This is a genomic window from Mangrovimonas sp. sgz306409, assembly GCF_059735265.1.
This window is the reverse complement of sequence record NZ_JCAPEU010000004.1, coordinates 1-57,671: the sequence shown is the minus strand read 5'-3', so window position 1 is coordinate 57,671 and position 57,671 is coordinate 1. Positions and strand designations below refer to the sequence as shown.

Below are 57,671 nucleotides of genomic sequence, written 5' to 3'. Positions count from 1 at the left end.
AATATCCCCAATGGCATTCAAATTAAGGTATCCCTTTCTCCCCAGCACTCTAATGTTATAATTCAACGTATTGATATCTGTTCCTTCAAAATGTAATTCCTTGGCCCAGTGCAGCTTTTTAGTCACATTATCATAGTACGGTGCAGAGGCCCATCCTACCAATTCCATTTCGCCATACCCCTGTGCCACACGCTCGGGATTACCTGCTTTGATATCGTCCTGCATTTCCTCTAAAAGATCGTCATAATCCAAATCTTCAGCATCTTCATCTTCGATATAACCTTCTTCGGAATACCCTATTTCTACACAATAGGTAAAATTATCACTAAGTGGAAACATATTCTCCGGAAATAACAACCCTAAGGTTTCACTTGGTGGATTTTCCCAAAGTTCTGTAAGCACGTAATTACTTTGTTCTGGATCTAGATATTTAAAGCCTTGAGGGACTTCCAAAGTGGCAATGCCATCCTGCAAAGTGATAGTTCCCTTTTGAAATTCAAAGGAATTGTTGATGCTATCTGTGTAAAACTTTACAACATCCAAGTCAAAGGAAATGGTGTCAGTTTCAGTTTGGGAATAGCCCAACTGTAATAGCATTAAAAAGCATAGGTTAAGTACAATCTTTTTCATGATTTAAGATTAGGTTTGGTTATTGTTAAAAAGTTGAAATATAAAAAATAATGCCCCCTTTTGACCAATAAATCTTAACAAATAAAGAAAATACTTAACCTATGAATCTAACTTAATATTTGTCAAACCTATAGCACGTTATCCATAATCTCCTGAACTACCTCAGGATTCAAGAGTGTACTGGTATCTCCAAGATTAGAAGTGTCGTTACTCGCAATTTTACGAAGAATACGACGCATGATCTTACCACTTCGTGTTTTTGGCAATCCTTGGGTAAACTGAATTTTGTCCAATTTCGCAATAGGTCCAATACGATCGGTTATCAATTGGTTGATCTCCTTACGAAGGTTCTCATGGTTTCTGCTTTCACCTGTATCTTTCAAAGTTACATAACCATACAAGGCATTTCCTTTCACGTCATGAGGGAAACCAACAATTGCGGATTCTGACACTGCAGGGTGCTCGTTGATGGCGTCCTCAATTGGTGCTGTTCCAAGGTTATGTCCAGAAACAATAATTACATCATCTACACGACCTGTGATACGATAGTAGCCAACTTCATCTCGCAAGGCTCCATCCCCTGTAAAATATTTATTTTCAAAAGCCGAAAAATACGTGTCCTTATACCTTTGGTGATCTCCCCAAATGGTTCGGGCCATAGAAGGCCAAGGGAATTTAATGCACAATTTCCCATCTACTTGGTTGCCTTTTATTTCCTGTCCATTGTCATCCATTAACGCAGGTTGTACCCCAATAAACGGCAAGGTGGCATAGGTAGGTTTTGTAGGTGTTACAAAAGGAATAGGTGTGATCATGATGCCTCCTGTTTCAGTTTGCCACCAGGTATCAACAATAGGGCTTTTCCCTTTCCCTATGGTATCGTTGTACCAGTGCCAGGCTTCTTCATTGATAGGCTCACCAACCGACCCCAACACTTTCAAGGAAGACAAATCATATTTATCAACCAATTCCACACCTTGTTTTGCTAGCGCTCTAATAGCTGTAGGTGCTGTGTAAAACTGGGTGACTTTGTGCTTCTGAACAATTTCCCAGAAGCGTCCAAAATCAGGGTAACTTGGTACACCTTCAAACATTACGGTGGTGGCACCATTTGCCAACGGTCCGTATACAATGTAGCTATGCCCCGTAATCCAACCTATATCGGCAGTACACCAAAAAATGTCATGTTCTCTATACTGAAACGTGTTTTTAAATGTGTAGGCTGTATAAACCATATAACCTGCCGAAGTATGCACCATTCCTTTGGGTCTTCCAGTAGAACCGGAAGTATATAGAATGAATAAAGGATCTTCGGCATTCATGATTTCCGCTTTTCCTTCTTTGGAAGCCTGATCCAATAAAGGTTGCAACCAATAGTCACGACCTGCTTCCATATGAATCTCTTCATTAGTGCGTTTGGCTACCAAAACACTTTTTACGGAAGGACAATTCTGTAAAGCTTCATCTACAATTCCTTTTAAATCGATAGTTTTTGCTCCTCGATACGAACCATCTGCAGTAACCACCAGTTTACATTCACTATCATTGATTCTTGTAGCTAATGCTTTGGAAGAAAAGCCTGCAAATACCACCGAGTGAATAGCCCCAATTCTAGCACAGGCCAAAATGGAAATTGCCAATTCAGGAATCATCGGCACATAAATACAAACACGATCACCTCTTTGAATGCCCTGTTCTTTAAGCACATTGGCAAACTGATTCACACGTTCATAAAGTTGTCTGTAGGTAATGTGTTCTGCTGGTTCATTTGGGTCATTCGGTTCGAACAGAATCGCGGTTTTGTCCCCTCTCGTAGATAGATGTCTGTCGATACAGTTTTCTGTTATGTTCAATTGAGCCCCTTCAAACCATTTTACTTCCGGTTTGGTAAAATCCCAACTCAGGACTTTGTCCCATTTTTTTCGCCACAAAAAGTGTTCTTCTGCAATTTCTTCCCAAAAATTTTCAGGTTCCCTTACCGACTTTCGGTACACTTGGTAATATTCTTCTAAATGTTTTATATGATAATGACTCATGTATTAAATTTTGTATCCCAATTTTGACAAATTGAGAGAATTGATTTGGTTCTAAGTTATAAAAATTATGTTTAGAGACAGTTCTTTTTCTACCGACAACATTTTTCTGTCGACGGAAGTATCCTACTCAAAAGATTAACGATAAATCCTATTCTTTCTTATTGAAAAAGGCCTCTTCCTCTTCGGACAACAACCTTGAATGAATCAAAAACCTTACACCCAAAGGTATTTCCAGAGAGAAACTAGCCCCTCTTCCCTCAGTGACATCTACTGTTAAATGGGTGTGTTTCCAATATTCAAACTGATCGCGATTCATATAAAAAGGAAGGTCCTGCAGATAGCCCAATAGCACATCGCTCTCATCAATATACATGTCTTCCTTTTCTAAAATCATTGGCGAGGATCCATCGCAACAGCCACCACTTTGATGAAAAATAAGCGCTCCATACTTCTGCTTTAGTGTCTCTACTATTTCAGCGGCCTTTTCTGTAATTGCTAATCGTTCCATAGTTATAAGATAAAAAAAAGGCTGACTTTGGGGACATCAGCCTTCTTCAATTGCTATCAATTACTTCTAAAAAAAGCCTAGTTTATTCTTGTCATAAGAAATGAGCATATTCTTGGTTTGTCGGTAATAGTTAAGCATCATAACATGGTTTTCTCTACCAAATCCTGATTTTTTATAGCCTCCAAACGGTGCATGCGCAGGATAGGCGTGGTAACAGTTTACCCAAACCCTACCCGCTTTTATTGCTCGAGGAATTTGATACAATTGGTGGGCATCACGTGTCCATACACCTGCTCCCAATCCATAAAGTGTATCGTTTGCAATTTCTATAGCTTCAGCTTCATCCTTAAATTTGGTCACACATACCACCGGTCCAAAGATTTCCTCCTGAAATACGCGCATTTTATTGTGTCCTTCCAAAATGGTTGGCTTAATGTAAAATCCATTAGCAAAATCACCATCCAACTTATTGGCCTCTCCTCCCGTGAGTACTTTAGCTCCTTCTTCTTTCCCTATTTTTAAATAAGATTGAATCTTTTCATACTGATCGTTCGAAGCCTGAGCTCCAACCATTGTACTAGTATCATAAGGATTCCCTTGGACGATGGCATTGGTTCTTGCAATAACGCGCTCCATAAACTTATCGTAGATATCCTCTTGAACCAACAATCTGGAAGGACACGTACAAACCTCTCCTTGGTTAAAAGCGAACAATACCGCACCTTCAATGGCCTTGTCTAAATAGGCATCATCTGCATCCATCACACTATTGAAGAAAATGTTAGGTGATTTCCCTCCCAATTCCATAGTCACAGGATTGAGATTTTTAGACGCATATTGCATGATTAATTGTCCTGTGGTGGTTTCACCAGTGAACGCTACTTTATCCACCCTTGAACTCGATGCCAATGGTTTTCCTGCTTCCGGACCAAAACCATGCACTACATTAACAACACCGGGAGGAAACACATCCGCAATTTTTTCCATCAACAAAGTAGCTGAGGAAGGGGTTTGTTCGGCTGGTTTCAACACCACGCAGTTCCCTGTAGCCAAAGCTGGTGGTAATTTCCATGACAACATTAAAAGAGGGAAATTCCAAGGAATGATTTGCCCCACCACTCCAAGTGGTTCTTTTATATTCATGGAAAGTGTATTAGCGTCCAATTCGGAAGCCGTCCCTTCTTCTGAACGAATACAAGCTGCAAAATAGCGCCAATGATCTACCGACAATGGCACATCGGCATTTAAGGTTTCACGGATTGGCTTCCCGTTATCGCAGGTTTCCACCAAAGCAAACTCTTCCAAATTGGCTTCAATAATATCGGCTACTTTGTTCAATAATAAAGAGCGCTCAGTGGCCGAAGTATTGCCCCACGCTTCTTTGGCTGCATTGGCCGCATCCAAGGCCAATTCTATATCCTCCTTTTGCGATCTAGGATACTTAGCGATTAAGCTATTATCAACTGGTGACGTGTTTTCAAAATAATCGCCCCCAACAGGTGGCACAAACTTGCCGTTGATAAAATTGTGGTAGGTGTCCTTAAATTTTGGTTTAGAATAACTCATTTTTTTAACTTTTTAGGTTTAACTTTTAAACAACTCCAAATCAAAACGTTACAAAACAAACTAAAATTGTCATGTTTACAATTTGAAGCGTAAATATTTGACTATTGTGTAACTTTTATAAATATATTTTATCATATTAGCAATTTATTGAACATAATTATCATATTTTTGAACAAACCTATCATTTCAACCTTTTTTTGAATAATTTGAAAATCACGCTATGAATTCCTTGTTGAATAAACATAAAAAACACAGGAAACTAACCACACTTGTAGAGAACAGAACAACCTATAATGCGGACTATGCCGAATTGAACATTTACGAAACCCACGCCTATGCAGAACAGGTTTCCTTAACATTCGATTTCCCAATTATTGCCAGTATGCTTACAGGTAAAAAAGTGATGCATTTGGACGGCATGCCTGCTTTTGATTTTTATCCGGGTGAATCGGTGGTGATGCCTACCCACAAGGAAATGGTTATTGATTTTCCTTTGGCAACTGCTGAAAGCCCAACGCAGTGTTTGGCTTTGGGAATTGATGAAGGCAAAATAGATGAAGTGGTAGAAAAGTTTAATCAGAAGGTGACTATTGAGAATGAGAATAATTCATGGAAACTGAATGAAACGGCCTCTCACCTAATCAACAATACCGATGTAAACCATTTGGTGGAGCGCTTGGTGTATACTTTTACCAATAGCAACAAATCCAAAGATGTGCTTTTGGATTTGATGATTCAAGAGTTAATTGTAAGGTTATTACAAACAAAAGCCAAGGCCTTTTTACTAAATGACCCTGACCATATGTTTAATGATACCCGTATTGGAATGGTCCTTAAGTATATTAAGGACAATCTTACCAATAAGGATATTACCGTGGATGTATTGGCTGAAAAAGCCTGTATGAGCACCTCACATTTTCATAAGAAATTCAAAAACACCCTCGGTATTTCCCCTATAGATTACATTAACTCCGAAAAAATCAAGTTCTCGAAAAAGTTAATGAAGGAAATCAAGGATTTTAGAATGTCTGAAATTGCATTTAAATCAGGGTTTAATAATACCAGCTATTTCAACCGACAGTTCAAAAAGCTGGAATTGATGACACCGCAACAATTTAAGGCCTCAATCACTAAGTAATTATTGCTTTAAAAAGTCTGCAAACCATTTTGCCGAAGCTTTAGGTGTGCGCTCCAAAGTATCAAAATCTACATAGTGCATTCCAAAACGCTTGCTGTAACCTGACGCCCATTCAAAGTTATCCATAAAAGACCAAGCAAAGTAGCCTGTTAGGTTCACGCCTTCTTCAATAGCTTTGGAACATTCTTCCAAATAACCTTTAAAGAATTCCACTCGTTTTTCATCATTGACTTCTCCATTTACAAGTTGGTCATCATAAGCACAGCCATTTTCGGTAATGACAATATTTGGATGATCATAACGATCGGAAATCCAATGCAACAATTTTCTACAGCCCCAAGGCACCACAGCCCATTGCATTTCGGTTAATTCCCAATTGGGATCCAGTGCTAAATTCACATCTTGATCCTCACTCAAACCTCCGTTACCATAAACCGAACCTGCATTGATTTGCTTAGCTTCCGAAGCCAACATGGTTGTATAATGGTTCAATCCAAAAAAGTCCGTAGATCCTAAAAGCATTTGGCGTTCTTCCTCAGTAAACTTAAGCAAACGGTCTCCCAAACGGTCTTCCATACATTTTGGATATTTTCCAAAATAAATGGGATCTGCAAACCAAGCCAAGAAGAATTCCAAAGCACGTTGAGCAGCCTTTTGGTCTTCAACCGCATCGGTTAAAGGCTCTCTCCAATCACAATTATTGGTAATGCCAATTTTTCCTTCTTGTTCCTTTTGAAATTTAGTTCTGTAAAGCTGCACGGCCTTGGCATGGGCAATCAAAATATGGTGTCCAGCCAAATAAGGCTCTGTATTGGAAATACGTCCCGGTGCAAACACGCCTTGGCCGTAACCCAAAATAGCCACTACCCAAGCCTCATTGAACGTAATCCAATGTTTTACACGATCTCCAAAACGCTCAAAACACAATTGCGCATAGTCAACAAACACATCGGTGATGTCCTTGTTAAGCCAACCGTCCATTTCCAACTGAAGTGCCAAAGGCAAATCCCAGTGGTACAAAGTCACCCAAGGCTCTATGTCATTTGCTAAAAGCTCGTCAATTAACTCTGAATAAAATTGAATACCCTTTTCATTGATTTCGCCTCGTCCCTGAGGAAAAATACGCGACCACGAAATAGAAAATCGGTATGCCGTAAGCCCCATTTGCTTCATTAGGGACACATCTTCCTTCATTTTATGGTAATGATCACAAGCGACATCGCCCGTATCTCCTTCAAACACTTTACCCGGTATTTGGCAAAAAGCGTCCCAAATAGACGGCCCTCGACCATCTGTATTCCATGCACCTTCAATTTGATAGGAAGAGGTTGCCGAACCCCATACAAAATCCTTCGGAAATTTCATTTTTCAGTAGTTTTTATTGAGTCGGCAAGTTATTTATTAATGTGCAGACATGGTAGTAATATTTTGTCAAAATTGAATAAAATATAATAGCAACAGTAAGAAACTTTCTCTAATGTCCCTGCGCTTCTTTGGCACCACTCGGAATCCTGATCAATTCCACAATTTCTTGAACATCCTCTGGCGGTGCTTTTGTAAACTTCATGATGACAATAGACACTACAAAATTGCAGAGCATTGCAATACTTCCAAAGCCTTCAGGAGAAATACCAAACCACCATTCACTTTTATCCGGAAGCTCTTCATCCAACCAGCCCAATTTGTATTTGATCATGTAGAACAGCATTAACGAAATCCCCACAATCATTCCGGCAATAGCCCCTTCTTTGTTCATTCTTTTATAGAAAATCCCCAAGATAATGGCTGGAAAAAAGGAAGCGGCGGCCAATCCAAATGCCAAGGCCACAACAGCCGCAACGAAATCTGGAGGATTGATACCAAAATACCCAGCCACACAAACCGCACCAACAGCCGATAATCTTGCCGCGATGAGCTCTCCGTTTTCGGAAATGTTTGGTTTGATGATTTTTTTGATTAAGTCATGAGATACTGAAGCAGAAATCACCAACAGTAAACCCGCAGCTGTAGACAAAGCTGCCGCCAATCCACCGGCTGCTACAAGGGCAATCACCCAATTTGGCAATTTGGCGATTTCCGGATTTGCCAATACCATAATATCATTATCAACCTTAAGTTCATTTTGAGTTTCATCTGCCACATAATTGATGATTCCATCATTATTTTTATCCGTAAAGGAAATCAAACCTGTAGTTTCCCATTTTTTGAACCAATCCGGAACGGAAGCATAGGCTTTATTGGAGACCGTTTCAATCATATTGGTTCTTGCAAATACAGCCACAGCTGGTGCCGTGGTGTACAAAATAGCAATAAGCAACAATGCCAAACCTGCCGATTTACGGGCATCCTTTACCCGTTTCACCGTAAAAAACCGAACAATAACGTGTGGTAATCCAGCCGTTCCAACCATCAAAGCTAAAGTAATGGCGAAAACATCCGTCAACGATTTTGAGCCGTTGGTATATTCCGAAAAGCCTAATTCGGCACTGAGGCCATCCAATTTATCCAATAAATAAGTTTCGGAACCATCCGCCAACTGACTTCCAAATCCTAATTGCGGAATCGGGTTTCCCGTCATTTGAATGGAAATAAAAATGGCCGGGACCATAAAGGCGAAAATCAACACACAATACTGAGCAACCTGTGTATAGGTAATCCCTTTCATCCCTCCCAATACAGCGTAAAACAAGACAATAAGCATCCCGATAATCACACCGGTATCTATATCCACCTCCAAAAATCTCGAAAATACTACGCCAACGCCACGCATTTGTCCTGCCACATAGGTAAAGGACACCAACAATGCACAAAACACAGCTACAATTCTAGCGGTTTTAGAATAATAGCGATCGCCAATAAAATCTGGCACGGTAAACTTCCCAAACTTCCTCAGATAAGGTGCCAACAACAAGGCTAATAGCACATAGCCCCCAGTCCAGCCCATAAGATAAACGGAACCGTCATACCCACTAAAAGAGATGATTCCGGCCATGGAAATAAAGGACGCCGCACTCATCCAATCGGCAGCGGTGGCCATTCCATTGGCCAAAGGAGAGACACCTCCACCCGCAACATAAAATTCGTTGGTAGATCCTGCCCTGGACCAAATGGCAATGCCTATATACAATGAAAAAGTTACTCCTACCAAGATATAGGTCCACATTTGCACATCTACTGTCAAAAAAATATTATTCATCATAGCCATATTTTTTATCCAATTTGTTCATCAATCTCACATACACGAATATCAAAACCACAAACACATACATAGAGCCTTGTTGGGCAAACCAAAACCCTACTTTAAACCCTCCAATTTTTATGGCATCCAATTCCTCTTTTAATAAAATTCCCGCACCATAGGACACCGCGAACCATATGACCAACAAAATGAGTACATACCTAATGTTTTCTTTCCAATAGGCTTTAGAACGTTCCTTATTATTCATTTGATTTTAATTTTTTGAAGATATTTTTGCAATTCTTTCACGACCCTAGGTGCCATGATCAAAGTGGCAATCATCGTGGGGAATGCCATCAAGGCAAACACACCATCTATTAAATTGATTACTAGACTCAACTTAGTGGCAGCACCAAGGATGATACTTCCTATATAGACATAATTGTAATAGTGTTTTTTATCGGCTCCAAACAAAAAGGACATGCACTTTCCTCCGTAATAGGAATAGGTAAACAAGGATGAGAAGCTGAATACGGCAATACATAATAAAAGGAGATAAGTTCCTATATGTGGAATTGCCTCAGAAAATGCCATGGCAGTTAAGGATACCCCATTTTTCTCTGAAGATTGCCATACTCCTGTTGCCAATATGGCCAAAGCCGTCAAGGTACACACCACCAAGGTATCAATGGCAGGACCTAACATAGCCACTAAACCTTCTCGCACCGGTTCCGATGTTTTGGCGGCACCATGTGCCATGGGGGCTGTCCCTATTCCAGCTTCGTTGGAAAAAGCGCCCCGACGAATTCCCAAAAGGATCAATCCACCTACCATGCCTCCCAGAAAAGCATCACCCTTAAAATTATTGGCTGAGAAGGCATCTGTAAAAATCAACATTAAATATTTGGGGACTTCCTTAAAATTCACCGCAAGAATGACCATGACCAAGCCAAAATACAACACCACCATGCTCGGCACTAATTTGGAGGCTGTTTGACTAATGCGTTTCAAACCTCCCAATACCACCAAAGCCGTTATGGATGCCAAAACAATTCCCAAGACAATTTTGGATTTCCAATCTACAGCAATCCCATTTGGAATCAACAAAATATCATTGATGGCTTGCGCCAATTGGTTAGCATTAAATACTGGCAATGCTCCAACCAACCCAGCCATGCTAAAAAAAATGGCCATTGGTTTCCAAGATTTTCCCAACCCTTCGATAATAAAGTACATAGGGCCTCCTTGCAATTCACCTGCACTATCTGTTCCCCTATACATAATGGCTAAAGTGGACGTAAAAAACTTGGTAGACATCCCAACTACAGCACTAATCCACATCCAAAATACAGCTCCTGGCCCGCCAATGGAAATGGCCACTGCAACCCCTGCGATATTCCCCATACCAATGGTTGAAGATAATGCGGTGGTCAAGGCTTGAAAATGACTGATTTCTCCAGGATCGTTAGGATTGTCATATTTTCCCCTTAAAACCTGAACGGCGTGACCAAAAAGCCTAAAGGACATAAATCTGGATAGCACCAATAAATACAAGCCTCCCCCTATTAACAATATCAATAATGGCAATCCCCAAGCAAGCGAAGAAAAGTCGGAGACGAGTTGGTTAAGTTGGTTCATATTGGCTTTCGTGAGTGATAAATGTAAGAAAAGCCAATGAATATTTTGAGTTTTATATTTTTTGTAACATGATTTTTTAAGAATTTCCTATTTATACTCTTAATTTTCTAAAGAGAAAACATAAACCCAAAACTGATACGCATGGCATCCCGTTTAAACGTATCGTCAAAATAGATCCCATCAATATTTCCATCGAAATTTACGGACTTCACCCCATAGTCAACTTCCAAACCTAAGGTCATTCTATCGTAAGCATCGTACATCAGGTTAAGGATACCATAATAATGTCTATGACGGAAATCTCCTGCGATATAGTCCAATTCAGCTTCCGTTTCATCAATAACAACATAGCGTTCGGAATCATCCGTACTATAACGAGTGTACCCAAAAACCGCATTGCCGTGCAGCTTTTCATTGAAAAAGTATTCATAGGTTACCCAGCCACCAAAGGCCAAGGTTGCCTTAAAATCATTTCCTACCGCTGGATATCCGTCATAGCCAAATCCGGAGATGGTGGTAAGATAATAGGAGATGCCTTTCCCCCCTACCAACTGAAATTGGAAACAGTTACGGTCAACCGTATGCTTACCACTAAACGTCGCACCATAGCCAAAAAAGTTATCTACTTCGTCGTTAAGTTTATACTTGATGTTTCTTAGAATAGAAGACAAACGTAAATGTCCCCAAGGTTTCTGATAGGTCATTGCAAAGGTGACATCTGGTGTGGATTGATGCGTATCATCCAAAAAAGGCTGAATCTCTTGAAGGGTAAAATAATCATCTTGAGGCGCTTCCATGCTTATTTCATACTTCCACTTTTCATCATTAAAAGTATTCATATACTTTACATGAGGATTCCGAACCCAGATTCCTGAAGGAGGTCCTTCCAACTCCATAATATTGGGCCAAAGATCTTCATCCCCAAAATTATTCCAATTTTGTCCAATCTGCCAATGTCTGCTTTCCACATAGGCCTTTCTTAAGCGTACATGTCCATTGCCTCCCCAAAAATCGGATTCTACTATGGCCTTAATTTGCTGTCCATTTGGCATCACTATAAACGTTGACCACCTAATCTGTGTTTGGTACATATCAACATTAAGACTTGTTTCGTCATCGTCTCCAAATACGTCAATGTAGCCAATGTTAAAGGTGTCATTGCCCTGAAGCCCTCCAAACAAATCCAAATAACCATTCAGCTTCATATTTACCCCCAAACTACTTTTAAATTTGGGAGCACCTTTAATAGAATCTTTAGAGGTTATGGTGAGATAGGGATCTTGTGCGAAACAATCTGTGGTAAAAAACAGGCACAACAAAAAGCTAAGGGTAAAGAGTGGTTTCATGGTTAATTAATTTACGATTAAAGTTAAAAAAATTAACACACAACCACACTAACTTACTCAAAAAGAAAAAGGTAGCTTTCAGAAAGCTACCTTTTATAAAATCCAAAATGGAGTATTGTTTTTATTTTAAATATTCCAAAACATTGGTTTCTATTCTGTTTTGGATATCACTTACATCTCCCTTCACGAAAGTTTCTCCTGTGATGTTTTCGAAAAGCTCAATATATCGTTCACTTACCGTTGTAATGTACTCATCTGTCATTTCTGGAACCGTTTGCCCTTCCAAGCCTTGGAATCCATTAGAGATTAACCATTGACGCACAAACTCTTTAGATAATTGCTTTTGTGCTTCTCCTTTTTCTTGGCGCTCTTCATAGCCTTCGGCATAAAAATAACGAGAAGAATCAGGTGTATGGATTTCATCGATCAACACAATTTTACCGTCCTTGGTTTTACCGAATTCATACTTGGTATCTACTAAAATCAAACCTCGAGAAGCTGCAATTTCAGTTCCTCTTTGGAATAATTTACGCGTGTAATCTTCCAATACCAAATAATCTTCTTCAGAAACAATCCCTCTAGCCAAAATGTCTTCACGGGAAATATCCTCATCGTGGTCACCTTGCTCCGCTTTGGTTGCAGGAGTGATGATTGGCTGTGGAAATTTATCATTTTCCTTCATACCTTCCGGCATCTCCACACCACATAACAGACGTTTTCCTGCCTTATACTCTCTAGCAGCGTGACCAGACAAATACCCACGGATTACCATCTCAACCTTGAAAGGCTCACATAAAGCACCTACCGCTACATTAGGATCTGGAGTAGCTGTTAACCAGTTAGGTACCAAATCTTCCGTTGCTTTCATCATGTTGGTAGCAATTTGGTTTAAGATTTGCCCTTTGTATGGAATCCCCTTAGGCATCACCACGTCAAAAGCACTTAAACGATCTGTTGCAATCATGACCAATTGCTCGTCATTGATATTGTATACTTCCCTAACTTTTCCTTTGTAAACGCTCTTTTGTCCAGGAAAATTAAAATTGGTGTCTATGATAGTATTACTCATAAGGTCTTAAAAATTGTCTGTATAGTTTGATCAATAAAAATTAACCCGTTTGGATTAATCGGTGCAAATTTACAAAATAGTTAAGCAACCTGTATCATTAAAAAAGGTTACTTACATCAAAATTTACAGGCTCAAACTATTCCCTGTTTTCAATGCTTTTATAAGCCTCAATGACCTTCTTCACCAATTTGTGACGAATCACATCCTTGTCATCCAAGAATACCATCCCTACCCCTTCTACATTCTTTAAAATGAGTAAAGCTTCCTTAAGACCTGAAATGGTACGCCTAGGCAAATCGATTTGTCCTGGATCTCCCGTCAATAAAAACTTGGCGTTTTTCCCCATTCGGGTCAAAAACATTTTCATTTGGGCGTGAGTGGTATTTTGACCTTCATCCAAAATCACAAAGGCATTATCCAAGGTTCGTCCTCTCATAAACGCCAAAGGCGCAATCTGGATCGTCCCATTTTCAATAAGCGTCGTCAATTTTTCAGCAGGAATCATATCCCTTAACGCATCGTACAAAGGTTGCATGTAAGGATCTAATTTTTCCTTTAAATCCCCTGGTAAAAACCCAAGATTTTCCCCAGCTTCCACAGCTGGCCTTGTAAGGATGATTCGTTTGACCTCTTTGTTTTTAAGAGCTTGGACGGCTAGCGCAACTCCCGTGTAGGTTTTTCCAGTCCCCGCAGGGCCAATGGCAAAAACCATGTCGTTTTTACGCATACTTTCCACCAATTTACGTTGGTTTAGGGTTTGGGCCTTTATCAGTCTTCCACCCACACCGTGTACAATGGTTTCTCCACTTTGCTCCGAAGTTGTGTAATCATCAGTGCTTTGGCTAGTCAACACACGTTCTATAGCGTTTTCATCCAGTTTGTTGTATTTGCCAAAATGGCCCATCAACATAGTAAGGCGGCGGTCAAATTCTTCGAGTAAATCTTCGTCGCCATAAGCTTTAATTTTATTGCCTCTTGCGACAATCTTCAGTTTGGGAAAGTACTTTTTAAGAAGTTCGATATTTACATTGTGCGCTCCAAAAAACTCTTTTGGAGCAATTTCTTCCAATTCAATTATAAGTTCATTCAAAAGCTAAGTGATTTAGTACATTATTCTGTTTTTGTTTTATTAGTTTTGTGGTAAATAAAACGGGCGCCATTTTTTTAATTCTCAGAATAAAAATAGCAGAAATAAATTGTAATTAAATTGACTTCGGTTATTTTTATTTGAATTTTTTACACAATGGAAAGCTACATAATTTTAATGAAATTTAGGTTAAAAAACTATCAACAATTTTAAATGGCAATTATCACATTAACGACCGATTTTGGAGAAAAAGACCACTTCGCCGGAGCCGTTAAAGGCGCTATTTACAGTCAACTTCCTGACGTTCGCATTGTTGATATCTCGCATTCGGTGTCCCCTTTCAATGTTCCTGAAGCTGCCTATATCATCCAAAGTGCCTACAGCAGTTTTCCAAAAGGAACCATCCACGTTATCGGGATTGATTCTGAATTAAACCCTGAAAACAAGCACATTGCCATTAAATTGAACGGCCATTATTTTATCTGTGCGAACAACGGCATTATGAGCATGATTTGCTCCGAAATTGCGCCGGAGAAAATTGTGGAAATCAACATACACGATAAAATTGAAACCAATTTCCCTGTGCTGGATGTGTTTGTAAAAGTGGCTTGCCATATTGCCAGAGGTGGAACCCTTGAAGTGATAGGTAAAGTAATCAGTGATATCAAACCTATTAAAAACCTAACTCCTTTTGTTAATGATGAAAAAAACCAGATTATTGGTAACGTCATTTACATTGATAACTACGGAAATGTGGTAACCAACATCAAGCGTAAATTTTTTGAATCCATCCAAAAAACACGTGCATTCGAAATTTCGGCACGCAGCTACAAGTTCAAGGAAATTTACAATAAATACAGTGATGTTATCAACTTCGACATTCCTGAAGAAAAACGTTACGACCAAGGAAAAGGGCTCGTGGTGTTCAATTCTTCCAACTATATAGAAATTGCCATTTACAAAAGTAACAGCAGCACAGTAGGAAGCGCCTCTACCCTTATGGGACTGCAAATGCGGGATACGGTTACCATCAACTTTTTTTAGCGCAATGCCCCTTTAATATTTAATTAACTAAATTACACATATGTTTGTACGGATCGTGAAAATGAGTTTTCAACCCGAAAAAATAGACACATTTCTTTCCAATTTTGAAGCCAATAAAACTAAAATACGAGCTTTTGAAGGCTGTCAGTTTTTGGAATTGTACCGAGATAAAACCAACCCCAACATCTTTTTTACATACAGCTATTGGGACACCGAAAACGATTTGGAAAACTACAGACATTCAGAATTGTTCAAAGGTGTTTGGGCCAATACCAAACCTCTCTTTAATGCCAAACCAGAAGCTTGGAGCGTCGATAAGTTGGAATCATTGGCTTAATACGTTCCTTCTCTCAAAATCTTCAAAGGCAATCCCATTTATTTTTTTACTTTTAACACCTAAAGTCAAGAAATGCTAGCTATACTTAAAAAAGAAATCAATTCGTTTTTTGCCTCCCCCATAGGCTACCTTGTTATTGCGTTGTTTTTATTGCTCAACGGCTTATTTTTATGGGTCTTTAAAGGCGATTTTAATATTTTGGACAATGGTTTTGCAGACCTGACCACCTTCTTTACCCTAGCCCCTTGGATTTTGATTTTCTTGGTTCCCGCCATTACCATGCGAAGTTTTTGTGATGAGAAAAAACAAGGTACTCTGGAGCTTCTCCTCACAAAACCGGTGAGCCAAATTCAAATTGTGTTGGGCAAATATTTAGGTTCCCTGCTGTTAATTGTCATGGCTTTATTACCCACGCTGCTTTATGCTTATAGCATTTACAAACTGGGAAACCCAGAAGGTAATTTAGATGTGGGCAGTACCCTTGGTTCGTATTTTGGATTGTTGTTTTTAGCCGCCGCTTATACTGCCATTGGTATTTTTTCTTCGACACTTACCGACAACCAAATAGTGGCGTTTATCAGTGCTGTATTTTTATGCTTCTTCTTCTATTTTGGATTTGAAGGGCTTTCCAGTCTCAACCTGTTTGGTGATACCGTTTACCTAGAAAAACTAGGGATGGACAACCATTTTAAAAGTATGAGCCGAGGTGTTTTGGACACTCGGGATTTGCTCTACTTCTTGAGTATCATTGTGATTTTTGTGTTGCTGACTGCTAAACGCATCCAAACAAAAAACATCAATAAAAAAGATATCATAGGGCTTTCCACTTTTGTAATAGGTTTATTGGTTTTTAATGTTATTGCCCAAAGCATCTACAAAAGATTCGACCTTACTCAAGATAACCGGTATACACTTTCGCAAGCTGCTTTAAATACAGTTGCAGAGGTAGATTCGCCTTTAATTGTAGATGTGTTTTTGGAGGGAGATTTCCCTTCGGAATTTAGACGCTTAAAAGAAGAGACCCGTCAAATTTTGGAAGAGTTTGCTCTATACAATTCCGATGTAACCTTTAATTTCATCAATCCTGTAGCCGATGAAGCAACACGTGACCAAAATATCCAACAATTGGCACAACGTGGTCTACAGCCCTTTCAATTATCGATAAAGGAAAGCGGCAAATCGTCACAAGAACTTATTTTCCCTTGGGCTTTGGCCAGCTATAATGAGCAAACGGTTAAAATTCCGTTGCTGAAAAACAATATTGGAGCCACAGACCAAGAACGTGTGAACAATTCCATTCAGCATTTGGAATATGCCTTTGCTGAGGCTTTCAAAAAACTTACCACCACAAAAGATAAAAAAATAGCCATCCTCAAAGGAAATGGCGAACTGGAAGACATTTATATCGCCGATTTCTTAAAGACCTTGAAAGAGCATTATAATATTGCGCCTTTCACCATGGACAGTGTTGCCAATGCTCCTGAAAAAACGTTGAAACAGTTAGAAGGTTATGATCTGGTTATTGCAGCAAAACCAACCGTTCCATTTTCCGAAGAAGAAAAATATGTATTGGACCAATACACCATGAACGGTGGTAAAAGTTTGTGGTTAACGGAAGCTGTGATTATGGATAAGGACAGCTTGCTGAATGAAACTGGACGCGCCATTGCCATTATGAGGGATAATAACCTAAATGATTTCTTCTTTAAATATGGAGTTCGTATCAATCCTGTTTTGGTTAAGGATATGTATTCGGCGCCAATTACTTTGGCGATTGGAGAAGGTAACAATACGCAGTTTCAGCCACTACAATGGCCATATTCGCCTTTAGCTGCCAACAACCCCAACCACCCTATCACCAACAATATCAACTTGGTAAAATTTGATTTCGCAAGCCAAATAGACACCTTAAAAAATGGTGTTGACAAAACCATTTTGTTGAGAAGCTCAAGCCTTACACAGTTAGAAGGTGTGCCAAGGGAAATAAGTTTAGAGATCGTTACCCAAGAGCCTAATCCGGAAACCTTCAACAAATCTCACCAAACCTTAGCTGTTCTTTTGGAAGGCGAATTCACTTCGGTATACAACAACCGCGTAAAACCTTTCAAACTTTCTGAAGATAAAACTACCAGTGCCCCCACCAAAATGATAGTAGTGGCCGATGGTGACGTGATCAAAAATGACGTGGTTAGAAACCAACCTCAGGAATTAGGATTTGATTTCTTTACCAAGCGTAATTTTGGCAACAAGGAGTTCTTGGAAAATGCCGTAAATTACCTTTTGGAGGATGATGGACTTATAAACATTAGAACCAAGGAAATTGATTTGGCCTTTTTGGATCCTCAAAAAATAGCCGAGCAAAAAACCAAGTGGCAGCTTATAAATCTTGTACTTCCACTCCTTTTGTTGGCGATTTTTGGACTAGGTTTCAACTATGCCAGAAAGCGAAAATACACTTAACAGTTGTTAATAAGTTTGTTTTAATTTAAAAGTGGTTTAGGATATATTTGTAGGACAATCTAGTATATAAAAACAAATACATGAAGTTTATAGTATCGAGTACGTATTTACTTAAACAATTACAGGTTCTGGGAGGCGTCATCAACAACTCCAATACGCTACCTATTTTAGATAATTTCCTTTTTGAATTAAATGATTCCAAGCTTGTAGTTTCTGCAAGTGATTTAGAGACTACTATGTCTTCTGTGATAGATGTAGAGAGTGATAGTACCGGAAGTATCGCCTTACCTGCGCGTTTGTTACTTGATACTTTAAAAACATTCCCTGAGCAACCCTTAACTTTTGTGGTTGAAGACAACAATACGGTTGAAATTAGCTCTAACCACGGTAAATATGCTTTGGCATATGCCGATGGTAATGAATTCCCAAAAGCTATTGCTCTTGAAGACCCAAGTACTACAACTATTGCTGGTGATATTTTGGCGACTGCCATTAGTAAGACCATTTTTGCTGCTGGTAACGACGATCTACGTCCCGTAATGAGTGGTGTGTTCTTCCAGTTTTCAACAGAAGGTTTGACCTTTGTGGCGACCGATGCTCACAAATTGGTAAAATATACCCGTGAAGATGTAAAAGCATCTCAAGTGGCGGAATTCATTATGCCTAAAAAACCTTTAAATCTTTTAAAAGGAATTTTGGCCACCAATGAAGATGCCGTAACTATTGAATACAACGATTCCAATGCCAAATTCATTTTTGACAATTCGGAGTTGGTGTGTCGTTTGATTGATGGAAAATACCCTAACTACGAAGCGGTAATTCCTAAAGAAAACCCAAATAAACTATCTATAGACCGTACCCAGTTCTTAAACTCTGTACGTCGTGTGAGCATCTTCTCTAACAAGACGACTCACCAAATTAGATTAAAAATTGCTGGTGCAGAATTGAATATTTCTGCGGAAGATATCGATTACTCAAACAAAGCCGAAGAGCGTCTAACTTGTGATTACCAAGGAGACGATATGCAAATTGGGTTCAACTCCCGTTTCTTAACCGAAATGTTGAACAACCTAAACTCTGACGAGGTACAATTGGAAATGAGCTTGCCAAACAGAGCTGGTATTTTGACTCCTATTGATGGACTAGATGAAGGAGAATTGATTACTATGTTGGTAATGCCAGTAATGCTAAATTCGTAATTAACTGACCCAAAATAAGTGTTAAATAAAAAAAGAGCTCACAATTTCAGTGAGCTCTTTTTGGTTTATCTCTTTATAAAAATAACTAACTAATAAAATTAAGAGATAAGGGATATTTAGGAACTTCTCCGTTACTTGCTTTTATGGCATTAATGATTGGAAATGCCAATGAAATCAATCCTACTACAATCAAGGTTACAATTCCAAGACCCAATAAAAAAATCAAAGGAATACTTAAAAGTGAGTACACAATGATGCTTAATTGAAAGTTTACAATTTCCTTTCCCTGTTGGTCCATAGAATACACACAGTCCTTTTGGGTCAACCAAAGCACCAAAGGCACTATGAGCCCTCCAACACCAGTAAGACATGTCAACAACTGGCTTAAATGTGTTATTACCAATAGTTGTTTATCTTCTCTCATCGCTATTATTTAAATTGATTACACCTATTGGTAGGATAAATTTCAAAAACGTTACAAAGCAGATAAAATATTTTTATAAACTCTCATTGAAAACGAAAAAGGCCAATTCGCGATTTACGAATTGACCTTTTTCCATCTATATTAGTTTTTGTCTTACTTTAATGTAGAAGGACAAACATAATTGGTTACAGGAATACCTGCATTTTTAATGGCTGCAAATCCTCCTGCAACATCCACCAAATTGTGGATCCCACGGCTCTTTAAAATGGACGCTGCAATCACTGAACGGTATCCTCCGGCGCAGTGCACATAAAATGTTTGATCCTCCGGGAACTCTGCCAAGTGATCATTTAAGAAATCTAACGGCGTAAAATGAGCAGTCTCAATATGTGAGGCTGTAAACTCTCCTTCTTTTCTAACGTCAAAAATTGGCAAGTCTTCTTTTTCCATACGGGATTTCAATTCTTCTGCAGAAATTGAAACCAAACTGTCGGTTTCCTTTCCAGCTTCACTCCAAGCGTCAAAACCACCTTTTAAATATCCAAGAGTGTTATCAAATCCAACTCTTGACAATCTAGTCACGGTCTCTTCTTCTCTTCCTTCTGGGCACACCAATAATATTGGTTGTTTGGTGTCTTTTATCAAAGCACCTACCCATGGCGCAAAACCACCATTGATTCCAATAAAAATAGAACGTGGAATATGACCTTTTACAAAATCTTCCGGATTACGAACGTCCAACACGATAGCACCAGTTTCATTGGCGGCCACCTCAAATTCTTCAGGACTTAAAGCTCTTGTACCACGTTCCAACACCTCATCGATATCTTCGTAACCTTCCTTGTTCATTTTCACATTCAATGGGAAATATTGTGGAGGCGGCAACAATCCATCGGTTACTTCCTTGATGAACTCCTCTTTGGTCATGTCTGCTCTCAAAGCATAATTCATCTTTTTCTGGTTACCAAGGGTATCTACCGTTTCCTTCATCATGTTCTTTCCACAGGCAGAACCAGCACCGTGTGCAGGGTATACAATCACCTCATCTGCCAACGGCATGATCTTGGTACGCAAGCTATCATAAAGATATCCTGCCAAATCTTCCTGAGTCAATTCTTTTCCTTTTTGAGCTAAATCTGGACGCCCTACATCTCCCAAAAACAAAGTATCTCCACTAAAAATAGCGTAGTCCTTTCCGTTTTCGTCTCTCAATAAATAGGTGGTGCTTTCCATAGTATGCCCTGGTGTATGCAGAGCTATAATGGTAACATTCCCCAATTTAAACTCCTGACCATCCTTAGCGATAATTGCCTCAAAAGAAGGATTGGCATTTGGTCCGTACACAATTGGTGCTCCTGTTTGCTTAGACAAGGTAACGTGACCACTCACAAAATCGGCATGGAAATGGGTTTCAAAAATGTATTTGATGGTTGCATTATTTGCTTCTGCTCTATCTATATAAGGCTGTACTTCCCTTAACGGATCAATTATGGCCACTTCACCATTACTTTCTATGTAATAGGCTCCCTGCGCCAAACATCCTGTGTATATCTGTTCTATCTTCATAATAAATGATTTTCTTAATTATTCGCCTACAGCACTTTACAAAGTTACTATATGCTTTATTACCATTGAATAAATTCTTTAATTATAATATAAACTGCCATGATCAATATAAACCAACCAAAACTCTTTTTAAGCTTGGAATTTGTCACATATTTTGAAAGGGAGCCCCCAATCAAAATACCGATAATGGTCAATGCTGAAAACAACAGTAAAAATGTCCAATTGATGGTTTGCGTATGGACGTCTCCCAAAAATCCAATAAGGGAATTGATGGCAATAATCACCAAAGAAGTTCCCACGGCCTTCTTCATAGACAAGCCGGCCCAAAGCACCAATGCAGGCACATATAAAAATCCGCCGCCAGCACCAATAAGTCCTGTAATGACACCAATAACCATTCCTTGAACAAAGGTTTTGTAATATGGTTGCGGTTTATGGACTTCTTCTGTTTTTCCCTTCTTTTTAATCATGGAAGTAGCAGCCATAAACATGACCACCGCAAAAAATACCATGATTAACATATCCTTGGAAAGAACATAACCACCAACATTGAATATTTCATCGGGAATATGCGGCACCAAAAAGCGTCTTGACATATAAACCGCCAAAAAAGACGGAAATGAAAAGGCTAATCCGGTTTTAAAATCAACTTGTTTCTTCCTGTGCTTTTGAACCACTCCCACCAAGGAAGATGAGCCAACCACAAATAAGGAATAGGCTGTAGCCACAACAGGACTATAACCAAGAAGGTACACCAATAAAGGCACTGTAAGTATGGAACCTCCTCCACCTATCAAACCTAAAACCACTCCAATTACCAGAGCTGCAACATAACCAACTATATCAATCAATGTCTTTAATTTTGGTGCAAAAGTAATTTACTTACCGCAATTCATGGTAACATTGGTTACAGTTTATTATAGATCTAAGACTTTGATGCTGTTACGGTGAAGTTTGATATGCCCTTCCTTTTCCAATGATTTTAGAAGTCTAGAGATTACTACTCTGGAAGTATGCATATCATTGGCAATTTCTCTATGGGTTACATTTATAAGGTCATCATGATTGGCCATAGCCTTGTCCTTTAGGTATTTCAATACCCTTTTGTCCATTTTCAAAAAGGCAATGGCATCAATGGCTTCCAACAACTCCGTCATGCGTTCATTATAGCTCTGAAGAATAAAATTCTGCCAACTTTTGTACTTGGTCATCCATTCGCCCATTTTTTGAACGGGAATCATGATTAACTGCGCATCTGTTTCGGCAACCGCTCTAATTTCGCTTTTCTTCTGCTCCATACAGCAGGATAAGGTCATGGTACAGGTATCGCCTCTTTCAATAAAATATAGAATCAGTTCGTCACCCTCTTGATCTTCGCGTAAAATTTTAATGGCTCCAGAAATCAACAAAGGCATAAACTTGATGTACTCTCCTATTTCTATCAAAATATCCCCTTCCTTGACCTCTTTAAAGGTTCCAAATTCTTGAATTTCCTCAAGCAATTCATCTTCAAACAAATAACCGTAATATTGTTGTAACGCGTCCTTCATAAATGTATCTTCTAAGAGTTGTTAAAGATAAGATTATAAAACTAATGTACCACACCCCTATTTTCACAAATCCCTAGAAGAAATATATCGTATTGAATACCAAAACAAAACAACTTTAACCAGCATAAAAATACATGTAGAAGAAGAAAAATTTGAGGAATATTCGTTATATTCACCAAGAAATAACGATAGTGAAATCATGATATCCGTATCCGAAGCTTTAAACATATTAAACGGCATCAATATTCCCCATAAATCAGAAATATGCCCTTTGGATGAAGCCTTGGGAAAAGTCCTATATGAAGACATTTTTTCTCCTATTGATATGCCTCCGTTTCGTCAATCGGCCATGGATGGCTATGCCATAAAATGGAGTAATGCCAAAAGCTATACGCTAATCAATGAATCGAAAGCCGGCGACACGCTTAACCATTCTTTGAATGACGGGGAGGCAGTACGCATTTTTACGGGCGCTTTGGTCCCTGATGCTGCAGACACCATTATAATCCAGGAGCACGTTACAAGGAACAGTGATGCTATTACTATTGATAAACTACCAGAAAAGTCAGCCAACATTAGACCAACTGGCGAACAGATAAAAAAAGGGGATCTTGCCCTTGAAAAAGGAACTTGTCTTAACGAAGCCGCTATTGGCTATTTGGCCGGCTTGGGCATTCGTGAAGTAAAAATTCACACCTCTCCAAAGGTTGCCATTGTGGTTACAGGAAATGAACTACGTGCACCCGGAACGATTCTTAGGCCAGGAGAGATTTACGAAAGTAACGCTGCCATGCTATCGGCTGCTTTGAAAAAAATTGGTATCACCAATATAACAAAGTATAAAGTAGAAGATACTTTTGATGCTACTGTAACAACGATTTCCAAAGCCATTACTGCTTCAGATGTGGTATTTATCTCAGGGGGGATTTCTGTGGGCGATTATGATTTCGTAAGGGAGGCATTATTAAAAAACAATGTCGAAGAGGTGTTTTATAAAATCCATCAAAAACCGGGGAAACCTTTGTGGTTTGGACAGAGCGAAAGCGTCTTTGTGTTTGCGCTTCCAGGTAATCCGGCATCGGCTTTAACCTGTTTTTATATCTATGCGCTTCCTCTACTAAAAAAGTATATGGGATTTATTAATGGAGCATTACAACGCATACAGGCCAAAACCAAACGCGATATTAAAAATCCTTCGGGGAAAACATTGTTTTTGAAAGCCCATTTGGAACATGATGCCGTAGAAGTTTTACAAGGACAAAGTTCTTCTATGTTGCATACGTTTGCGCTTAGCAATGCTTTGGTCTGTATCCCAGAACATATTACAGAAGTATCAAAAGGTGACATTGTTGAATGTATCAAATTGAATGAACAATGAACATTAAAAGTAGGGTTTGGATTGAGAATGAGGGCAAAACCTTTTTAGGTTTCGGACGTATTTTACTGCTCAAAAAAGTGGAAGAAACCTCCTCTATCAATGCTGCGGCCAAGGCCATGAACATGTCCTATAAAAAAGCATGGAAATTGATGAATGACATGAACGATATTTCCAAGGAGCCCATTCTTATCAAAAATATTGGAGGTAAAAATGGTGGAGGCACTACCCTTACCCCTTACGGAAAAGCCTTGATTGAACAATTCGAAACCATCAACAACAACTGTATGGCCTATTTGGAATTGGAATTTAAAAAATTGGAACTATGAGCATGCTAAGCACAGAAGCCTTCATCCTATTTGCGTTCATCTTAATTGTGATTGCCTTTTTGTACGCTAGTGTTGGTCATGGCGGTGCCAGTGGCTATTTAGCCTTAATGGCCCTGTTTTCTTTTCCTATTACCTTTATGAAACCAACAGCCCTTTTACTGAACATTTTTGTATCAGGAATTTCCTTTTGGTTTTTCAAAAAGAACAAACACTTTAGGTGGCAACTGTTCTATCCCTTCGCTATTACGTCTATTCCTGCGGCATTTTTGGGCGGCTATTTGAGTATCAACCCATCTTTATACAAACAAGTTTTAGGGGTGTTTCTAGCCATCGCCATCATGAGAATTCTAGGGCTATTTGGTAAGGAACAAAACATTCAAAAGCCCATCAAACTACCTTTGGCATTGGCCATTGGTTTTGGAATCGGACTATTTTCCGGAATGATTGGTATTGGCGGCGGTATCATCCTAAGTCCTGTCATCATTCTATTGGCATGGGGAAACATGAAAGAAGCTGCGGCTGTTTCGGCACTGTTTATTTTTGTGAATTCCATTTCAGGGATTTTAGGTTTTACGTACAATCAGAATACCATTCCTATGGAATCTTTTGTATTTATTCCCATCGCTTTAATTGGTGGGGCCTTAGGCGCGCTCTACGGAAGTAGAATTTCTACCAATGTACAATTGAAATATATTTTATCGATAGTCTTACTGATTGCCTCCATTAAATTAATGACCTTATGAGTTTTGCGCCCAACATAACGGCTTATATTTTGTGCGGTGGCGCCAGCAAGCGTATGCAGGAGGAAAAGGGCTTGGTACTTTATAAGGGGCAACCATTCGTTAAACATGTCATCGACGCCGTGCATCCTATTACATCCAATATCTATTTGGTGACTTCCAATGAAGCCTATCGCCAATTTGGACTAGAATTGCTACCCGATATTTATAGTAACAAAGGCCCTGTTGGAGGTATTTACACCGCGTTGAAGCATTCTTCAACAGCAAATAATCTTATCTTGAGCTGTGACATTCCAGAAGTCTCTACCGAGGTCATTTCAAAATATATCATAACAAATCTTTCTGAAGCCGATGTAACCTATGTTAGCAACGGAACGGATAATTTTCCCCTTATTGCAGCTTATTCCAAGACATGTTTACCAATTTTTGAAAAAGCCTTAGCGCAAGACAATTTGAAATTGCGAAGCGCAATCGAACAATTGAATTGTAATCGGGTTATTGTTGAAGAGGAAGACCAATTGGCACTAAGAAACATCAATACAAAAGAAGAATTACAAACTTTAATCAATGAAACCCAAGATACCTTCGGGAACTAAATTGCAAATTATGGAAACAAACGAACTATATCCCATTTTTGTAAAAGTACACCAACTCAATGTGCTTATTGTTGGCGGTGGCAATGTTGGTCTGGAAAAGTTATCATTTCTATTGAAATCCAGCCCCCGTGCCAATGTAGAAGTGGTTTCTATAACTTTCCATGAAGAGTTGGTTGCATTGGCAAGTAAACACCCTAGTGTAAAGCTTACTCAAAAAGCCTATGACATTTCAGATTTGGAAAATAGGCATTTGGTAATTGGCTGTACCGATAATCTTGAAGTCAACTTACAGATAAATAAGGATGCTAAAAGTAAGCACCTTTTAGTGAACATCGCCGATACGCCAGACCAATGCGATTTTTACCTAGGCGGAATCGTGACCAAGGGCAATGTAAAAATTGCCATTTCCACCAACGGAAAATCTCCCACTACCGCCAAGCGTATCAGGCAATTTTTGGAAGATGTCATTCCTGAGGACATCAACCAATTGGTCAACAATCTTAACACCTACAGAAAAACCATTAAAGGCGACTTTGAAGAAAAAGTAAAACAAATGAACCAAATCACCAGTGGTTTGGTCAATAAAAAAGAATAATATGGCTGTTATAAAATATTTTGGTGCCGTCGCTGAAATTACACAGTGTACAGAAGAACATATAGAAGTGAATAATGAAACATTAAGTGACCTCCTTGAACACTTATTTAAGAAATATGAACTTCAGCAATTACCAATCCATATTGCTTTAAATGCCAATATAGTTAGCATTGAAGCCGAAACGGTAATAGCAAATACCGATGAAATAGCTTTATTACCACCATTTGCGGGAGGATAATTATGAACAGATACAGCAGACAAATTAATTTGCCTCAAGTAGGCATTTCTGGGCAGCAAAAACTTACCGATGCCAAAATATTGGTTGTGGGAGCTGGTGGTTTGGGCTGTGCTGTATTGCCTTATCTAACCTCGGCTGGAATTGGTACCATCGGCATTATTGATGGCGACACTGTTGATGAAACCAACTTACATCGCCAAACACTTTACAGCGAAAAAGACGTCAATCACAGCAAAGCAAAAACTGCTGCGGAGCATTTAAAGAAAAATAATTCAACAGTATCTATTGAAACCTATGATGCATTTTTAAATGGCAAAAATGCTTTGGACATCATTTCTAAATATGATTTGGTAATTGACGCTTCGGACAATCTTGCTACTCGCTATCTCATCAACGATGCCTGTGTGTTGTTGGACAAGCCGTTTATCCACGGCTCGGTTCATCAATTTGAAGGACAGGTCACGGTATGTAATTATCACAATGGCCCTACGTATCGTTGTTTGTTCCCCGAAGCCAATGGCAATGTTCAAAATTGTGAAGAAGCAGGCGTTTTAGGAACTACCGTTGGCCTCATAGGTATGCTGCAAGCCAATGAAGCCATGAAACTCATTTTAGGTATTGGCGAACTGTTATCTGGAAAACTATTGGTGTATAATGCCTTGACCTCGTCACAACACATCTTTTCTTTTTCTAAAAAGCAGGAGCCAGTTATTGACAAGGCATTTTATACTGTTCAATATTTAAACACGATTGTAAGCAATCAATCCATCACTGAAGCACTTCGAAATGATATTACCCTTATTGACGTTAGAGAAACAGGAGAATTGCCTTCTATAGAACACCCCAATGTGCTCAAGCTTCCGCTTTCTACCTTGGAATTAAATCTAGACAGTTTAAATCCTGAAAATATCTATGCTATTTTCTGCCAAAGTGGGATAAGAAGCAAGCAAGCAGCTAACATATTAAAGCAACAACAATTCAAATCCATTATATGTATCACCGATGGTGCCGAAGCCATTTCAAAACTATTGAAAAATGAAAAAAGTATTCATTGACGGTCCTATTTCACCGGAATTCATTTCAGAATCCATTCGTAAGCACCAATCAAAAACCGATATTGGTGCCCACAATATCTTTTTGGGACAGGTTCGCGCCGATGTGGTGAACAACAAAACGGTCGCTGCTATCGACTTTACCTGTTACGAAGCCATGGCCAATGAAATACTAACTGATATCAGGGAAAAGGCCTTCAAAACCTTTAACCTTACCTGCATGCATATTTACCATAGTTTGGGAACCGTGAAAGCTGGAGAAATTTGCTTTTTTGTGTTCGTTTCGGCTAAACACAGTTCGGAAGTCTATGAAGCTACTCGATATTTAGTGGACATTGTAAAGAAGAAAGTGCCTCTGTTTGGAAAGGAGATTTTTGAAGACGAAACCCATCAATGGAAAACCAATAAATAAACCATGGTAGACATTACCCATAAAATAAAAACCTTAAGAGTTGCCACAGCCCAAGCTGTAGTTAAAGTAAGTAAACAAGACACCATAGACGCTATCAAAAACAATATGGTGCCAAAAGGAAACGTGTTTGAAATGTCCAAAACTGCGGGACTATTTGCCGTAAAGAACACGCATAACATTATCCCAGATTGCCACCCCTTGCCTATTGAGTTTACTTCTGTTGAATTTGAAATTGAGGATCTTGACATCAAAATTGATGTTACCATAAAAACCATATACAAAACAGGGGTTGAAGTCGAAGCTATGCACGGCGCTTCCGTGGTGGCCTTGACACTTTATGACATGTTAAAGCCTATCGACAAACAGATTGAAATTGGCACGATTAAACTGTTGGAGAAAAAGGGAGGCAAAAGCAGTTTCAACAATAAACACAGATCGCAACTTAAAGCTTGCGTGTTTGTATGTTCCGATACTATTTCGGCTGGTTTAAAAGAAGACAGGGCAGGTAAAGCCATCATTGAGAAACTCGAACAAAATGATGTGGCCATTTCCACATACGAAGTGATCCCAGACGAGATCGATATTATTAGAGAGAAAACAATCACTAATTCCGAAAACCATAATCTTATCATTTTCACTGGAGGCACCGGTTTATCATTTCGGGATGTTACTCCAGAGGCACTGGAACCTATTTTGGAGCGACGTATTCCTGGCATTGAAGAGGCCATCCGCAGTTATGGGCAAGAGCGCACGCCTTATTCCATGTTATCACGGAGTGTTGCAGGAACACTAGGGGATTGTTTGGTTTTGGCCTTACCGGGATCTACCAATGGCGCTAAAGAATCTATGGATGCCGTGTTCCCTCACCTTCTCCATATTTTCAAAATTTTAAAAGGACAGCAACACGAATAGATGCAAAAAAACGATTCCATATTGACCGATAGTTTTGGGCGAAAGCACAACTATCTCCGCATTTCATTGACTGAAAAGTGCAATCTACGCTGTACTTATTGTATGCCAGCCAATGGCGTTCCATTGACTCCCAAAAGCCATTTAATGACGGCCGATGAAGTTTTTGATATCGCCAAGATATTTGTAGAAAATGGCGTGACCAAAATACGACTTACTGGAGGCGAACCATTGGTGAGAAAGGACTTTACAGATATCTTAAAACATCTTTCAACATTACCCGCAAAGCTGTCTATTACTACCAATGCCGTACTTTTGGACCGGTTTGTTAATCATTTCAAAACTTATGGTCTTCAAGATATCAACATTAGTTTGGATACACTCAATCCTGAGAAATTTCAACTGATTACCCGAAGAAATGAATTTCAAAAGACTTATCAGAATATCTTGCTTGCCTTGGAAGAAGGTTTCAACGTTAAAATAAATGTAGTTTTGATTAAGGGGTTCAATGATGACGAAATATTGAATTTAATTACTTTAACCAAAGACTTGCCAATTTCTTTAAGGTTTATCGAATTCATGCCTTTTGATGGGAACAACTGGAATAAGGACAAGTTGGTTTCCCAAGAAGAAATTCTCAATCAAGTACAAGAGCATTTTGGAGTTTCTGAAATTTCAACATTAGAAAACGAGCAAAATTTCACCTCAAGAAATTATAAAATCAAAGGATTTAAGGGTCAGTTTGGAATCATTAGTACGGTTACCAATCCTTTTTGCGATAGTTGTAACCGTGTTAGGTTAACGGCCGATGGCAAACTTAAAAATTGCTTATTTTCAAACAATGAAACCAATTTGCTCACATCCCTTAGAAATAACGAATCTATTGAACCTTTAATTCAATTTGCTCTTTTTAAAAAGAAAGCCACTAGAGCAGGTCTAACCACTATTGAAGCATTCAACAATACCGAACTCCACAACAACCGAAGCATGATTACCATTGGGGGTTAATTTCCCAACAATCTTCTATTTTCTATTGAAAAACAATCTAGAGATTGGAATCAACATTAGTCCTGAAAATACGAAGACAAAAAAGGCATATCGCAATCCGAAAGCGTGTGCTAAATACCCGACCATTGGAGGGCCTATCAACATTCCGATAGTTCCATAAGTAGAAATAATCGAAATAGCCATTCCTGCGGAGTACTTTTGGGAAGTTCCAGCCAAACTGAAGGCCATTGGGAACACGGAAGCAGTACCAAAACCAACTAAACAGAATCCAAACAAAGCTGGCCAAAATTGAGGCCATGCGATAGAAATCAAAATTCCAATCGCCACACTAACGGCACTAATTGCAAAGGTTTTTGGCATTCCTAACAACTCAACCAAACGATCTGAAAAGAAACGTGACAACGCCATAAAGGTCATAAAAATTAAATACCCATAGGTAAAGACTTCAGCCTTGACCACTTCCTTAAAATACACCCCACTCCAATCGAACATCCCTCCTTCACACAAGGCTGCAAAAAACACCAAAAGTCCCAAATACAAGATAAAAGCATCAGGCTTGCCCAAAATCAATTTATTACCAGAAGGCGCTTTGTCATTAGTCAACGTAAAAAAGTAAGCTACAATGGAACAAACCAGAGTTACAATTGAAACAACCATTAAGTGAACAGGCATTCCAATATTAAGTTTCACCATTAAAGTTGAAAACCCAACACCTACCAAACCTCCCGTACTCCACAATCCGTGAAAGGACCCTACAATTCGCTTTTCATATTTCTTTTGCAACGTGATAGATTGGGTATTCATGGAAATGTTAAGAATCCTCATAAAAAAGGAAAACACACAAATGCTTGCCACCAGTAAAAACGGTGTTGTGACAAAACCTATGGCCATAAGTGCCAAAGCAAAACAAACAAACGCCACCACTAGCGGTCCACGGCTATTATATTTGGAGATCAACCAACCAGACACTGGCAACCCAATAATAGAACTGATGGGCATGGCTAAAAGAATAGTTCCCAATTCCGCCTCATTAAAATTGAAATAGGTTTTAATACTTGGAATCCTCGATGCCCAAGTAGCAAAGGTCAAACCAGATAAAAAGAAATAGGTATTTAAGGCAATACGTTGTTTTACTCTCTCTTGCATAACGAGACTTTGATAAAAATTCAAAATGAATTAAGCCTACAAAATTAAATGAAATTGAGTTGGAAATAAATTCTTAACCACTCAACTTAAAAAAATTATAGCATCCCTATTATCATTAAGTGCTATTGATAATGAATCAGATAAAACATAAATTTAATGCAAAGTTTGCATTCTAACCTTTAATTCAAAAACTAGCTTCAAACTTAAAAAGTACTATAACAGAGACAAAACACAGACCTTACAAAGGTTTTAAAATCAAAAAGTTACAATATTTAGTATCTTTAATAACTAACTGATACAACAATCAATTTGTTCCACAACTTCCTCTTCATTGGCTGATTTAAAAAGAATCCAAAACTTAGATCCTCTACGCGGATTTCTTGCACTAGTTGTCGTATTTAACCATATTGCAATGTTGTCTAGGTCTGCTGACTTGCCCAATCTTTCTCAATTTGCAATATGCAACCGAGGTCCAGAAGCCGTATTTGTTTTTTTTTCATTAAGTGGTTTCCTTATTATTGGGGGATTGTTTGATGAAAAGAAAAAACTTGGAACAATAAATATCAGAAACTTCTATGCAAGACGGATTTTAAGACTTTATCCTGTATATTATTTGGTATTATTTTTAGGCCTTTTTCTTTATCATGTATTACTTCCTGCTTTAAACATTCCATTTACTATTAACTACAACATTTTAAAAGCACTTGTTCTTAATATTGGTTTTCTCCCTAATGTATTTAAAGCCCTCTACCAACCTGGTTCTATTTTAAGCATATTATGGTCTATTGGTATAGAAGAACAATTTTATTTGGTGGTGGCCCCTCTTCTTTACATAACCCCAATAAACAAATATGCTAAGTATCTTTTATGTTTTACTGTGGCATATTTTATTTTGTTCCATTTAGAGCTATTTACGATCCTCAAACAATTTTACCTACTTTATTTTTATATGTCTGCAGGGGGATTCATAGCTGCTATTACTAAAATGGGATATAAAATTCATTTTACATCATGGATTTTAAGGTCGTTTGTATATATAGTTTTTACGGTTCACTTTTTCTTCAATCTTTTTCAATTTTCAACTATTTTTTGGCAGAACCTTTTCGAACTCATTCTATTTAACTTGGTAATCCTTAATCTAGCTAACGAATCCAACTTCAATATTACAAATCCATTTATTAATTACCTTGGAAAAATTTCCTATGGGATTTATATGTATCATATGTTTGCCGTTCACTTAATTGTATTTATTTTCATGAAATCCCATTTTAGAACCTTACCCACCTGGACAATAATAATTTCTATTAACCTAATATCCTTTTTTGGCACTTTCATAATTTCTCATATATCTTATAAATACTATGAGTTAAAATTCTTAAGACTAAAACGATTTTTTCGTCCAAAATCACAATACAATACTCAATAACAACCATTTACATAAAACGGTCGCAATTTTCAAAAAAAATGATTGAAAATTATTTCAAATTCATCTAAGTTTGGTTACAATTTTCAACCTATACAACCAACTAGTTTATGCTCTATATCCTAAAATCTGTTATCAAAACAGTTAAACTTAACCTACTTTTTTTAATAATATCTCTTCTATGTTTTAATTCCTACTCACAAATATCATTTGAAAAAGGTTACATTATTGACAATTCCGATACAAAGACTGAATGTCTGATAAAAAACATGGACTGGAATAATAATCCTTCCGAAATTAAATATAAGTTAGATGAGAATGCAGAAATTAAAACAGGAACTTTAAACTCTATTCAAGAATTTGGCATATATAACACTGCCAAATTTATTAAGAGTGACGTAGATATTGATATTTCATCTGAAAACAAAGATCATTTAAGTCGTATCAAAGACCCTGTTTTTGAACAAAAAGAAATATTCTTAAGAGTAATAATTGAAGGCAAAGCAAATCTTTACACCTATAAAGACTATGATATAACAAGATATTTCTACAATCTAGATAATTCTACAATCGAACAATTAATCTTTAAAAAATATAAAATTTCAGACTATAAGATTAAAGAGAATGTCCAATTTAAACAACAACTTTGGAATAATTTAAAATGTGAATCTATATCTATTAATCAAATTAGAAAACTGAAATATCAAAAAGAAGATTTACTCAATTTTTTTATTTCATTTAATTCCTGTCAAAAATCAGAATATACGGTTCATGATAAAAAGAAAAAACGAGACCTTTTCAATTTAGCTATTAGACCGCGAATAAATAGCTCTAAATTGGGCATACAAAATTCCCTTATCGAGTACAAAAATTCCCAATTCTCCCAAGAAAACAACTTTGGAATTGGACTTGAAGCCGAAATCATTTTACCTTTCAATAAAAATAAGTGGTCTTTTTTCATCGAGCCAACCTATCAATATTTTAAATCAAAAAGCTCAAAAGAAACTGATAGTTATTCCTTAGGAGACATCACGACTACAGTCAATTATCAATCAATTGAGTTACCAATAGGCTTAAGACATTATTTTTTCTTAAATGATTCATCTAAACTGTTTATTAACGCTGCTTTCGTTTTTGATTTTAGCTTAAATAATTCCATAACATCATTTAAATATAACGGATCGACTAACATAGATGATTTTACCATGCGTTCTATGGAGAATTTTGCTATTGGAGCTGGTTATAAATTTAAAGACAAATACAGTATTGAATTTAGGTATTTCACAAATAGACATGTACTGAGGGATTATGTTCATTGGAAATCTGAGTATAAAACTGCTTCTTTTATAATTGGATATTCGTTCCTTTAACTATTTTAGTTTACATCCAAAACTTTTAGTTTATTCCCAAATAAAATTTAAAATCTTCCATTTCATGTTGCTTATATTTTCCTCAGCTAATAGCAAATTCCATTTCCTTTTCTTAGCCTTCTTTTTAAGTTTTAACTCTTTCGCCCAAATAACTTTTGAAAAAGGGTACTTTATTGATTATTCTGGTAAAAAGATAGAATGCCTCATAAAAAACACGGATTGGAGATACAACCCAACTGAGTTTAAGTACAAATTAGCTGAAGAATCTAAAGTTGAAACGGGTAATATCAACACGGTAAAAGAATTCGGAATTTACGACAGATCAAAATATTTAAATGCTTCTGTAAAAATTGATATTTCCTCAACGGACCTATCAAAACTCGGCTATCAAAAAGAACCTATTTTTAAAGAAAAACAACTGTTCTTAAATGTTTTATTAGAGGGAAAGGCTAATTTATTCCTCTTTGTAGACGGTGCTATTAGGCGATACTTTTATAGTACAGATATCAGCCCAATAGAACAATTAATTTATAAGGAATATAAAGTTGAGGAAAATAAGATAAAAGCAAACAATGAGTTCAAACAGCAATTATGGAATTCATTGAAATGCGAGACCATTACTATGGGGCAAATTAAAGCCCTAGACTATCACAAAGATGATTTGCTCAATATTTTTATTGATTATAACGAATGTAACAACTCAGCTTACACAACTTTTAAAGAGAAAAAGAAGATTTCTTTTAATTTAGCCCTTCGCCCAAGACTTAATATTTCATCATTAAGTGTAGACAACCTTAGTTCAGATTTTAAAGATACAGAATTCGACCAAAGTTTAAATTTTGGATTTGGAGTGGAAGCGGAATTTGTTTTACCCTTCAATAAAAGAAAATGGGCCATTATTCTTGAACCTACGTATCAATATTACAAATCTGAAACTGAAAATGTCGAAAGTAATGTGGCGGCTGGAGAATTAAAAGCTACCGTAGACTACTCGTCAATAGAAATTCCTCTTGGATTGCGATACTACTTCTTTCTTAACGACAATTCCAAACTCTTTATTAATGGACTTGCTGTTTTTGATGTTGGTATAAAACAATCTGATATTAAATTTGAACTTAGTTATGCTTCCTTAAACCCGCTACAAATAAACACTTACCTAAATGCCGCTTTTGGTGCTGGTTATAAGTTTAGGGACAAATATAGTCTGGAGTTCAGATATTTTACAACAAGAGATCTAGTAACCCATCACTTGAATTATGATTCAAGCTACCAATCTATGTCTCTTATTCTAGGAATATCCATACTTTAGATTGCTAATTACTCATTTTTAGATATTTAATAAATTAAAAATTAGGGCTACGCTTTAATTTTAGTATCTTGTAGTGTCATTCAACACTAAGAATTATGCGCTCAATTTATAGTATTTTATTCATACTCTCAATATTTATCACTGGCTGTAACGACTCTAAAAAAGAGAACACTATGTCATCCGAATCACATGAATCTGAAATGAAAAACACCAATGCCCTGGAAGGCACATGGGAAGCCAATTACATTATGGGAGGTCCAAAAGATTTCAGTGAAATCTATCCTCATGGAGCTCCAAAAATTACTTTTGATTTAGAAAAAGAAACGACCGCAGGGCAAACTGGATGTAATAATTTTAGTGGTCCTATAAAAATTGACGGCAATAGCATTCAGTTCAATGAAGCAATGGCTGTTACCCGAAAAATGTGTCCAGATATGACAGGGGAAAAGTTATTTCTAGACACCTTAAAAAAAATAAACAAATTCTCAATCAGCGAAGAGGGCCATACACTCAACTTAATCATCGGAGATATTGCTGCTATGAGGCTTCATAAACTTTAAGGAAGCACTTTTAAAATTCATTTCATTGGAGGAATTTCTATATTGAATCCTCCCTACATAGATCGATTTTTAGTATTTCAACCAACCCTTAGTTATTTACTTACAGATAGTTACATTTTATTTCTTCAAAAATAACTATATTAGTCTTGTAAAGAAACACTTGCGTTTTTTATAACAGTCTTACAATAAGAACTACTATAAAACTTAGTTCTCAACAAACATTTACTGACTATAATTTTATTAGTTACTATTTTGGGATGCCTTTAAGAACCTTTTCCATAACACTACTTGCTTTACTACTCTTTTGTAACCTAAGGGCTCAAGAAAAGACTAAGAAGAGTGATACCCTACAGCTTATTGTAAAACCCTATGGCAGTTTTAGAGGTCATATGGCGGTATTTGAAAGAGAGTTGGAATTTCAGGAAAATGCCTCCAGAATTGGCTTAAATATTGATATTAAGGCCAAAGGTGTCACTTTTTTTATGGGAAGTGAACTTCAACTTAAAATGTTTAAGGGAAATTTAGGTTTTAATGCAGATGCTAATTTATCAGGAGGCTTTTTGGTTGCCGATTCCCCCCAATCCGAACAAGTATTTGGTAGTCGCTTGGGATATTTAGGTTTTGACCTTAAACAATATGGTAAATTCACCTTTGGAAAACAATGGAGTGTCTTTTATGATGTCACCGGACTTACGGACTGTTTAAATGTTTTTGGAGGCCGTGGTTCACCTACCTATTACGGAGGGACCGATGGAGGTACTCTTGGCACCGGAAGGGCCGACCAAGCCTTTGTGTACCGAAATTCCCTTGGGCCAGTTTCACTGGGACTTCAAATTCAGGCTAGGTCTGCTACTAACAATAAGTTTTTTGACAGTTATGGTGCCTCCTTAAGAATAAAGTTTTTAAAACACTTTTTGGTTTCAGGGGCTTACAATAAAGCTTATTTAAATGAAACCCTAATTGAAGACCATTTGGTCCTAGGCCTTGAAGGACAACCCCAGTACTATGCTTTTGGACTTCAATACAATGACAAAAAACTACAGTTGGCGGCGGTGCTGTCACACCAAAATAATGGCGATTTAACTCATGGTGTTTTAATAGTAGATTCTGAAATTACCTCCCCTTCGGTAGTTTTTGATGCCACCGGATTTGAGTTCTACGGAAGATACCAATACCACAGTGCGATTTTTATTGTAGGGTATAATCTATACAATCCAGAAACCCAAGAAATCTCCGCTCCCGATGGTCAAAAACCTGTTGTTGACGGGTTCAAAATTGAAGATTTTATCCTTGGCGCCGAATACCGCCCACTAAAACGAGCGTATTTTTACTCGGAATACAGAATTTCCAATGGAAGATCCTCCCTTGGCGTTAAAGATTATGATGTATTCACAATCGGAATTAGAATCAATATTGAAAAAACTTACAAAACGAAAATCAAAAAATTAATTTAGGCTTTTATGTCAAAGTACACTATTGATCTATTCGCCAACGGCCACTGTACTTGCTTCTATTTTCCCATCATAAGTAATACGGTTTCTATTACTACTGCTCACAGACAGATTAGAATTTCCGTTTCCATAAATTGTTAGAATCATATTAAAGTTTTCGGAATTGTTTTTAACTGAAAAACTAATGGTAATTCTTCTTTTCTTTTCATCTATCTTTTGGCTGTAATTATAAATATCTCCCTTAGCTACAACACCTCCACTGGAACTCGATCCATATCCAGAAGCTACCTGAGCTACTCCAAAATAAGGCAAATCTGCATCTACCTTTTGATGGTCCAATCTTAAAAAATTAGGATTGCCTATTAAATTAATCCTGCGTCCCTTTTGTGTAGTTGCCCAATCGGCTGTAAAGGCAAACACCTCCCCTTCCACAAGAGTTTTAGTTTTCGCAAACTCTTCTTGTTCCTGGGCTTCTTTTATCGCTTTTTTCTCTGCTTTTGTTTGGGCATTTACTGTTGTAACCGCAACAAGCAAAAAGAATAGGCTAACTACTATTTTTTTCATAACAATTGATTATTTTTTACTCTATATAAACCTTTTAAAACTTTTAATCCTCATCCCTTTTTCGTGACAATCCTCAAAAACAGGTATCCCAACAATCCTGAAATAAGAGATCCAGACAGAATACCCAATTTGGAAAGTTCAATGAAATTTGGTTCGTCTTCAAAGGCCAGATTTGCAATAAAAATAGCCATGGTAAATCCCACACCTGCCAAAAGGCTCACCCCTACAATATGTTTAAAGTTGAGTCCCTTGGGTAAAGCAGCCATCCCCAATTTCACCCCTAAAAACGAAAAGGAAATCACTCCTAAACTCTTTCCCAACAATAAAGCCAACGCTAAATTTATGGCTAGGCTCATATCCCCAGAACTACTACCTCCCAAAGGAATTCCTGAATTAGCAAAAGCAAATATTGGAATGATAAAATAGGCTACCCATCCATGTAAGTTGTTCTCCAATTGCTGTAAAGGAGACTGTACGTTGGCCACCCAATCCTGAATACCATCAATCAAGTAAATTTGCCGTTTTGAAAGCATTTCTCCTCCATCATTGCTGGTTCTGTGAAGCTTAGTCGTTATGTCATCAAGGTAATCAATACTATCCTTTAAAGGATGTTTTCTTCGAATGGGGATAATCAATGCTACCAAAACCCCAGCAATCGTGGGATGTATTCCGGACTTTAAAAACAATAGCCACACCAAGGTTCCGCAAGCAGCATAAATATACATGTTGAAGTACCTTCTAGCGCTTAAAGCTACCAAAATCAGCAACACCAATAAAGCATAGCCAATAAGCACCCAATCTATATGATGACTATAAAATATGGCAATGGCCAAAACCGCCATTAAATCGTCCACAATAGCAAAAGCAGTCAGAAATATTTTAAGCGACAAGGGCACTCGATCTCCCAATAATTGCAAAATGGCCAAAGAAAATGCAATATCCGTAGCCATAGGAATCCCCCATCCATCTGCCGTCAAAGGATCCTTGTTTAAAAACAGGAACAACCCTATGGGAATAAAAACGCCTCCTACGGCAGCAAAAATAGGTAGTGACGCTTTTTTTAAACTATTCAGTTCCCCCAACAAAATTTCACGCTTAATCTCAAGACCTATCAAAAAGAAGAATATGGCCATAAGCCCATCATTTACCCAAAGCGATAAAGGCTTGGATAATTCAAAACTCCCTATCTCAAAGCCTATGTGATGGGTCCATATGTTTTGATAAGATTCAACGTAAGGAGAGTTGGCCCAAATTAAGGCAGTAATAGTGGCCGTAAACAACAAAATCCCACTTAAACTCTCAATTTTCACAAATTTGGCAATAGGAGCAACTATGGATCTGTTTAACTTTTTGGCCATTTTGGATATTTTGTATTAAAGGTATAAAAATACTTTGACCATCGCTAAAAAGCGATGGTCAAAGTGAGATGTAACATCCAATAAATAAACAATTTAGTTTAGCTTCTCGGCCTTAACAAGATCTTTTATAATAAGAACATTGGAAGGCACTTTCACTCCGTTTTTGAGAGTCATTGGGGAAACGGGAGGTTCATTATCGGAGATTACAGAAGTTAGATGAGTTGTAGAATTTTCTATTTTATATTCACTTCTAAACCCAACCAAACTAATGTCTATATGTTTTTCTTTGGAACCTGTTTTTGCAAATTCCTTTATGAGCTGCAACACATCATGGTCAATGTAAATTGTGTTTGAGGCATCTACAATTAAACGGCTATTTTCTGGGAGATGTGCAAAAGTCTGCTTAATTGCTGCCTTGTTCAAAAAGGATACCTCTTGTGCCAGTTCCATATGAATGGCCTTGCCCTCTGGATGTTCGTCCTTTTTAAAGAAATAGGCCAATTTCAAATTCCCCCTTAAAATAAAATAGACACTCACAGCCAATCCAATGGTAACCCCAATCAACAAATCAGTCAATACAATAGCAATTACGGTAACTACAAAAGGAATAAATTGAAATTTCTTGCTATTTCTCCACATGTGCATAAACACTTTTGGACTTGCCAAATTATATCCAATAACTATCAATACTGCCGCCAAAGAAGCCAATGGAATTTTGTTCAAAATACTAGGAATGGCCAATACGGCTAGCAACAAAAAGAATCCATGTGAAATAGTCGCCAATTTGGTTCTTCCTCCTGAATCAACATTTGCCGAAGATCTTACAATTACAGAGGTCATTGGAATCCCTCCTATCATACAGCTCAGCATATTCCCAACCCCTTGAGCTTTCAATTCTCTATTGGTATTGGTATAACGCTTTAGGGGATCTAATTTGTCCGAAGCTTCAATACACAAAAGTGTTTCTATACTTGCTACAGCTACAATAGTTAGGGCCACGACCCATACCTGTGGATTCACAATTTGGGTGAAATCTGGCAAACTAAATTGTCCCCAAAACGCGGCCATTGAATCTGGTATAGGTAAGCTTACCAAATGTTCTGAACTTATAGATAAACTAGACCCTGTATATACAAACACTTCGTTGATGGCCACCCCAACCAAAACTGCAACCAAGGAACTAGGAACCGACTTGATTTTTTGTAATCTCGGCACTTTTCTAAAAGCAATAATTACTCCAAGAGAGGCTAACATTACCAACACAGCTCCCAAATGCACATAATTAATAGCATCAATTATTGTGGAAAACCAATCATGCTTTCCCTCCTTGTTAACATGAAAAAAGTCCCCCTCATTGATCACATCATACCCTACAGCATGAGGCAATTGGGTTAAAATAATTAGAATTCCTATCCCTGCCAGCATTCCCTCTATCACATTGGAAGGCAAATAGTTTGAAATAACACCTGCCTTTAAATACCCCAACACAATCTGAAGCACCCCAGCAATAACCCCAGCCAATAAAAATGCCTGAAAGGAGCCTAATGTTGAAATAGCTGTAAGTACAATGGCTGTCAACCCTGCCGCAGGACCTGTAACACTTAAAGGTGAATTGCTTAAAAAACCTACCACGATACCTCCCACTACACCAGAAATAATTCCGGCGAACAAAGGTGCGCCACTTGCCAAGGCTATTCCCAAACAAAGTGGTAAGGCTACCAAAAACACAACTAACCCAGATTTTAGGTCAGATTTTAAATATGTTGTATCCAATAATTTCATATCAATAGTTTATTTTAAGTGTAACTTCACAAAAAGTGTCTCCAAAATCCCATCAGATTTCCTTTCATTCTCGGTAACAGCATTATTGCTGTCAACTTCTATATATTTGATGTCACTATTTCTTATGTATGGGGCGATATCAAAACACCTTTTAGAAGCAAAATTTTTATAACTCGTACTCGGAATTAGGGCTTCATCAATACTGTATATTTCCAGAAACCCCTTAAATGCAAATCTGTTTGTTCCATCAAAAACTACATTCTCAACATTTTTCACCTTGTAGCCATGATCTTCGAACAACTGCTTTTGCGCCTCCAAATACTCTGGAGATACTATAGAATTAAGAATTCTAGTGTTCGATAAATTCAGGTAATCGAACAAGGATTCACCTATTCTATAACCTGAAGCAAACACAATACTCAAGGTATCCTCAGGAAAATTCAAGACAGCACTTTTCAATAACTGCAACGAATTTTCACTAAAATCTGTAGGTATTAATACGGTTTTCATTGCCCTAATTTTTACAATACAAACGTATTACTGCCAAATTAGAGCCACTTAAGAATGAGATTAGAAAACGATTAGAATTTTAAAACCGAAGTAGAAAGCGCCATCATGACAATGAAGCCCTCGGAATTATTAACGAGAAAATGGTCCCTTTACCTTCCTCTGAATAAACTTCAATATTCCCTCCATGAAGTTTTAGTATTTTATTAGTGAAGGGCAATCCAAATCCGTAACCTTTTACGTTACGGGCATTGGATGCTCGGAAAAAAGGTTGATAGATATTTTTGATGTCTTTGGAAGGAATGCCCACCCCTTGGTCTGTAACTGTAATTATTGAGCTGTTTTCATTGGATGTAATTTTAACTACAACTTTTTTATTGTCTGAAAACTTACAGGCATTATCCAAAACATTGTTGAGGGCTATTTTAAGCAGTCCATAATTGCCCTGAACAACCAAACTGTCAGGATCTTCGGGAACACCGCTCAAATCCAGTTGAATTTGGTGTTCGGGACGAATTAAATCCATACTCTGTATCACTTCCATAACCAGTTCATCCAATCTCACCTCTTGAATAAGCCCTTCACTTCCTTGATTGGTTTGTGCAAACTTCAGCAAGCTGTTTATTAGTAGATCCAATCGTTGAGCTTCCTGTTCGATTCCTTTCAAGGTATCTTGGTATTCCTCCGGATTTCGTTCCTTTATCAAGGCTATTTCTGTTTGAGTTAAAATAGCAGTTAATGGGCTTTTAAGTTCATGCGATGCGTTATTAATGAAATTGCTCTGCACTTCAAAAGAAGTTTCCAACCTATCCAACATATCGTTTATGGTTTTGGACAGTTCATTCAATTCATCTTTATTATTGTTTACCGTTAACCGTTCAAAAAGATTACTGGCCCTTATGGAATTGGTTTTCTTAACAATTTTAGAAAGAGGGCTCAACACCCTGCTCGCAAAGTACTTCCCAAGGAAATACAACAAAACACTACTGAACAAATAAATCAAAATCAAGATATTCCGTAGGTTATTTAACCCCATATTGCCATAAATATCAACTGCAGACAATACCAGATTAAAATCTCCTTGATTATCTTCTTGGATACTTCCCACATAGAAAACATTTTCTATTTTGGTTTCGTACACTTCACCTTTTCTGAGGTTTTCCAAAACTTGAGGAGGAAGCTCATCCAAACCAGCCATATCACCTTGCCCTACAGAAAAAATATATTCCTTTTCTTCAGGAAGCTTCTGTAAATGCTTGTTACGGATATCTTCATAAATTGGCGTATTGAGTTCATCTTTATCGGCATACGCTTTTGCAGCTATAGAAGCCCTTTTGGCCAAGCGATCGCTAAAGCTATCTTCAAAGTAATTTTTGGCGAGGAAATACACCAATACAAAGGCCAACAATTGCAAAGCCCCTGCCAACCCCATAAAGATTAAGGCTATTTTATTCCTAATCTTCATTTTCCGAAACTTTTAAAATATAGCCCATCCCAACTACGGTATGGATTAATTTAGACTTAAACTGCTTGTCAATTTTATTTCTGAGATAGTTAACGTACACATCTACAACATTGGTCCCCATATTAAAATTGATATCCCAAACATTCTCCAACAAGTCAACTCGTGAAAGCACCTTATTTTTGTTTTTCATAAAGTACTCCAATAAGCGGTATTCCGTAGAGGTAAGCTTAATTTCACTTCCACACCTAGAGGCAATTTTTGTATCTAAATTCAATTCTAAATCGGAAATGGACAGAACAGAACTTGTTACTGCCTTTTTTTGATGGCGCCTGGAGACCGCCCTTATTCGGGCCAATAATTCTGAAAACTTAAAGGGCTTGGTCATGTAGTCATCGGCTCCTGTATCCAAACCTTTCACTATATTCTCTGTAGTACCCAAAGCAGAAAGAAAAATTATTGGTATATGCCCAAACCCCATAGTCTTGATTTCTTTGGAAATATCAAAACCGTTCATTCCGGGAAGGATGACATCCAATAAGATTAAGTCTACTTTTTTTTGCTTCAGCAACTCAAAAGCAGTGGGTCCATCATAAGCTATCATGGCCTCAAACCCCGATTCATCCAACCCCTTTTTCAAAGAAGTAGCCACATTGTATTCGTCTTCAACAATTAGGATATTTTCAACCATTGATTGATGCTTTTGCTTCTCTAAAATAATTCATTTTTTTAAGATAGACAGTGTTCCTATACCTCTTAAAAACAAAAAGCCCGACTATAAAGTCAGGCATTTGTATCTATAAGAAGCTTATTGTTATCTTTTCAATCCTTTAACCACATACAACATACTTCCTTCATTGGAAGCCGTTACAGGATTGGCATTAGGATCTGTAAAACTTGAATCTACCCAACCATGATTTTGAGTAATTAAAAGGAAGGTTTTATCAACTCCCACAACATCTGAGATGTCAATCATTCCTGTGATTTCCCAAGCATTGTTAGTCGTACCATAACCTAATTCCTGTGCGTCTGTTTGGTTACACTCCAATACAGTTTTCAATTGGTGAGAATTTAAGCTGTACTCATACAAGGACGCAAAATGCTGTTTGTCTGCAGAATCCCAATATCCATTTGGATCTTCTTGGATGTAGATATAATTTTCAGTTACCACAATATTATCTGGACTATGGAATCTTTTAGCCTCCCCATCAGCAATATCACCATCCAAGATACAGGTAATGGTTCCTGCTTGTGTTGGATCTTCAGGGTTTAAAGTTACTTTATAAACACGACCATAGATAGAACCTTTCCCTAGCAAATCGTTCTTTTTTCTTCCTGTTACACAGAAATAGATTTCTCTGTTGTTTTCTGCAGAACCTTTTCTCCAATCGATATCTTCCAACCTAGAGAATCCCATCACTCCTTTAGCTTTACATTCAGCATCCAAAAGGTTGATCTCTGTTTCTTCCAATTGTACAAACTCCATTGGATAAGATTGGCCTTGTTCCATGTCCATTTCAAATTCTACATTAGGATCTGTCACTTTCAAGCCATAAAGGTTTCCTCCGTCCAAATCTCCCATATTACCTACATACATACCTAATTGACCTGAAGGCACTACGTTGTCTGAATGGTCATCTCCAATAAACACCACGGTTTTTCCTGGATAGGCATCCTTACCAATAGCAACCGCATTTTCTGTAGACCATTGCCCCATAGCAGGTAACATAGTGGCTACAGAAGCATCGTTGGCATCTTTATAAGGATTGGTTACAAACACTCCTTTGGAAGCTCCTCCCCATTCACCTCCAGAAAGATAAAGCGGGCCAAAACCATGTTCTTCTGGAGTAATCAAAGATCCTGAACACTGTGCTGTAGACCCCGTTGCTTCAGCATTTAAAATATATTCACCATGAACTGGCTTAAAGTTTTCATTCAAGGTAATTCTGGCTATAGAATAGTCTGCCTCTATGTTATTGATCAATGTATAAGTACCGTCGTCGTTTTTCAAAAGTCCAGCACCATCTGCCATGGATCCGTAAACGAACTCAGGAGAGTTTTCAAGGACATCCTCGGAAGATAAAATAGGATAAATCTCAATGTTTTTGAACCCAGGTTTCACCTCCAATAAAGAAGGTGTAGAAGAATAACTTTGGAATTGGATGGTTCCCGGCTTTTTTGCTGCAGAAGCAACTTCTACATTTTGAGCCAGCTCTTCTTTAGCTACCTCATTGTCACAGGACAACAATGAACAAGCTGCCAAAGACGATAAAAAGAAAATTTTTTTCATTTTTTTTTAGTTTTTAGAATGGATTAATGTTTTGATAAAAATATTTCAACAAATCCTCCCTGCGGTTAACTAAAAATTGGTATTAAATGAAAAAATTGTTTCGAAAATGTTATCAATGTAAATTTTAAGGAACTGTTTAAAATCGTTCCAAATAAAACACTATCAATCAGTTAAAAAAGTAAAATTCAATAACGAAATCCCTTTACAGAACTATTAAAACCCAAAACCTAGTCCAAAGGCAACACGAGGGCCATCTACTGATCCAAATATCCCAAGATTGGCAGTGAGCAAATCGGCACCGTTTACAAACAGGCCTCCTCCATATGAATTGTGCCATCTATCAGAATCTTCATGAGTCCACCAAACCCTTCCATAATCAAAACTTCCGTACATCCCTATTTTGATAGGAACCAAGGCTGTTTTTAAATTACTGAAGCTATATCTCACATCTGTATTTTGGTAAAAGGCTGTTTTTCCTGTAAAGCGTTGGTTTCGGAAACCTCTTAAACCATCCAATCCTCCTATTGAAGCAGCTTGGTAAAACTCAAAATCATCTCCCATATTGATATGTCCCTTCAAGGTCGTTGCCAAAACTAACTTACCGGAATGATTTAGTTTATGGGCAATGCCGAGTTTTGGAATAAGATACCCATAGCCCCTATTTCCCTTATCCAAATTCTGTTTATAACCCAAGTCCAAATTGAACAACAAGCCCATAGTTGGATAGGCTTTACTGTCATAATTAACAAAATGATAGCGTGTATTGACCCCACCAAACTGTACTTCATCAAAAATATACTCAGGCAACTCTCCACTGTGCTCATACACATATCTGTTTTGTGTATCATGCACTTCAGTAGATTCATACCCGACGGCAAGGCTGAGTTCACTTCCTCGTTTTGAATTCCAAACCAAAGCTGGTGCCACCAAAAAGGACCGCACCTTAACCCTATTGTAATTCAGGCCATAATCATCATCGTAATTTGATGTCTCATTACCATATCCAAAAAAGTTTAACGTGTAATTAGGACTTTGAAAACCAGCATTCAAACGCAGATTTAAACCTCCCACCACATTGGCAAATTCTCCCCTGTACAACAACTCATAACCATCTGTAGCAAAATAATAAGCCGCCCGAAATTTATGCTGTGAAGTAAAAGGATTTCTCTCAAAACCGTATCTGGTGTAAGTATCCGATATCCCCATTTTCAAACCATCGTCTGGATTAGCTCCCAGAATTGGAATTAATTGATTGACATTATTCTTGACCTTTTTATAATCGTAAACATTGGTATTATAGTCATCCCTTAATTTAATGTGAGCCTTTTTAGCTTGGCTCAAATCGTTCTTTTTGGACTTATAATCATAGATGACCACGTTTTTTCCTTTGTCTACAATAAATTCATCATTGTTCTGTCCTCCAATCAGCCGAATTTTGATTCGCTTACTTTTCCCTTTCACTTCAAAGGTATCGTCGTCATCCAATCCATAAATCCATATTTCATTCGTTTCTTTGGGGTCATAAATTCTATGGTGAAATTGGTCCTTGACAGTTCCATCCTTTTTCCTGAGTACGGTTACTTCAACCCTGCCATCCTCCAAAGCTTCCACCAAAATATAATCGTCCTTATTGGTCGCTGTCACCACCCCAAATCGGCTAATCAATTTATAATACCTATCAGAAATTATCTGTAAATTAGAACGACGCTGTTTTAAAATATGTTTTATTCTGTCTACGGTTTCATCCTGAACTTCCTTAGGCAAATAGGCAAAGGCCTCTTCTATCACTTCATCGGTAACATGCTCTTGAATATAGGCTACCTGAGCGTCCCAAACCGACTTATCAACATCTACCAAAAATGCCATATCTAAAGGAAAAGGCTCCGCATTGACACCTTTCACATCCTTCAAATCCGGTGTATACGATCTCAAGACACGAGCGGCGGGAATCAAAGTTACCCCTGCCCCCAACATAAAACCTTCAGACATCATACTAAACGACTGATCCCTGTCGCGCGGCAAAGCACGATAGACCTTTTTACCGTCCTCCTTGAATTCCATCCAACGCCATTGGTCATGATGCCTATCCCAATCACCGATGAGCATATCAAACAATCTGGAACGCACAAAATGTACTTGGTCAATTCTCACATCTTCATCGGAATGCACTTCCTTGATAACGTCCAAAGTACTGATGACATCCCCTGTAAATCCTCCTTCTGCAAGATGCATATGCCCATCGGAGCCATGTTCTTCAAAAAGGTACAGTTCATCCCCAAATTCATCATTAAAGTCCTTAAGGGCATTTTGATTTGGCACGTAATACAGTTTAGGGTTTAAATGATACACCCCAACGGCATCAGACAACGCACCAACCGTTAAGGGGGCATAGGGATGCGCTCCCGTAAAAACATCCAGCACCAACTGTTCACTGGCCGTATCCTCAAATTGGCCTTCTACATATTGATCCTTGAACATGGAAGCCTGAATGTATTGCGTAGCACTCTTACGCACGGCTCGCATCACATATTGTTTCCCATCGGCATCCTTCAGGCGCAAAGAACGTGACTGAGTGCCTCCTCCTTTTCTTATGGGAATCAGCCCTCCATACAAAGTATCTAAATTGACGGTTTTGGCTGTAACCGGAGTGCTGTAATACTGTCTATAGCGTTCTCCCCACAAGAATTTATAAAAATTAGATTTCTCGGTTTCTTCTTTAGAATATAGCGAAGCCAAAATGGAATCCTGGAATTGCTCAGGATAATTCACAGTAGAATGTTGTTTTGCTTTGTGAATCTGCTTTTTAAAAACACAGGTATTGGTATAGGTTTCAAAAAACTGAACGTCGGTAGATTGGTCCTTATGAATGTTCAAAAGTGCAAAACCGTATTCTCCCCAACCAAAATCTCCTTTTCTGTATCTCACCCCTGTTTCTTTAGAACCTGAACCACTAATAATCTGAGTTAAATTATCCCTCTGAAGAAACTGTATGCTGTGTTCATGCCCTGAAAGGAAAATCACTTTGTCATTTTGTTGGGCCGCTGCAATCAGGTTTTTACGCAAATCGTTATAAAACCAATTGGAAATATCGGCATTGGAAATTCCGGAAGTACTTCGCAAAATATTCTTAAAAGTTCCCAAACCTGGTAAAGGTTTCATATGGTCTAAAAACGTGTACTGCCCACCATGAGGACCATTGGTAAACATGGGATGGTGAATGGCCACCAAAGTGGTTTTCCCCCTCGCCTTTTTAATTTCACTTCTGAACTCATCCAAAAAAAGCGCCCTTGTATTGATGTCGCATTCATCATTAATGGTCGGAAACTTATTCCAATTGGTAATGTACCATTGCGAATCTACCAGCAGCAATACCACATCATCACTAAGGTTCACTTTTTCTATGGGGCAGCCATTTTCTGGCTGAAAGGTATTTTTACCCAAAGCCTTTTCTACATACTTTTCTTGACGTTTCAAGCCATCAAGTCCAGAGTACCAGTCGTGATTTCCAGGAATAAAATAGACCTTTCCTGGAAATTTGGCAGCAATGTCCGTTTGTAGCTGCAAAGCCTTTTCGGCTGCTTCGTGTCCTTTATGGTCTTTATCAGGGAATCCTTTGGGGTAAATATTATCCCCAAGAAACATTAAAATATCGTTTTCATCGGCGGCTTGAAAATTATTATAGAGTGCATTCAAGGATCTCGAAGGCCCTCCATCATCATCTGGTTTTCCTGCATCCCCTATTAAAAACACATTAAGCGTTTCCTTATCTACATGCTGAATCTGCTCAGATTGCGGCTGGTCATAAAAATAGTTATGGCTTGCACAGCCAACCAACATTATAGAAAGGAGAACAAGTAATTTGTACTTCATAGAAAAGGATATCTTATAGGGAAACTTCCAAATCGGCAATAGAGGCCAAAGTCCCCAACTTTTTAAGGTTAGGATTGATTTCTGCCCGCAAAGCCTTAATGCCACTGGCGCCTTGGAGTTCTTCCAATTCCACAATTTCTATGGAACTTCCTATATATTTTTTAGATTGTAAAAACTCAAAATAGTTGAGATATTCCTGTTCCACTTCATTGCTGGAATACACTACACACAACTTATGGGGCTGTGTCAAACGCTCGTTGGTTCCCTTTATATGGGCCTTGTCAATTCGCTTCTTAATCATTTCGTAGCGCACATTGTAAGCACCATCCACATCAAAGTGCTTTTCATCAATACGGTAGCGAATGGTCAAAGGCACATCATATACCAAAATCAAAGAGGCCACTTCCAACTGAATTGGGAACTTGTCATGCTGGTCGTAATACATGGCTTCCATTTCGCACATCACCTGGAGCTGCCACAACCTTAGATTATACAGAACAGATTCATGATAATTGCCATGCTCGGCAATAGACTGCCCAACATACATATTGTGCTCGATGCCGTCTGTTTTGAATTTTTCAAAATAATGCGGAAAGATTGCCTGAGCTCTTTCTTGCTGTTTATCCAAAAATGCCGAAAGCTTTTTATTAATCAGGTTAACCGTTTGGTCATAATCCTTTCTGGCTAGGTAAAGCGATCCTGTTTCTTCATCCAAGGATTTCAAGAATGCCTTTACAGAATCGGTTTGTGTACCCGAGGCAATCAAATGGTCAAACAATGGCAAGATATGTTGGTCAAAAAACAGGTGAATTTCCTGTTCCGTATTACTATGAAAATCTGCTTCCAGTTCAAAAACATGCTTGTCTATTTGATACACCAACTGCTCATAAAATGGCATGTTTTGACTGGCTATCAATTCCTGCAGGATCAATTTGGACTGCTGCAAGGCCAACAACAAATCTTGTTTTATGGCTCTATTTCTAGCATCGGATGAGCCTACAACATCTATTTGTCCATACAAAGGATGTACATTTTCAAATACAATTTCATGGAAGGTTGGCGATTCACCCAAACTTTTATTTTGAATATAGGCATTGGCCTCTTCCACAAAACGCCATTGCACTGAAGGATGGATAGAGGTACACTCGTTTTGGATCACGGCACTCACCTCATTTTCATATTCGGTAATGGTACGTTTTACATAACTCAATATAAACGGCATAATGCTGTCCAACTTCACCATATTAATGGCATTAAGCTGATTGGCCTGATAGGTGGCCAATTCTATAATAAACTGAAGTTCTCCATCAATTACCATGGGCAGTAGCACCGCACTTTTCAATTCCTTTTCCACTAAGGAATCCCGCAAACGATTCCCTTTTGATTCTTTTTGGTAACGATCAATATTTGGAATGATCACTGGTTGGTGCTCTACAAACAAACGTTTATAGATATATTTACAGGCATAATTGCTACAGGTAAGCTTATCTCCCTTTTTCAATGTAAGAGCTCCCAAACCTTTATCAAACGGAGGTAAAAGCTGGTTGCCGTCTACCTTGTAACTACCAACCTCCAAATCCTCTATCCCAAAAATCTTTCTGATATCTTCAACTATAGCTTCGTAACTCTCTTTTCCCGGTTGAATTAGGTGGGTTTTAAAAGCTTCAATTTGATGGTCCAAGGTTACATCTATCATATTCACAATACCGAAACCTTCCACCGTCCAAGAATCCTTTGGGAAATAACGTCCCCAAACACTGGTATCATGGGCATTGGTCAATAATTCATTCAAGATATCTTCCGTAATCTCTATCGCATTGGTATTGGGATACATATCTATAAAATCGGCATTGTAAGTTACCCTATAAACCTTTATATTTCCTTCTTCATCCTGTAAACTTATTTGTTTCGGCTTTCCAAAATCTACATTAAAACCGTAGTGTTTATTGAGAATGATGGCATATGGCATAAGGTTTAGCGCCTCTTCGGATTCCTTATAAAGCTTTCTTAGGGCTTCTCCTGTATTCGATATGGTATGATTGTTAATCTCTTTAAACCTTTCGGAAACGTAAAAAAATTGATTGGAATATGGAAATACCGCAGCCTTGATCTCATTACTGCCCAAAACCGCCGGGAACAGAAAGGCCATGACCTGATCAATTTCCTTTCGGTAGGCATCAAATTCCTCTGTTGAAGAGGTGCCCGTTACCAAGGCTGGACATTGTTCAAACATAGCCAATACCTGTTCTGCTTGAAAACGCTCCATTGGATTACTGGAATCCAACAAGCCCTCAAAGCGATCCTTTAAGTATCTAAATGAGATAATAGGTTTAAAAGGTCCTGTGTTAAAATTTTCCATAGGCTATTAGGTTACTTAATATTCGCCAAAAAATGATAGCTCATCACAAAAGACAATGCCGAAATGATAATGCCAATCATAAACACTGTATAGGTGATACGCAACAGGCGATACTTACGCTCCAAGACCAATCCCAAATAATATAAATCTCTGGTCATGGAATTGTATAATACATCTTCATTTTGAATCAAATAGTCGATACCCCATTCAAAATCTTGCAACGACATTTTATAAAAGTTGCCAAAAAACAACAAATTGGTCTGTTTGGACTTAATCAAATCGCGGGTTAGGGTTTCGTTAAAATTGGCATCGTTGGAAATATTCGGGCGTGTAGACAGCACCGACAATACTACCGAAGCCACACTAAAAATCATTAATATAAGTGTAGGATACACCAAAAAAGTATTGGACTCATTGTCCAATTTTGGCACCAATCCAGAGAGCGCCACCGAAATGATAATGGCATTTACCGAAAGTAAAATATTGGCCTTGGTATCGGCAATGGCACTAAGTTCAATATGGTTTTTTAGGGTAACCCTAAACATGGTATCTACCCCTCTACCAAAACCTTTATTTTTGGTTTTGTTACGCTGTTTATCTTCTATTTTCTTGATTTTCTGGTCCAGCTCAAAGTTGTTCATTTCCTTAATTGGCTGCCATTTTGAAAGCGCATAATCCGTATAAAACCGATGTTTGTTCATAAACTGCTTGTTCTGTTGCAGCCATTCCATCTCCGTAATCTCCTCTTCCTTTTTGTACTTTTCCTCGCGTCTCAGTTTTTCTGAAATATCAAAAAATGCCTCTGAAGCCACATGCCCACAATCGGCATCCTTAATCAATCCTTCTAGAGCATTGGTAGGCTTTCTATCCATTTTGGTAGCCAAAATAAGTTGCTCCACCCTTGTAATGTCCTCTTGGGATACATTCTTGGACTCTAAAAACTGTTTGGCCAAAGCAGCACTTACCTCTTCATGGCCCAAATCCTTTTCTATAAAGCCCGTATCGTGGAACCAAGCAGCTATTTTCAACCAAAAAGCATCCGTGTCATTAAGGCCCTCCTTGGCACTCAATTGCGTAACCGCTTCTACCACTCTACACGTATGTTCTATGTTGTGATAAAAGTTTTTAGGGGACAGTTTCGTTTCAAAAAGCTGACTTACAAAGTCTTCAGCCTGCTGTAGAAGTGCTTCTTTCATAAAATAAAGATAACGAAATTTGGCTACAAAAATACCCTTGGTAACTTTGGTCACATTTATAAAGAATCAACCCTTAATTTTTAGGTTATTTCACAACACACTTCAAGAATTTTAAATACTATTATCCTAATATCTCCGTTTCCTATAACCCAAAGGAAAAGCCTTGTTTTTATTTCACTAATTTAGCCTTATATCCATAACACCTATCATATGACAGTGGCCAAACATATATTGACACTTCTTTTTTGTTGTACGTTTTCCCTTTTCGAAGCAGCAGCTCAGGACATAAAAACGGTTAAAGTGGCGGACAACCTTTACTTTGTAGGAGATCGTGCATTTTCCTGTTTTTATATCACGGAAGGGTCTGTTATCGTCATAGATCCTTTAGATGCTACTAGAGCAGAAGCTACTTTGGCAGCCATTAGAAAAGTTACCAACAAGCCCATTTCCAAGGTGTTTTATAGCCATAACCATTGGGACCATATTAGTGGTGGAAAGGTGTTCCAAAATGCCGACACAAAATTCATAAGCCATATTGAAGCCAAAAACAGCATCACACCCAATAATGCTGTGGTCACTCCAACCGAGACTTGGCAGGGCACCACTACCTCCTACGATTTTGGAAATGGTCAAATATTGGAACTCTTCTATTTTGGGCCAAACCATGGTGCAGGCATGACCGTATTCCGATTTGCCGAGCACAATGCAGTTTTTATTGTAGACCTTGTGGTACCAGACCGTGTGCTGTATGCCTATCTGCCAGATGCTAAGCCCAAACATTGGGTAGAAAGCATGGAACACATCCAAAAACTGAAATTTGATAAAGTATACATGTCACACATGCGAGTAGAAGGCACGAGAAGGGATGTCACTTTTATGCAGAAATACTTCAAGGCACTATATGATGCTGTTGACAAGGAGCTCGCAAACAAAACGCCTTTTTTTGACATTCCAACCACAGTAAAGCTTCCTCAATATGCCCATCTTAGAAACTACGACCAATGGTTACCTATGAATGTATGGCGTATTCTTATGGAAAAATCCATTGGCCAATAGGTAATTAACACATCAAAAATAACCGTACAAATAATTAACAATCAACTATTTACACCTAAAATATTTCTAAAATTCAATATTAAAAATCGAAAATAGCTCCTTATTTTTACTTTGAACATCGCAACCCTTATCACTATGATTCATAAAAAGTTTCTCTTAGGAATAACCGCCCTTACATTTTTTGCCTGTAAAACAGATTCTAATACGCCTACAGTTTCCGAAACCTACCCTGATATTGCTATTGTTCGCGCTATGAAAAATGTCATGTGGGATGGCGCTTTGGATGGCGCTATTTTATTGGATACCATAGCTAACAAGAATGGACTCTACGGTCTTGGTCCCAAAAGTTTTTTAACTGGAGAACTGACTATTTTTGATGGACGCAGTTATGTTTCTAAAGTCACCTCCGACTCTACTATGGTAGTGGAGGAATCATATAACGTGTCGGCTCCCTTTTTTGTACATGCCAACATACAAGAGTGGGAAACCATCGAACTCCCAACCTCTCTAAAGACCATAACGCAATTGGAACTCTTCATTGATAGTAACACCAAAGCTTTTAAACGACCATTTACCTTTAAAATGCGAGGAAAGGCCTCTAAGGCTACAATACATATACAAAACTTACCAGAGGGCTCTAAAGTATCCTCTCCTAAAGAAGCCCATCAAGGACAGGTTAATTATCCATTGGAAAATGAAACTGTAGACATCGTTGGCTTTTTCTCAACCGAACACCAAGGAATCTTTACACACCATGACTCCTTTATGCACATGCACCTGATTACCCAAGACCGAAAAAAAATGGGCCACTTGGACGATATAGAAATAGAAAATATGGTATTGTATTTACCGAAACTATAAATACCATCAGTAAATTTCGAGGCCACTCTCAAATAAATTATTTGTGATTGGCTTTTTCTAATTTCTGTTTAAAGGCCAAATACACGCCATTGCTCCATCCAAAGCCATCCTGTAAAGGGTACTCGCCTCCACCCGCTTCCAAGCTTAGGTCTTCCACGTTGTATTTTTCCATAAACTTTCCTGTAGTTACATACACCTTTTCATTTAAGGCCACCCATCGCTGCATTATGGTCTTAGCTAAGTCATGGTGACCATAATTTTCCAACCCTATTACAGCCATCCATTGTAAAGGCGCCCATCCGTTTGGCGCATCCCACTGTTGTCCTGTAAACGTATTGGTCGTCACTAGCCCTCCTGGTTTCAAGAATTGGGTTGAAACAACATTGGCAACTGCATCGGCCTGTTCTTCTGAAGCCATTTTAAAATACAAGGGATACACCATAGCCAAGGACAAACGCCCAGTTGGTTGTTGGGCCAGCCAATTGTAATCTTCAAAAACTCCCAATTTCTGATTCCAACTCCATGTATTTAGAAACTCTTTTCTATTTTGCTGACTCTTCTTTAATTCTACTACAAAATTAGGGTCCTCGTTTTCAAAACACTTAATCAACACTGCCTCCATCCCATAAAGTAAAGCATTGAGGTCAACTGGAAGGATCTCCAAAGTATTCATTGTGTTTAAATGTGCGGCATCTCTCAACCAACGGGAGCTAAAGTCCCAGCCAGACTCTGCCGCTGCCCTCACGTGTCGATAAAATAAAGAATCCGTTGTTCCTTCATTCTTCAAATTGTAGTCTTCTTTATATGATTCATCCCTTGGTTGGTTTAAAACATCATAATAACGATTCATTAATCCAAATTCTGTGGAAACTACATGCTGATAAACCTTCTCTGAATTGTCATAAGCCATCCAAAACTCGTATTCCTTGCGTAATGCTTCTCGATATTTCAGATAGACACTATCTCCTTTATAACTTGCCAAAAGTTTAATCATTTGAGAGAAAAAGGAAGGCTGCGACCTTGAGATATAATAACTACGATTACCATTGGGAATGTGTCCAAAAACTTCAATGAGATTAGCAAAATTATCCAACATGGCTTCGATGGTTGCAAACTTTCCGCTTTCCACAAGGCCCAACATGGTAAAATAGGAATCCCAATAATACACCTCCCGAAAACGTCCTCCAGGCACTACATAGGCATTGGGCAGAGGTATCAAACTATTCCTCCCGTGCATTGTATCAGCTACATGGGTTAAATAGGGCCATAAATCTTCGATATGCTCCTTTGCTGTGTTTTGAGCATGGTATTCAAAGGTTGATTGATGCTCCTTAGGCAGTTCAAAATTTTCAGTTACAAACTGATCTAGTCTAAAATTAGGAAGCGTTTTTTCCCTATGATACATCTCTAAAATAGAATCGTAAGGCAGTTTGGCTGTACAATCCACAAAAGTCTTGCTATCCCCAAATACATCCGATAATTGCACATCTACGAATAAATCCTTCAACAATACGCTTGGAGCCTCATAAGACGTTTTTTGCAGTTCCTTTTGTAAAACAGTTGAAGTTGTTTCCTGTTTACAAGACCACAACAAAAAGCACAGCACCCAAATGTAAAATCTCATATAAACAAGGTTTAAGCTTCCCTTAAAATACGCTTTTTTAATAAATAGGAAAACTTACAAAAAAGAAACTGCCCCTTTTGGGGCAGTCACTCCGTACACAGTCATGTATACACCTTAATCTGAAAACTCAGCTTTTTATGTCGCTATGACAATTTCTTATTATTATCTATACAGTGTAAAATGTCCAACAAACTCTCTGTCGTTGTTTGAACTGTTGAGCCTCACCACGTACCAGTAGTCGCCCGTTGGTAGCTCCTGGTTGTTGTAACGTCCGTCCCAGTACTGGCCCTGGTGGTAGGTCCCCACCTTGCGCCCATATCTGTCGTATATGTCGAACTCCAGGTTCGGGAAGTCCTCCGTACAGGGTGCCCAGGTGTCCTGGATACCGTCCCCATTGGGGGTAAAGTAGTTCGGGATACATGGGTCCACATATTCCAGATAGATCCTTGCCTCGGCGATACAGCCGTTGCTGTCCGTTACCGTTACAAGGTACTCGCCCGTCTCAGAGATGATAAAGGTATTCTCACTGCCGTAGTCCTCGTCGTTAAGGGTGAAGGTATACTCCCCGTTACCTCCCGTGGCCAGGGCCACGATCTGGTTCTGGTCCCCCTCGTTAAGGGCCAGGTCCACAGGCATGAATACCCCTATATCAAAGAACTCCGTGGTCTGGATACAGCCATTGGTATGGCGTACCTCTATATAGTGGTCCGTTCCGGGAGGTACGTTCTCGAACACATTGCTCACCTGATAAGGACCGCCGTCCAAAGAGTAGTCCACTTCGGCAGGATCCACGCTCTGGTCAATCAACACGGTCACGATGTTTGTGGAGAAGTTGTCGATACACACATACTCCACTTCCAACAGCGGGTCCAGGTTCACCGCCTCCGGGAAGGTGATGTTCCACTCCGACTCACAGCCCATGCTGTCGCGCACGTATACGATATGGTCCCCTCCGGAGAGTTCCGTAAAGTCAAATACCGTCTGTCCTGCAGCTCCCGTGGTATAGGGACCGTCGTACTCGTCAAGGCTTACGCTGTAAGGCGCCGTTCCTCCGGAGATCTCGATACTGAACTCCCCGTCGTTGTCGCCCGCACATGGGGTCGGCAATATGGAATCGGGCACGATGCTCACGATCAAAGGTTCCGGCTCGGTGATGGTAAAGCTGAACATCACATAACAGCCCAGTTCGTCCTGAACGATCACCTCGTAGTCCCCTGGCCAAAGGTTCTCGAACACATTGGTCTCGAAGAACTGGTCCATCTGTGGGGAGATGGCATATTTGATGATGCCCGTCCCTCCCGTAGCGGTAATCACAAGGGAACCGTCATTGCCACCGTAACAGGCAACGTTGTTGATCTCGAACGTAGCTTCCAATGGTGCATCAGGCTCGGTAATAGTGATGGTCGCTGAAGTGCTCTCGCAATCGCCACTCTGTACATGTACCGTATAGGTA

The 57,671-nt window shown here is 38.4% G+C and carries 50 protein-coding genes (1 of these 50 running past the window's edge); 22 read left to right on the top strand and 28 right to left on the bottom strand.

All coding sequences use genetic code 11. The features are described from left to right. The 4 genes from AC6I5C_RS08175 to AC6I5C_RS08160 all read right to left on the bottom strand — a co-directional run. Positions 1-630, bottom strand: partial view of a DUF2167 domain-containing protein gene (locus tag AC6I5C_RS08175; RefSeq protein WP_497904726.1) — the 5' portion only. 273 nt of this gene lie to the left of the window's left edge; only the first 630 of its 903 coding nucleotides appear in the window; the start codon lies at positions 628-630; its stop codon lies beyond the left edge, outside the window. Between the two features lie 128 nt (positions 631-758). Beyond that, positions 759-2,666, bottom strand: coding sequence for an acetate--CoA ligase (acs, locus tag AC6I5C_RS08170; RefSeq protein WP_497904725.1), 1,908 nt, complete (start codon positions 2,664-2,666; stop codon positions 759-761). Between the two features lie 148 nt (positions 2,667-2,814). Then, complete coding sequence (locus AC6I5C_RS08165; protein ID WP_497904724.1) at positions 2,815-3,174, bottom strand: DUF779 domain-containing protein; 360 nt, start codon at positions 3,172-3,174, stop codon at positions 2,815-2,817. 66 nt (positions 3,175-3,240) lie between these two features. Then, on the bottom strand, positions 3,241-4,740 hold the full coding sequence (locus AC6I5C_RS08160) for an aldehyde dehydrogenase family protein (RefSeq protein ID WP_497904723.1): 1,500 nt from the start codon (positions 4,738-4,740) through the stop codon (positions 3,241-3,243). A 220-nt stretch (positions 4,741-4,960) separates the two neighbouring features. On the opposite strand from AC6I5C_RS08160, the gene AC6I5C_RS08155 reads away from it, so the two are divergent. Further along, positions 4,961-5,878, top strand: coding sequence for an AraC family transcriptional regulator (locus tag AC6I5C_RS08155; protein WP_497904722.1), 918 nt, complete (start codon positions 4,961-4,963; stop codon positions 5,876-5,878). On the opposite strand, the gene AC6I5C_RS08150 is transcribed toward AC6I5C_RS08155, so the two are convergent. From AC6I5C_RS08150 to AC6I5C_RS08120, 7 genes are all read right to left on the bottom strand, one after another. After that, complete coding sequence (locus tag AC6I5C_RS08150) at positions 5,879-7,243, bottom strand: GH1 family beta-glucosidase (RefSeq protein WP_497904721.1); 1,365 nt, start codon at positions 7,241-7,243, stop codon at positions 5,879-5,881. 109 nt (positions 7,244-7,352) lie between these two features. Continuing rightward, the gene (locus tag AC6I5C_RS08145) at positions 7,353-9,077 is read right to left on the bottom strand and encodes a sodium:solute symporter family protein (RefSeq protein WP_497904720.1); all 1,725 of its coding nucleotides are present in this window, start codon (positions 9,075-9,077) and stop codon (positions 7,353-7,355) included. Further along, on the bottom strand, positions 9,067-9,324 hold the full coding sequence (locus tag AC6I5C_RS08140; RefSeq protein ID WP_497904719.1) for a DUF4212 domain-containing protein: 258 nt from the start codon (positions 9,322-9,324) through the stop codon (positions 9,067-9,069). The genes AC6I5C_RS08145 and AC6I5C_RS08140 overlap by 11 nt, the downstream gene beginning before the upstream one ends. Next, complete coding sequence (locus AC6I5C_RS08135; RefSeq protein WP_497904718.1) at positions 9,321-10,694, bottom strand: alanine/glycine:cation symporter family protein; 1,374 nt, start codon at positions 10,692-10,694, stop codon at positions 9,321-9,323. The genes AC6I5C_RS08140 and AC6I5C_RS08135 overlap by 4 nt, the downstream gene beginning before the upstream one ends. Before the next feature lie 107 nt (positions 10,695-10,801). Then, entirely contained in the window at positions 10,802-12,040 is a 1,239-nt protein-coding gene (locus tag AC6I5C_RS08130) for a hypothetical protein (protein WP_497904717.1), read from the bottom strand. 121 nt (positions 12,041-12,161) lie between these two features. After that, positions 12,162-13,109: a phosphoribosylaminoimidazolesuccinocarboxamide synthase gene (locus AC6I5C_RS08125; protein WP_497904716.1), complete on the bottom strand. Its 948-nt coding sequence runs from the start codon at positions 13,107-13,109 to the stop codon at positions 12,162-12,164. Positions 13,110-13,245: 136 nt separating this feature from the next. Beyond that, a complete protein-coding gene (locus AC6I5C_RS08120) occupies positions 13,246-14,199 on the bottom strand; it encodes a PhoH family protein (protein WP_053978022.1) in 954 nt (317 codons plus the stop codon). A gap of 210 nt (positions 14,200-14,409) precedes the next feature. Between AC6I5C_RS08120 and AC6I5C_RS08115 the strand changes: the two genes are divergently transcribed. The 4 genes from AC6I5C_RS08115 (at position 14,410) to dnaN (ending at position 19,236) form a co-directional block, all read left to right on the top strand. Further along, on the top strand, positions 14,410-15,240 hold the full coding sequence (locus tag AC6I5C_RS08115; RefSeq protein WP_497904715.1) for an SAM hydrolase/SAM-dependent halogenase family protein: 831 nt from the start codon (positions 14,410-14,412) through the stop codon (positions 15,238-15,240). A 40-nt stretch (positions 15,241-15,280) separates the two neighbouring features. Further along, positions 15,281-15,577 carry a putative quinol monooxygenase gene (locus tag AC6I5C_RS08110; RefSeq protein WP_497904714.1) on the top strand — a complete coding sequence of 99 codons (297 nt, stop codon included), beginning with the start codon at positions 15,281-15,283 and terminating at the stop codon, positions 15,575-15,577. A 72-nt stretch (positions 15,578-15,649) separates the two neighbouring features. Next, complete coding sequence (gene gldG, locus AC6I5C_RS08105) at positions 15,650-18,037, top strand: gliding motility-associated ABC transporter substrate-binding protein GldG (protein WP_497904713.1); 2,388 nt, start codon at positions 15,650-15,652, stop codon at positions 18,035-18,037. Between the two features lie 80 nt (positions 18,038-18,117). Further along, positions 18,118-19,236 carry a DNA polymerase III subunit beta gene (gene dnaN, locus AC6I5C_RS08100; RefSeq protein WP_053992411.1) on the top strand — a complete coding sequence of 373 codons (1,119 nt, stop codon included), beginning with the start codon at positions 18,118-18,120 and terminating at the stop codon, positions 19,234-19,236. Positions 19,237-19,321: 85 nt separating this feature from the next. Here dnaN and AC6I5C_RS08095 read toward each other — a convergent pair whose 3' ends face one another. The 4 genes from AC6I5C_RS08095 to AC6I5C_RS08080 form a co-directional block, all read right to left on the bottom strand. Then, positions 19,322-19,660, bottom strand: a complete 339-nt coding sequence (locus AC6I5C_RS08095; protein WP_497904712.1) for a DUF4870 domain-containing protein — start codon at positions 19,658-19,660, stop codon at positions 19,322-19,324. Positions 19,661-19,813: 153 nt separating this feature from the next. Further along, complete coding sequence (locus AC6I5C_RS08090; protein WP_497904711.1) at positions 19,814-21,226, bottom strand: MBL fold metallo-hydrolase; 1,413 nt, start codon at positions 21,224-21,226, stop codon at positions 19,814-19,816. A gap of 59 nt (positions 21,227-21,285) precedes the next feature. Beyond that, on the bottom strand, positions 21,286-22,077 hold the full coding sequence (locus AC6I5C_RS08085; RefSeq protein ID WP_497904710.1) for a sulfite exporter TauE/SafE family protein: 792 nt from the start codon (positions 22,075-22,077) through the stop codon (positions 21,286-21,288). A 66-nt stretch (positions 22,078-22,143) separates the two neighbouring features. Beyond that, the gene (locus tag AC6I5C_RS08080; RefSeq protein WP_053978030.1) at positions 22,144-22,776 is read right to left on the bottom strand and encodes a Crp/Fnr family transcriptional regulator; all 633 of its coding nucleotides are present in this window, start codon (positions 22,774-22,776) and stop codon (positions 22,144-22,146) included. A gap of 199 nt (positions 22,777-22,975) precedes the next feature. Here AC6I5C_RS08080 and AC6I5C_RS08075 point away from each other — a divergent pair, with 199 nt between their 5' ends. Genes AC6I5C_RS08075 through moaA form a run of 10 tightly spaced genes read left to right on the top strand, consistent with a single transcriptional unit; the run spans position 22,976 to position 30,030 of the window. Next, positions 22,976-24,154 carry a molybdopterin molybdotransferase MoeA gene (locus tag AC6I5C_RS08075; protein WP_497904709.1) on the top strand — a complete coding sequence of 393 codons (1,179 nt, stop codon included), beginning with the start codon at positions 22,976-22,978 and terminating at the stop codon, positions 24,152-24,154. Continuing rightward, positions 24,151-24,480: a winged helix-turn-helix domain-containing protein gene (locus AC6I5C_RS08070; RefSeq protein WP_497904708.1), complete on the top strand. Its 330-nt coding sequence runs from the start codon at positions 24,151-24,153 to the stop codon at positions 24,478-24,480. The genes AC6I5C_RS08075 and AC6I5C_RS08070 overlap by 4 nt, the downstream gene beginning before the upstream one ends. After that, a complete protein-coding gene (locus tag AC6I5C_RS08065; RefSeq protein ID WP_497904707.1) occupies positions 24,477-25,223 on the top strand; it encodes a sulfite exporter TauE/SafE family protein in 747 nt (248 codons plus the stop codon). The genes AC6I5C_RS08070 and AC6I5C_RS08065 overlap by 4 nt, the downstream gene beginning before the upstream one ends. Beyond that, positions 25,220-25,816, top strand: a complete 597-nt coding sequence (gene mobA / locus AC6I5C_RS08060) for a molybdenum cofactor guanylyltransferase (RefSeq protein WP_497904706.1) — start codon at positions 25,220-25,222, stop codon at positions 25,814-25,816. The genes AC6I5C_RS08065 and mobA overlap by 4 nt, the downstream gene beginning before the upstream one ends. Before the next feature lie 10 nt (positions 25,817-25,826). Next, a complete protein-coding gene (locus tag AC6I5C_RS08055) occupies positions 25,827-26,411 on the top strand; it encodes a precorrin-2 dehydrogenase/sirohydrochlorin ferrochelatase family protein (protein WP_497904964.1) in 585 nt (194 codons plus the stop codon). 1 nt (position 26,412) lies between these two features. Further along, positions 26,413-26,649, top strand: a complete 237-nt coding sequence (locus AC6I5C_RS08050) for a MoaD/ThiS family protein (protein ID WP_497904705.1) — start codon at positions 26,413-26,415, stop codon at positions 26,647-26,649. A gap of 2 nt (positions 26,650-26,651) precedes the next feature. Then, positions 26,652-27,704: a ThiF family adenylyltransferase gene (locus AC6I5C_RS08045; RefSeq protein ID WP_497904704.1), complete on the top strand. Its 1,053-nt coding sequence runs from the start codon at positions 26,652-26,654 to the stop codon at positions 27,702-27,704. Next, positions 27,685-28,113, top strand: coding sequence for a molybdenum cofactor biosynthesis protein MoaE (locus AC6I5C_RS08040; protein WP_497904703.1), 429 nt, complete (start codon positions 27,685-27,687; stop codon positions 28,111-28,113). Before AC6I5C_RS08045 ends, AC6I5C_RS08040 begins: the two co-directional genes overlap by 20 nt. Positions 28,114-28,116: 3 nt before the next feature. Then, positions 28,117-29,025, top strand: coding sequence for a bifunctional molybdenum cofactor biosynthesis protein MoaC/MoaB (gene moaCB / locus AC6I5C_RS08035; protein ID WP_497904702.1), 909 nt, complete (start codon positions 28,117-28,119; stop codon positions 29,023-29,025). Then, a complete protein-coding gene (gene moaA / locus AC6I5C_RS08030; RefSeq protein WP_497904701.1) occupies positions 29,026-30,030 on the top strand; it encodes a GTP 3',8-cyclase MoaA in 1,005 nt (334 codons plus the stop codon). It begins immediately after the preceding gene. 15 nt (positions 30,031-30,045) lie between these two features. On the opposite strand, the gene AC6I5C_RS08025 is transcribed toward moaA, so the two are convergent. Next, positions 30,046-31,176, bottom strand: a complete 1,131-nt coding sequence (locus tag AC6I5C_RS08025; protein ID WP_497904700.1) for an MFS transporter — start codon at positions 31,174-31,176, stop codon at positions 30,046-30,048. Between the two features lie 331 nt (positions 31,177-31,507). On the opposite strand from AC6I5C_RS08025, the gene AC6I5C_RS08020 reads away from it, so the two are divergent. The 5 genes from AC6I5C_RS08020 (at position 31,508) to AC6I5C_RS08000 (ending at position 37,292) form a co-directional block, all read left to right on the top strand. After that, a complete protein-coding gene (locus tag AC6I5C_RS08020; RefSeq protein ID WP_497904699.1) occupies positions 31,508-32,602 on the top strand; it encodes an acyltransferase family protein in 1,095 nt (364 codons plus the stop codon). Between the two features lie 266 nt (positions 32,603-32,868). Then, the gene (locus tag AC6I5C_RS08015) at positions 32,869-33,969 is read left to right on the top strand and encodes an autotransporter outer membrane beta-barrel domain-containing protein (RefSeq protein WP_497904698.1); all 1,101 of its coding nucleotides are present in this window, start codon (positions 32,869-32,871) and stop codon (positions 33,967-33,969) included. A 64-nt stretch (positions 33,970-34,033) separates the two neighbouring features. Next, a complete protein-coding gene (locus tag AC6I5C_RS08010; RefSeq protein ID WP_497904697.1) occupies positions 34,034-35,278 on the top strand; it encodes a porin family protein in 1,245 nt (414 codons plus the stop codon). A 173-nt stretch (positions 35,279-35,451) separates the two neighbouring features. Then, positions 35,452-35,838 carry an META domain-containing protein gene (locus AC6I5C_RS08005; RefSeq protein WP_497904696.1) on the top strand — a complete coding sequence of 129 codons (387 nt, stop codon included), beginning with the start codon at positions 35,452-35,454 and terminating at the stop codon, positions 35,836-35,838. Between the two features lie 257 nt (positions 35,839-36,095). Further along, positions 36,096-37,292, top strand: coding sequence for a porin (locus AC6I5C_RS08000; RefSeq protein ID WP_497904695.1), 1,197 nt, complete (start codon positions 36,096-36,098; stop codon positions 37,290-37,292). Positions 37,293-37,319: 27 nt separating this feature from the next. Here the strand turns inward: AC6I5C_RS08000 and AC6I5C_RS07995 are convergent, their stop codons facing one another. The 10 genes from AC6I5C_RS07995 to AC6I5C_RS07950 all read right to left on the bottom strand — a co-directional run bounded on the left by AC6I5C_RS07995 (position 37,320) and on the right by AC6I5C_RS07950 (position 52,677). Then, the gene (locus tag AC6I5C_RS07995; protein WP_497904694.1) at positions 37,320-37,853 is read right to left on the bottom strand and encodes a DUF4251 domain-containing protein; all 534 of its coding nucleotides are present in this window, start codon (positions 37,851-37,853) and stop codon (positions 37,320-37,322) included. Positions 37,854-37,903: 50 nt separating this feature from the next. Beyond that, positions 37,904-39,211 (bottom strand): Na+/H+ antiporter NhaA, encoded by a 1,308-nt coding sequence (gene nhaA, locus AC6I5C_RS07990; RefSeq protein WP_497904693.1) that lies wholly within the window; start codon positions 39,209-39,211, stop codon positions 37,904-37,906. 93 nt (positions 39,212-39,304) lie between these two features. Next, entirely contained in the window at positions 39,305-40,993 is a 1,689-nt protein-coding gene (locus AC6I5C_RS07985) for a SulP family inorganic anion transporter (RefSeq protein WP_497904692.1), read from the bottom strand. Positions 40,994-41,002: 9 nt separating this feature from the next. After that, on the bottom strand, positions 41,003-41,503 hold the full coding sequence (locus AC6I5C_RS07980) for a hypothetical protein (protein WP_497904691.1): 501 nt from the start codon (positions 41,501-41,503) through the stop codon (positions 41,003-41,005). A 103-nt stretch (positions 41,504-41,606) separates the two neighbouring features. Beyond that, entirely contained in the window at positions 41,607-42,965 is a 1,359-nt protein-coding gene (locus tag AC6I5C_RS07975) for a sensor histidine kinase (protein ID WP_497904690.1), read from the bottom strand. Continuing rightward, positions 42,955-43,653 (bottom strand): response regulator transcription factor, encoded by a 699-nt coding sequence (locus AC6I5C_RS07970; RefSeq protein WP_497904689.1) that lies wholly within the window; start codon positions 43,651-43,653, stop codon positions 42,955-42,957. Before AC6I5C_RS07970 ends, AC6I5C_RS07975 begins: the two co-directional genes overlap by 11 nt. 123 nt (positions 43,654-43,776) lie before the next feature. Further along, a complete protein-coding gene (locus AC6I5C_RS07965) occupies positions 43,777-45,252 on the bottom strand; it encodes an alkaline phosphatase PhoX (protein WP_497904688.1) in 1,476 nt (491 codons plus the stop codon). A gap of 213 nt (positions 45,253-45,465) precedes the next feature. After that, positions 45,466-49,122 carry a metallophosphoesterase gene (locus AC6I5C_RS07960; protein WP_497904687.1) on the bottom strand — a complete coding sequence of 1,219 codons (3,657 nt, stop codon included), beginning with the start codon at positions 49,120-49,122 and terminating at the stop codon, positions 45,466-45,468. Between the two features lie 13 nt (positions 49,123-49,135). Continuing rightward, positions 49,136-51,481, bottom strand: coding sequence for a hypothetical protein (locus AC6I5C_RS07955; RefSeq protein ID WP_497904686.1), 2,346 nt, complete (start codon positions 51,479-51,481; stop codon positions 49,136-49,138). An 11-nt stretch (positions 51,482-51,492) separates the two neighbouring features. Further along, positions 51,493-52,677 carry a Pycsar system effector family protein gene (locus AC6I5C_RS07950; RefSeq protein ID WP_497904685.1) on the bottom strand — a complete coding sequence of 395 codons (1,185 nt, stop codon included), beginning with the start codon at positions 52,675-52,677 and terminating at the stop codon, positions 51,493-51,495. A gap of 210 nt (positions 52,678-52,887) precedes the next feature. Between AC6I5C_RS07950 and AC6I5C_RS07945 the strand changes: the two genes are divergently transcribed. Both AC6I5C_RS07945 and AC6I5C_RS07940 read left to right on the top strand, forming a co-directional pair. Continuing rightward, positions 52,888-53,733 carry an MBL fold metallo-hydrolase gene (locus AC6I5C_RS07945; protein ID WP_497904684.1) on the top strand — a complete coding sequence of 282 codons (846 nt, stop codon included), beginning with the start codon at positions 52,888-52,890 and terminating at the stop codon, positions 53,731-53,733. A gap of 135 nt (positions 53,734-53,868) precedes the next feature. Further along, entirely contained in the window at positions 53,869-54,594 is a 726-nt protein-coding gene (locus AC6I5C_RS07940; RefSeq protein ID WP_497904683.1) for an acetolactate decarboxylase, read from the top strand. A 37-nt stretch (positions 54,595-54,631) separates the two neighbouring features. Here the strand turns inward: AC6I5C_RS07940 and treF are convergent, their stop codons facing one another. Both treF and AC6I5C_RS07930 read right to left on the bottom strand, forming a co-directional pair. After that, positions 54,632-56,218, bottom strand: coding sequence for an alpha,alpha-trehalase TreF (gene treF, locus AC6I5C_RS07935; protein WP_497904682.1), 1,587 nt, complete (start codon positions 56,216-56,218; stop codon positions 54,632-54,634). A gap of 162 nt (positions 56,219-56,380) precedes the next feature. Further along, positions 56,381-57,671: T9SS type B sorting domain-containing protein (locus AC6I5C_RS07930; RefSeq protein ID WP_497904681.1), on the bottom strand; the 1,291-nt coding region annotated here is incomplete at its 5' end.

Bases quoted from the DNA above. Each gene is read 5' to 3' on its own strand.
- AC6I5C_RS07945 (WP_497904684.1), top strand. From the start codon at position 52,888: ATGACAGTGGCCAAACATATATTGACACTTCTTTTTTGTTGTACGTTT.
- AC6I5C_RS08040 (WP_497904703.1), top strand. From the start codon at position 27,685: ATGAAAAAAGTATTCATTGACGGTCCTATTTCACCGGAATTCATTTCA.
- AC6I5C_RS07985 (WP_497904692.1), bottom strand. From the start codon at position 40,993: ATGAAATTATTGGATACAACATATTTAAAATCTGACCTAAAATCTGGG.
- moaCB (WP_497904702.1), top strand. From the start codon at position 28,117: ATGGTAGACATTACCCATAAAATAAAAACCTTAAGAGTTGCCACAGCC.
- AC6I5C_RS08115 (WP_497904715.1), top strand. From the start codon at position 14,410: ATGGCAATTATCACATTAACGACCGATTTTGGAGAAAAAGACCACTTC.
- AC6I5C_RS07955 (WP_497904686.1), bottom strand. From the start codon at position 51,481: ATGGAAAATTTTAACACAGGACCTTTTAAACCTATTATCTCATTTAGA.
- AC6I5C_RS08055 (WP_497904964.1), top strand. From the start codon at position 25,827: ATGGAAACAAACGAACTATATCCCATTTTTGTAAAAGTACACCAACTC.
- AC6I5C_RS08000 (WP_497904695.1), top strand. From the start codon at position 36,096: ATGCCTTTAAGAACCTTTTCCATAACACTACTTGCTTTACTACTCTTT.
- AC6I5C_RS08095 (WP_497904712.1), bottom strand. From the start codon at position 19,660: ATGAGAGAAGATAAACAACTATTGGTAATAACACATTTAAGCCAGTTG.
- AC6I5C_RS07960 (WP_497904687.1), bottom strand. From the start codon at position 49,122: ATGAAGTACAAATTACTTGTTCTCCTTTCTATAATGTTGGTTGGCTGT.
- nhaA (WP_497904693.1), bottom strand. From the start codon at position 39,211: ATGGCCAAAAAGTTAAACAGATCCATAGTTGCTCCTATTGCCAAATTT.
- AC6I5C_RS08140 (WP_497904719.1), bottom strand. From the start codon at position 9,324: ATGAATAATAAGGAACGTTCTAAAGCCTATTGGAAAGAAAACATTAGG.
- AC6I5C_RS07965 (WP_497904688.1), bottom strand. From the start codon at position 45,252: ATGAAAAAAATTTTCTTTTTATCGTCTTTGGCAGCTTGTTCATTGTTG.
- AC6I5C_RS08080 (WP_053978030.1), bottom strand. From the start codon at position 22,776: ATGAAGGACGCGTTACAACAATATTACGGTTATTTGTTTGAAGATGAA.
- AC6I5C_RS08165 (WP_497904724.1), bottom strand. From the start codon at position 3,174: ATGGAACGATTAGCAATTACAGAAAAGGCCGCTGAAATAGTAGAGACA.
- AC6I5C_RS08075 (WP_497904709.1), top strand. From the start codon at position 22,976: ATGATATCCGTATCCGAAGCTTTAAACATATTAAACGGCATCAATATT.
- AC6I5C_RS07950 (WP_497904685.1), bottom strand. From the start codon at position 52,677: ATGAAAGAAGCACTTCTACAGCAGGCTGAAGACTTTGTAAGTCAGCTT.
- AC6I5C_RS08155 (WP_497904722.1), top strand. From the start codon at position 4,961: ATGAATTCCTTGTTGAATAAACATAAAAAACACAGGAAACTAACCACA.
- AC6I5C_RS08125 (WP_497904716.1), bottom strand. From the start codon at position 13,109: ATGAGTAATACTATCATAGACACCAATTTTAATTTTCCTGGACAAAAG.
- AC6I5C_RS08025 (WP_497904700.1), bottom strand. From the start codon at position 31,176: ATGCAAGAGAGAGTAAAACAACGTATTGCCTTAAATACCTATTTCTTT.
- AC6I5C_RS07970 (WP_497904689.1), bottom strand. From the start codon at position 43,653: ATGGTTGAAAATATCCTAATTGTTGAAGACGAATACAATGTGGCTACT.
- AC6I5C_RS08145 (WP_497904720.1), bottom strand. From the start codon at position 9,077: ATGATGAATAATATTTTTTTGACAGTAGATGTGCAAATGTGGACCTAT.
- AC6I5C_RS08130 (WP_497904717.1), bottom strand. From the start codon at position 12,040: ATGAAACCACTCTTTACCCTTAGCTTTTTGTTGTGCCTGTTTTTTACC.
- AC6I5C_RS08150 (WP_497904721.1), bottom strand. From the start codon at position 7,243: ATGAAATTTCCGAAGGATTTTGTATGGGGTTCGGCAACCTCTTCCTAT.
- dnaN (WP_053992411.1), top strand. From the start codon at position 18,118: ATGAAGTTTATAGTATCGAGTACGTATTTACTTAAACAATTACAGGTT.
- moaA (WP_497904701.1), top strand. From the start codon at position 29,026: ATGCAAAAAAACGATTCCATATTGACCGATAGTTTTGGGCGAAAGCAC.
- AC6I5C_RS08160 (WP_497904723.1), bottom strand. From the start codon at position 4,740: ATGAGTTATTCTAAACCAAAATTTAAGGACACCTACCACAATTTTATC.
- AC6I5C_RS08065 (WP_497904707.1), top strand. From the start codon at position 24,477: ATGAGCATGCTAAGCACAGAAGCCTTCATCCTATTTGCGTTCATCTTA.
- AC6I5C_RS08090 (WP_497904711.1), bottom strand. From the start codon at position 21,226: ATGAAGATAGAACAGATATACACAGGATGTTTGGCGCAGGGAGCCTAT.
- AC6I5C_RS08050 (WP_497904705.1), top strand. From the start codon at position 26,413: ATGGCTGTTATAAAATATTTTGGTGCCGTCGCTGAAATTACACAGTGT.
- treF (WP_497904682.1), bottom strand. From the start codon at position 56,218: ATGAGATTTTACATTTGGGTGCTGTGCTTTTTGTTGTGGTCTTGTAAA.
- mobA (WP_497904706.1), top strand. From the start codon at position 25,220: ATGAGTTTTGCGCCCAACATAACGGCTTATATTTTGTGCGGTGGCGCC.
- AC6I5C_RS07975 (WP_497904690.1), bottom strand. From the start codon at position 42,965: ATGAAGATTAGGAATAAAATAGCCTTAATCTTTATGGGGTTGGCAGGG.
- acs (WP_497904725.1), bottom strand. From the start codon at position 2,666: ATGAGTCATTATCATATAAAACATTTAGAAGAATATTACCAAGTGTAC.
- AC6I5C_RS07980 (WP_497904691.1), bottom strand. From the start codon at position 41,503: ATGAAAACCGTATTAATACCTACAGATTTTAGTGAAAATTCGTTGCAG.
- gldG (WP_497904713.1), top strand. From the start codon at position 15,650: ATGCTAGCTATACTTAAAAAAGAAATCAATTCGTTTTTTGCCTCCCCC.
- AC6I5C_RS08070 (WP_497904708.1), top strand. From the start codon at position 24,151: ATGAACATTAAAAGTAGGGTTTGGATTGAGAATGAGGGCAAAACCTTT.
- AC6I5C_RS07940 (WP_497904683.1), top strand. From the start codon at position 53,869: ATGATTCATAAAAAGTTTCTCTTAGGAATAACCGCCCTTACATTTTTT.
- AC6I5C_RS07995 (WP_497904694.1), bottom strand. From the start codon at position 37,853: ATGAAAAAAATAGTAGTTAGCCTATTCTTTTTGCTTGTTGCGGTTACA.
- AC6I5C_RS08010 (WP_497904697.1), top strand. From the start codon at position 34,034: ATGTTGCTTATATTTTCCTCAGCTAATAGCAAATTCCATTTCCTTTTC.
- AC6I5C_RS08045 (WP_497904704.1), top strand. From the start codon at position 26,652: ATGAACAGATACAGCAGACAAATTAATTTGCCTCAAGTAGGCATTTCT.
- AC6I5C_RS08110 (WP_497904714.1), top strand. From the start codon at position 15,281: ATGTTTGTACGGATCGTGAAAATGAGTTTTCAACCCGAAAAAATAGAC.
- AC6I5C_RS08135 (WP_497904718.1), bottom strand. From the start codon at position 10,694: ATGAACCAACTTAACCAACTCGTCTCCGACTTTTCTTCGCTTGCTTGG.
- AC6I5C_RS08015 (WP_497904698.1), top strand. From the start codon at position 32,869: ATGGACTGGAATAATAATCCTTCCGAAATTAAATATAAGTTAGATGAG.
- AC6I5C_RS08005 (WP_497904696.1), top strand. From the start codon at position 35,452: ATGTCATCCGAATCACATGAATCTGAAATGAAAAACACCAATGCCCTG.